Consider the following 53,483-nt stretch of genomic DNA (forward strand, 5'->3'; position numbering starts at 1 on the left):
GAGTAGGTGGAGTAGGGGGAGTAGGGGAGAAATTTCTTCCTTCTGAACTCCTGAACTCCTCTCAATTATGAATTTCTATGAAGATGCGATCGCTAATTTCCACTTCTTGATGACTTAATTGTTTTAATTTATGGGTTAAATCTGCTGTCAGCCTTTTGGCCTCTTGCTTTAAATTACCATTCATATAATCTGCGGCTTTAATAGGTTCACCAATATGAACATTCACATCAGTACCCCAATGAGGATAGGGTTCACTGTAATGGATACCGACAGGAATAACTTTAATATCTAATCCTGGATAACTAGATTCAGCAGTCACAGCTAAACGAGCGATTCCTGGTTTCAGGGGATGAAGTTGACCATCACGATGAATGCCACCTTCGGGATAAATAACTAACATTTCCCCCTGCTGCATTAACTCTACCGTATGCCGGAGAGTTGCGATCGCCGGACGTTCAATATTTACAGAAAAACCCCCCATTCGCAGCACAAACCAACCTTGCAACCCCTGACATTCATTACTCGTTACCATAAATCGCATATCTCTACCCGTCACACAACGACCAGTAGCATAGGGCAAAACCAAAGAATCCCACCGGGAACGATGGGTAGGTGCCAGAATTACTGGTCCACTTTTAGGAATATTTTCTCTTCCAGTCACCTTAATATGCCCAAAGAAAGATGGCAAAACCATGTAGTGTCCTAGAAGATAAGCAACACGGATTAACCAAGGCGAAACCCGCGAGGTATTCTGAAGCACCGAAGGTCGCCGAGCGGAGTCGAGGTGAGGATTTACAGGCGTATTTTTAGTTTGAGAATGGCGGTTGGTAGAAGCAAAGTATGATTTGATCATAACGGTGGCTGATTTTTTGGCTAATAAAAGATGACACCAACTTGATTATGTCCACCGTAGATTTTCTTGGGTAACTTGTGTTTTCCCATTTGGACAGTTTTATCTGTGTCTGTTATTTTTGTTGACGTTGGGTAGCAAACCAATTTTGTAATTGTTCTCGACAGTCTGATTCTAGAATACCTCCTAGCACTTTCAGACGGTGATTAGAGGCTGGATGATCAGGGATGTTAATAACAGTACGAATTGCGCCAGTTTTGGTATCGTCCACGCCATAGATCAATTTTCCCAATCGGGCATGAACTATAGCACCGGCACACATCGGACAGGGTTCTAGAGTGACATATAAAGTGCATTGATGCAAGCGCCAACTTTGTGAAATTTGACTAGCAGCCCGAATCGCCATAATTTCTGCGTGTGCAGTCGGATCTTGATCTCGCTCTTTGCGATTTTCACCCACAGCAACCAATTTATTATCTATGTCAACAATTACAGCCCCCACAGGAACTTCACCAGCATCACCCGCCACCCGTGCCAATTCCAGGGCGTGATTCATCCATTTTCGATGTTGTAAATATTCTGGGTGTTCCAGCATTAGAGGAAGAAGTGGGTAGGGGCGCAGGGCCTGCGCCCAGGAGTCAGGAGTTAACGAACCACAAAGGCACGAAGGACACGAAGGAAGAAGAGGAAGAGGAAAATTACCAATTACCCATTACCCGCAACCTGACATAACAGAGGGTCAAGTTGAGCTTTTGCATCTAATTGATACAGGTCATCACAACCACCAATATGCTGATTATTAATAAAAATTTGGGGGACGCTACGGCGACCGTCGGCGCGTTCTGCCATGATTGTTCTAGCTGTTTCGTCACCGTCAATTTTGTATTCGGTGAAATTAACACCTTTCCATGATAGTAGCATTTTAGCGCGAATGCAGTAGGGGCAAGTTTGCCAAGTATAAATTTCAACATTGGCTTTGATTTGCTCTGGGTGGCGACCGAGAAGAGAGTTGAGAAAATTTAGCATATTCTTAATTAAGAGGTTTTTTGTAGGTAGGTCGGTAAAATTGATTATATAAAAGATTTGAATTTGATGTAGGGGTAGCGCCCCCGTGCCTACCCCGGTATTTGGGGCAACTATAGGGGGTTTGCCCCTATGTAATTCACGGGTTTAGGTATTTTCAAAATGTTTAATTTTGCTCTCCTAAGAAGATATATTTGCCACGAGTATCAATAAATGTTTCAATTATGTGGAAACATCCAAAGAAGATTCTTGGGAAAAACAATTATGAAATTTAGTAAATTATCTGTAATTTTACAGGGGATAGGGATGCCTTTAGCGATCGCCCCTTTAATCATAATTCTGAGCGCCTGTAATGATCAACCACAAAATAATCCCAACACACAAAATCCCGACAGCACCCCCCAAGGACAAGTTACTCGCGTTCTCTGGAATCGCATTAAAAGCCGTGGACAGCTTGTTTGTGGCGTTAGCGGTGAACTACCAGGATTTAGTTTTGTCGGCACTGACGGCAAATATAGCGGCATTGACGTTGATATTTGTCGGGCTGTTGCAGCAGCAGTATTTGATAATCCAGATGCGGTAGAATATCGCAATCTCAACACTAAGGAGCGATTTACAGCTTTGCAAACTGGAGAAGTAGATATTCTCAGTCGCAATACTAGCTGGACTTTTAGCCGTGCAACTTCCCAAGGTTTAGATTTCGCACCTGTGGTATTTTATGATGGTCAAGCCGTCATGGTGCGTAAAAATAGCAATATTAAATCTATCAAAGACCTGAAAGACAAAGCTATTTGTGTGCAAACTGGAACTACTACTGAACAAAATTTAGCAGACCAAATGCGGAAACGGGGAATTACTTATAAACCCGTTGTTTTTGAAGATGTGAATATCACCTTTGCCACTTATGCAGAAGGACGTTGTGATGCTGTAACTACAGACCGTTCTGCACTGGTTTCTCGACGGACAACCTTACCTAAACCAGAAGATAATATCATTTTAGATGATGTTCTTTCTTCTGAACCTCTAGCGCCAGCAGTTGCTAAGGGTGACACCAAGTGGAGTGATATAGTCACATGGACTGTTTATGCTTTGGTGAAAGCAGAAGAATTAGGCATTAATTCTCAAAATTTAGCCGCGTTTGCTAATAGTAAAGATCCCGATATCAAACGTTTTTTAGGAACAGAAGGAAACCTGGGCGAAGGAATTGGTTTAACAAAGGATTTTGCTGCCAAAATTATCAAGCACGTTGGTAACTATGGCGAAATTTATGATCGCAATTTGGGAGCAAAAACAAAACTAAATCTCCCCCGGGGACAAAATCAAATTTCCACAAAAGGAGGATTACTCTATTCTCCACCTTTCCGCTAAGGAAGCAAGAGAAATTTCTTACTATTAACAACTGACCAATGACTAATTCAAAACCTCCTTTCTGGCGTGATAATCGCTTTTGGCAAAATGCTATACAGCTAATTTTTGTATTTTTAGCAGTAGTTATAGTTTTTATATTCTGGGGGAATGTCAGCCGAAATTTACAGCAATTAGGAATTCAATTTGGATTTAATTTTCTCAAGCAACAGGCATCTTTTGATATTGGGGAAACTCTCATTAACTACAAACCAACGGATGCTTATAATTATGCTTTATTAGTGGGATTAGTTAATTCTCTAAGAATAGCAATAATGGGAATTTTCCTCACCACAATTGTGGGAATTACTGCGGGAATTGCAAGATTATCAGATAATTGGTTAGTAAGAAATATTACGGTTATCTATGTAGAGGTTTTTCGGAATACTCCATTATTATTGCAATTGCTATTTTGGTATTTTGCAGTTTTCTTGAGTTTTCCCAAAGCCGAAAATAAAATTTCCTTTTTGGGTTTTGCTAATTTTAGCCAAAACGGAATTGAACTTCCTTGGTTTACCTTGTCTCCAGAATTTTCTAGTTTATTATTGGGGTTAACTTTTTACACAGGTGCGTTTATTGCGGAAATTGTGCGCGGGGGAATTCAATCAGTCCCGACAGGACAACTAGAAGCAGCCAAATCCTTGGGGTTAAACCCAGGTTTAGCAATGCGATTGGTTATTTTTCCCCAAGCTTTGCGGGTGATTATTCCCCCATTAACTAGTCAATATCTCAATTTAACCAAAAATTCCAGTTTAGCGATCGCTATCGGTTATCCTGATATTTATTTCGTAGCTTCTACCACTTTTAACCAAACTGGGAAAGCTGTAGAAGTGATGCTGTTAATTATGATTACTTATCTGACTTTGAGTTTGATAATTTCTCTAACTATGAATTTATTTAATCGTTCTGTGCAAATTAAGGAAAGATAATGTTGAACGCAGATAAACGCGGATAAACGCGGATGAATACGGGTGATGATTATTCTATGCAGTCTCACATTTTTATGATGATTAAACTTAGTTGGCTCAGAAAAAATCTTTTTAATAATTGGTACAATAGTTTACTAACTGTTGTTTGTTTTATATTTCTATTTTGGTTAGTTCAAGGATTTGCAATTTGGTTAATTACCAAAGCACAATGGCAAGTAATCCAAGTTAATTTACATTTATTTTTAGTAGGAAGATTTCCCCAAAGTTTATATTGGCGGATTTGGGTTGTTTTGGGAATATCTACAACTTTAACCGCAATTACAGCGAGTGCATTTACCAAGAAAGCAATATTCACAAACCGCAATTCTTTGATTGCTGTTGTGATGATGGGGACTTTATGGTTTATTTTCCCCATACCATTAACAAGCCGTTTATGGTTATTATTAATTACAGGTTTAATAGTTGTAGGTTTGATAATTGGTCAGAAATCTACTAAAATCATTACACCTTGGCTTTCGCTAACTTGGTTATTATCTTGTCCCCTAATTATCTGGTTAATTGGTGGTGGTTTAGGATTACAACCTGTATCTACAAACTTATGGAATGGTTTATTACTTACCCTATTAATGGCAATAATTAGTATTGTCCTTTCCTTCCCCATAGGAGTTTTCCTCGCATTAGGAAGAACCAGCAATTTACCCGTAGTGCGGTGGTTTTCTATTCTTTATATTGAAATTGTTAGAGGATTACCCTTAATTGGGATTCTATTTTTAGCCCAAGTCATGTTACCCTTATTTTTACCAGCAGATTTACGTTTAGATAGATTACTCAGAGGTACTACCGGATTAATATTATTTAGTGCAGCATACATGGCTGAAAACGTACGTGGCGGACTACAAGCAATTCCCAGAGGACAAATAGAAGCAGGAAAAGCATTAGGATTAAATACACCTTTATTACTCATATTAGTCATATTACCCCAAGCCTTACGTGCAGTTATTCCCGCAATTGTTGGTCAATTTATTGGTTTATTTAAAGATACTTCTCTTTTATCATTAGTAGGATTAGTAGAATTAACAGGAATAGCGCGTTCCATATTAGCACAACCGCAATTTTTAGGAAGATATGCAGAAGTATATTTATTTATCGGTTTGATTTATTGGGTATTTTGTTATTCAATGTCCTTAGCTGCTAAAAACTTAGAAAAACAATTAACATCGTAGGTTGGGTTGACGTAAGGAAACCCAACATTCTTAAAATTTTAACCTACACAAAAGGAATATATGACAGAATCAGGATACCCAGGATGAAAAGATGAACAGGATGAAAAACAATGATTTTATCACCAATTACCCGTAGGTTGGGTTGACGTAAGGAAACCCAACATTCTTAAATATTTAAATATAACTTGTATGACACAAAAGGAATATATGACAGAATCAAACCCGATAATTATTGCCGAAGATGTTCACAAATGGTATGGCAAATTTCACGCCCTCCAAGGTGTCAGTTTAACCGTAGAACGAGGAGAAGTGGTTGTTTTAATGGGACCATCCGGTTCAGGAAAATCAACCTTTATTAGAACATTTAACGCCTTAGAAGAATATCAACAAGGAACTATTACCATTGACGGGATTACCCTCAGTCATGATTTAAGAAATATTGAAACAATTCGTCGAGAAGTGGGAATGGTATTTCAGCAATTTAATTTATTTCCCCATTTAACAGTTTTACAAAATATCACCTTAGCACCAATATATGTCCGCAAAATATCCAAAGTTAAAGCGGAAGAATTAGCAATGCAATTATTAGAAAGAGTGGGAATTTTAGCACAAGCACAAAAATATCCAGGACAATTATCTGGTGGACAACAACAACGAGTAGCCATAGCGCGTGCATTAGCAATGCAACCGAAAATCATGTTATTTGATGAACCAACATCAGCATTAGATCCAGAAATGGTAAGAGAAGTTTTGGACGTAATGCGAAACCTCGCTAATGACGGAATGACAATGGTAATTGTTACCCATGAAGTCGGATTTGCGCGAGAAGTTGCTGATAGAGTAGTGCTAATGGATAGCGGTTTGTTAGTTGAATCTTCTACCCCCGACACCTTTTTTACTAATCCCAAAGAAGAAAGAACCAGGAAATTTTTATCCCAAATTCTCTAGGGTGATTCAATTCAGGCTAAAGATCCCCGACTTCTTAATTTAATCTTTTGTAAATAATGATAATTTATCAAAGAAGTCGGGGATCTAAATGCAGGTTTAACGATGTCCAAATATTGGGAAGATTTGATAATATTCTTTACCCATAGACATCGCTAGGCTAACCGTATATATGGTATCTAAACTTACATTTATAAAAATTGTTTACAGGATTTACAAGTATATTTGTACTATAAAAGAATAAATGTGATCATTCCATAGAGATTCCCACTGAGATTTTTTCCAACTGTAGGCTCTCTGAAACAAGGGAACAACATACTGTTTATTACCTTCAATAATCTCTTGCAGCTTAGTTTCTGATGCTTGCATGGTTAATGTACTCTGATTTACTCGATAGTTATGCTTTTAGTATAAAAGAATCTTGTATAAATAGCACAAGATAGCGTAACAAAATTAAACATCAAATATATCCAGGGAATAAATTCCCTGTCTAAAAGCAAAGGTCGGTTAAAACCGACTCATAAAAAATATCGGTTCTACCGCTCCCCTTATGGAGAAGAATATTAATTTTTGTAGGTTGGGTTGAGGGACGAAACCCAACACCCCTTACTATCCTACCGCTAATGTTGGGTTTCACTTCGTTCTACCCAACCTACAATAAATGTTGTTTTACATAAAGGGAACGGTAGAGCCAAAATATCTTTTCCTCTTTGCGTGAGAAAATATTTTAACTTTGATTCACCATCCAAATTACCAAATTATCAGGTTGTGAAAAATCCAAAATAGCTTCCGAAATCTCATCTAAATTTTCACCTGATAACTCTTGAGTCATATATCTATGCTTGCATACAAAAGGGAGAAAACTCGGTTCAATTCCGAGGCAGTCCATTTACATTTTGCGTATTTGCTTGGGAAAAACCCTAAACTTTCATAAACTATCTAACTTGGCCAAAGATATTTTCACACAATTACAAACACCAAGCCAATCACGCTCTGACAAATGACCAATTAAACTAAAATTAGCTGAAGGTGGCAGTGTCACAATATAACTGCGAAAAATAGACGCAACTCGTAAACCAGCCTCATTCCAATCTTGAAGTATATAGTCAGTAATACCTAATGCAGTTGTTTGAGAAGTAATTAATCCAATGATAACATCAGGACGATTTGCGTGATAAATTACAGATGATAAAACTACAGCCGGACGGCGTTTAATACCTGTAGCGCCAGGAAAATCAACCGTTACCACATCCCCAGGATTAAATTTCACTGTGTTATTTCCTCACTTTCTGGAAATATCGAAGCAGCATATTGTAAAGAAAAAGAGGTGATATCAAGTTGGTCTTCTTCTGTCCAAGTATGACTTTCATCAATAACAGACAAATTTTTCTCAGCTAAATTATTTTCTAAAGCGTTGAGAATGAGTCTAGCAATTATATCTTGTTCGGTTTCAGGAAGTTGCTTTATTTGTTTAATGGCTTCTTCAAGTAATTGAGTCATAGTTTTTACCGCTAATCATTATCTATTATACTAGATATAAGACAGCCAGGGAATAAATTCCCTGTCTAAAAGCAAAAGTCGGTTAAAACCGACTCATAAAAAATATCTTTTCCTCTTTGCGTGAGAAAACATTTTAACTTTGATTGGCTATCCAAATTACCAAATTATCAGGTTGTGAAAAATCCAAAATAGCTTCCGAAAGCTCATCTAAATTTTCACCTGATAACTCTTGAGTTTATGACTCTAACTTTGCAGATTTTGATTGTGATATTTCCTCAAAGCCGCAATAATTTCCCCATTCGCTTCTGGAAAAGTAAAATTATCCAATTCATCCAAACTCACCCAACGAATTTCATCGCATTCTATCGCTTGAGGAACACCCGCTAAATGCTGAGAATGATGGACTGTTAAAGTTACTCGTAAATGAGTGTAAGTATGATCAATAGTAATTAGATGTTCTCCAACGGCAATTTCTATGCCTAATTCTTCAGCAATTTCTCGTTTAATACATTCTTGAATAGTTTCACCAATTTCAATTTTTCCCCCTGGAAATTCCCATAAACCACCCATTGCACCTGTAGGTAAGCGTCTATCAATTAATATCTGTTTTTGGTCATTCCAAATAACAGCAACACCAATAATTTTATGAGGGATAGAAATACTTTCATTCATATAATTACCAATTATCAATAAATAACAAAAAAAACTCGGTAGATTAATTATATCTCTACTGAGTTGATATTTATTTTGATAATTTTCCTACAAAAATACTATTCAACTTCGCTACTGTTAGCTTCTGTTCCTTGAATAACTGTATCAAAACCCATTCTTTGTTCTGCATTGCGTAAAAAATAGCCACTAATCATAGCTGATGCTAATAAGCGACCCAAGTTTTCCCGACTAGTAGAAATAGTAATCCCGAACTGTTCAGAAGGGAGATTTCCTAAAAGTCCGATAATATTCCGTTCCATTACCTGCAAAACTTCCGTAGAAGTAGGTTTAGATAATTGGTTAACTGTTTCTGGACTTAATGATTTAACATATTGCCATAATAAATTACTTGTTTCCGACTCACTATTAAAAAATTCTGATACTCGATTAGATTTGTTACTCACGTTTGACCTCCTGTACTGCCACTATTAACGACGGTGTTTGTGACTGGAATAACTTGTAGTTATTGCTTATTCGATCTAGTTGACTATTATATAATTCATGTCAACCAATCTAACAGTTTATTCCTTTCGAGGGAGTCGGTTTAACCGTACTAAAATGGGAGTGTTTTTCACATATTGAGTGAGTATGGGTGGGGAAACTCCACCCACAAAGCAAAAAATAACTGACCATTAACTGATAACAACTGACTAACTGGCAAGATACTCATTCATAGTTGCTTTAGATTTGCGAAGTTTGTTGAGGGCTTCACGTTCAATTTGGCGGACTCGTTCCCGGCTAATATTCAGGATTTCACCAATTTTAGCCAAAGTTAAGGATTGCCCATCTACTAAACCAAAGCGGAGACTAATGACTTCCTTTTGCTGGGGTGTGAGTTCTGACATCATTCTTTCTAAGTCATAGGATAGGGAAGTTTGCATGACAAAATCTTCCGGTGTTGCCCCTGTGTCTTCTAGCATTTCTCCCAGTTCAGTGTCATAGTTATCTCCCAGACGTAAATCTAGAGATAATGGTAGACGGGCTTTTTCTAGGTACTCTCGCACCTGTTTGGGTGTTAAATCTAGTTCTTGGGATAATTCCGCTACTGTGGGCGCACGTCCTAGACCTTGGGATAGTTGCCGCTGGGCTTTTTTAATTTTGTTGAGTTTTTCCGTAATATGAATGGGCAAGCGAATAGTCCGGGCTTTTTCGGCGATCGCCCGAGTAATGGCTTGACGTATCCACCAATAGGCATAGGTAGAAAATCTGTACCCTTTGGTAGGGTCAAATTTTTCTACACCCCGTTGCATTCCGATACTGCCTTCTTGAATCAGATCAAGTAAGTCAACATTACGTTTAATGTACTTTTTGGCAACGGACACGACTAAACGGAGATTGGCTTCTACCATTTTCCGTTTGGCTATTTCACCAACAGCGATCGCTTGATTTAATTCTGATACTTCTATACCAGAGGCTGCTGCCCATTCTTCTACAGTTGGTTCATGACCTAACTGGGTAGCCAGACCTTCCCGGATCTCATGCAAGGCAGTAGATCGTTGCACCTGTTTACCATAAAAAATCTCTTCTTCGTGGGTGAGGAGTGGCACACGGCCAATCTCACGCAGGTAAGTCCGCACGAGGTCGGTGGCTGATTGAGCGGTCTTCATGGCGCTACTCTTGGGTAATGGTGGGTTTGCTGATAGGGTCGTTAACGAAATAATGTTTTGAGATTTGTCGCACCCGATAAACTCAGGTTGCCCATATTTGGGTAAATTAGGTACTTCACTGCCAAACGTTACATCTGTCTCCTTGTTTCCACAAGTATCTATAGTTAGATACACAGTAGCAAGTCAAACATTTTTTGTGTTTTCGGGAATATTAATAATTGTAACATTTATGAGAATAATTTGACTATAGGGAAACCCGCACTTCGGCAGTAATGTGAGATGACCTCAGACTCTGAAATTACTGAACGGCATACATTTCCTTAAATAACGGCTAATCCTCTAGCGGAAAAATAGCTTCCTCATATTTGTTAAAATATCTCAATGATAACGATAATGATTTTTTTGTAACAATTGCTTAATAATGTCGGACTATGATTTTTAGGATTATTTTGATGAAGATGAGGAAAACGTCTGAACTATGATTTTTCTGATTATTTTGATTAATATGAGGGATTTTCCCGATAAATCCGCAGGATTCATCATAAAAATCATCAAAGGTCTGAACTATGATTCTTGTGATTCTTTTAATTAAGATGATATATCTGTCGTAAAAATCATAGATTTATGCGAAAAACTAGCCAAATAATCATAAAAATCATCAAAATCACAAAAATCATAGTTTAGACAATTAACTCCTTGGACAGTATTCTTGGATCACCTTGACATCCAAAGTTGTATTTTGCAGAGAACGGATAGCTGCGGCTGTGGCTCTAGCACCTGCAATAGTGGTAATAATGGGGATTTTGTAGCCTAATGCGGTGCGACGAATTAACTTAGAATCGGCATGAGCTTCTTCTCCAGAAGGTGTGTTGATGATCAGTTGAATGTTGCCATTTTTAATGGCATCCAGGACATGAGGACGACCTTCATGGAGTTTGAGAACTGATTTTACCTCTAACCCTTGTTCTTGCAAGACTTGGCGTGTCCCTTGGGTAGCCATGATTGTAAAGCCTAACTTAATAAACTCCTTAATGACATCTGCTGCGAGAGGTTTGTCTCTGTCACTCATGGAAACAAATACAGTTCCTTGAAGCGGTAATTTTTCCCCTGCGCCTAATTCTGCTTTGGCAAAGGCGCGACCGAAATCGCTGTCAATACCCATTACTTCGCCAGTTGAGCGCATTTCTGGACCCAAAATGGTATCTGTACCAGGGAACTTACTAAATGGTAAAACCGCTTCTTTAACAGCAATATGAGAGGGAATGACTTCTTTGGTAAATTTCACTTCCTCTAAGGTTTTCCCCGACATAATTAAGGATGCAAGTTTCGCTAATTGTACCCCTGTAGCTTTAGATACAAAGGGAACAGTCCGTGATGCTCTGGGGTTAGCTTCTAAAATATACACTTGGGGAGAATAGCCATTTGCACCGACTACGGCAAATTGAATATTCATCAACCCAACTACAGATAGAGCTTGTGCTAGTTGAACTGTCCATAAACGGATTTGGTTGAGGACTGCGGGAGAGAGGGAAATGGAAGGTAAGGAACAAGCTGAGTCACCGGAGTGAATCCCCGCTTGTTCGATGTGTTCCATGATGCCACCAATGACGACATTACCAGTATGATCGGCGATCGCATCTACATCCACTTCAATGGCGTTTTCTAAGAATTTATCAATTAAAATCGGGTGATCTGGTTCTACTTGCACAGCAAAGGTCATGTAACGTTCTAATTCAGTATCGGAATAAACGATTTCCATCGCCCTTCCCCCCAATACATAACTAGGACGGACTACTACAGGATAGCCAATGCGCTTGGCAACAATTAAAGCATCTTCATAGCTTCTCGCCATACCATTAGGTGGTTGGGCGATATTTAATTCTTGCAGAATCTTTTCAAACCGTTCCCTATTTTCCGCCATATCTATAGAATCGGGAGATGTTCCCCAAATCTGAGTGATACTATTAGCTTTTTGTAAATACTCTTGCAGAGGAACGGCTAATTTTAATGGTGTTTGGCCACCAAATTGGACAATTATCCCCACAGGGTTTTCGGCTTCGATGATGTTGAGAACGTCTTCTTTAGTTAATGGTTCAAAATACAGGCGATCGCTGGTATCGTAATCTGTAGAAACAGTTTCTGGGTTAGAATTGACCATGATTGTTTCATACCCGGCATCATGTAGAGAATATGCAGCATGACAACAACAATAATCAAACTCAATTCCTTGACCAATGCGGTTTGGACCACCACCCAAAATCATCACCTTGGGTTTATCTGTTGGTAATACTTCCGTTTCTTCTTCGTAGGTAGAATAGTAATATGGAGTCAGGGCTTCAAATTCAGCAGCACAGGTATCAACGGTTTTGTAAACGGGGATAACTTCTAGCTGTTTGCGATATGTGCGAACTTCGTCTTCTTTGGTTTTTGTAGCATAAGCTATTTGGCGATCGCTAAATCCATTTCTTTTCACATCATACATTTGCGCTTTTGTCAACTGTTTTAGAGGAGTGCGTTTGAGAAATTTTTCTATTTCTAGAATTTCTTGTAATTTATCTAAAAACCAAGGGTCAATTGCCGTTAGTTCGTAGATTTCTTCATTACTCATTCCCAACTGCATAGCATGACGCACAGAAAAGATGCGTTCTGGGTTAGGAGTCCGTAATTGAGCGCGAATTTGTTCCCCACTGGGCAATTTTTCGGCTTTATCACAACCCCAACCAGCGCGTCCGGTTTCTAAAGAACGCAAAGCTTTTTGAAAGGATTCGTTAAATGTCCGGCCAATAGCCATTGCTTCCCCTACAGACTTCATTTGGGTAGTTAAAATCGCTTCTGAACCAGGGAATTTTTCAAACGCAAACCGGGGAATTTTCGTAACCACATAATCAATTGTCGGTTCAAAGGAAGCGGGGGTTTTTTTGGTGATATCGTTTTGTAGTTCATTCAAAGTATAACCCACAGCTAACTTCGCCGCGATTTTGGCAATGGGAAACCCTGTCGCTTTGGAAGATAAAGCCGAACTGCGGGAGACGCGGGGGTTCATTTCAATTACCACTACGTCACCATTCACGGGATTTACCGCAAACTGAATATTAGAACCGCCGGTTTCTACACCAATTTCCCGGATAATTTTAATGGCCATATCCCGTAACCGTTGATATTCTTTATCAGTTAGGGTTTGGGCGGGGGCGACGGTGATAGAATCCCCTGTATGAATCCCCATAGGGTCGAGATTTTCGATAGAACAGATAATCACGACGTTATCGGCTAAATCCCGCATTACTTCTAATTCATACTCTTTCCAACCCAGTAAAGATTGGTCAATGAGAATTTGGGAAACGGGACTAGCGTCAATCCCTACTTGCGCCATTTCTTCAAATTCTTCTTGATTATAGGCGATACCCCCACCAGTCCCCCCCATTGTAAAGGCTGGACGGATAATTAAAGGATATGTGCCAATTTGGAGAGCGATCGCCTTTGATTCGTCTAAAGTAGAAGCTGTACCACTGGGACATACTGCAACCCCAATTTTAGCCATTGCTTCATTAAACAGTTTCCTGTCTTCGGCTTTTTCAATTGCGGGTAATTTTGCACCAATTAACTCGACGTTGTATTTCTCCAAAACGCCATTTTTCGCCAATGCTACAGCCAAGTTGAGGGCGGTTTGTCCTCCCATTGTTGGCAATAAAGCATCTGGACGTTCTTTGGCAATGACTTTTTCCACTATTTCCGGTGTCAACGGTTCAATATAGGTGCGGTCGGCGGTTTCCGGGTCGGTCATGATTGTCGCTGGGTTGGAGTTCACCAGCACGACTTCATAGCCTTCTTCTCGCAAGGCTTTACAGGCTTGAGTTCCAGAGTAGTCAAATTCACAGGCTTGACCAATCACAATTGGTCCTGAACCTAACAGGAGAATTTTTTTGAGGTCTTGACGACGGGGCATAGTTTTTACCTTAGATTACAAAAATACAAATCTTGACTATTTTAAGGGTCTTTACGCCTCATCATGCCATTCATTATTAACTTTTCCGGGTTTTGATGACGGTAAGGGGAAGGATTTATAGATATGGGGGATTTTTGGTACTGGTTTTTACGTTTTTTCTCGGCGTTGCATAATTTAAGTATGAATTAAGCTCACGCAAAGGCGCAAAGGCGCAAAGGTAAGAGTTTGAAAAATTAAAGCAAGAGAATTTTATGTCTAAATTCTGAGTTTATTTAATTGTTATGGATTATAACAATAAGACTTCACAGATAATTAATTTATCTTTCTTTATCTGCGTTCATCTCCGTTCATCTGCGTTTGATAATTTATTGTTAGATATATGTAATAAAAATAATTGGTTTTAAGTCCTAATATAAAGAATGGCAGAAAGGATAGGTTACTCCTCTCTGCCAAAATTATTAATTTTGTAAAATTCTCAATTACTAAAATTTATTTAGTCTTGATTTAGTTGAATCGAGATTATCAAAAGTTTAATTTTCAGCCCGTTGCACAAAACCTAATGTTAAACTATCTTTAGCCAAAAAGTGAGCTAGATGATAAGCTCTCTCTTCAGTTTTTAAGAGAATTTTCTCGTATAAATAGCGTGTACCTCTATCGCCTAAACTTTCAGCCTGTGCAGCTTGGCGGCGAATTACACCAATTAATGCTTGTTCGGCAACTAGGTCATTTTCTACCATCTTTCGGGCAGAAAATACGCCATCTACTTCTGTTTCAAAACAGCATAATTCAGCTAATTTAGTGAAACTTGCTGCGGGGATGCCACCCAAACCATTTAAGCGCTCGCCAATTTCGTGGATGTGATCTTGTACTTCTTTGTAGCTGGCGTTAAAGAATTCATGCAGTGAATTGAATTCTGCACCTTCAACCACAAAATGATGTTTTTGGTATTGTAAATATAATGCCTGAAAACTAGCTAATACGACATTAAATCCTTCGACAACTGGCGCAGTGACACTGTGATCTAGTAAGACGGGATTGTCATAAACCTGACCAAAGTTGTGTAATATAGTTTGCGTATCAGACATGGTTCTCCTCTTTTTTTTACAGTTATGATTTTTAACTGCTTACTCCTCACATATTAGCATTTTCAAAATAAAATCAAGGCTACTAAATCTAAAAAACTTTGGCATTATTAGTAATCGTAAGTATCAATTTTTTTTCATATATCTGTGCTTAAAGATATATATTTGGTATTTATCTTGACTTCAATCTCAAAGTGTGCATATCTCTCAACAAAGAAAAAATGAGATTTTTTCTCAAAATTAATGACAATATTTTGCAGTTAGTGTATCCTAATAAAAGAGGCTAAACTCCGACTAAATCACAAATTTAGACGATGAGTTTTTAGTTTTACTGCAACTTTATGGCATTTTGAGGGCTACTCGCTTGAAATCTTTCAGTTCAGACACAGATAGAAAGCACGTTATTGATATAAATTGGGCAGACCGTTGGCAGGTTTATCAACGCTTACAAGAATTAGATATAATTTGTGTTTGTCAGACTAATCAGCCCTTAACCGTAGAAATAAATAACCCTGCCGCAGCTATTCAGCTTTGGAGTGTAATTCAACAATTCACTGCTTCTCGTCAAGACTTGATTGGGAATCTTGAAAATTGTTGGCGTTGTCGTTACCAAAAATTTTAGTGAGAAAAATAGGTTGAAAAATGAATATATCTACTAATTCAGCAGTCACAGAATTTTGTTTTGAAGGCAGATTTCTAGATTTTGTGATTAAGGATGGATATAAGCTGAGAGGATTGTTATTAGGGACTTCTGAGGGTGAATTTTATATAAAATTAGCCAAGCATTTACGGAGTGCTTTTGATTTGCGGTTAGCTAAAGGGACCTGGCTGCAAGTTGTGGGGACAAAACAATATAATCCGAAAAAAGATCAGGTAACTCTCGTAGCAGAAAGAGTTATGGCTGCAAGTTCCGATATGGGAATAGTTGCAGCACAGAATCAAATTAAGACGAAACCTGCTAAAACACAAACAATTTTAGTTTGTCAAAAATCTGATTGTATGAAGCGTGGTGGTAAAGCTTTGTGTCAAGCTTTGGAGTCGGAGTTAATAAACAGCGGGTTAGAAAATTCAGTCACGATTAAAGGTACTGGCTGTATGAAAAACTGTAAATCTGGTCCTAATTTAGTTATGCCCGATAAAACTCGTTATAGTAAAATTCAAGCTGTCCAAGTTCCCGCTTTAATAGATAAGCATTTTTCTGATAAAAGTCAGGACAAAGCAAAAAATATGCCAGAAAATATACACACTCTTGTTAAAGTTTAGTTATCTTGAGGATGCAATACGATTGAGGGCGCATTCCCTGCGCCCCTACAGGCTTTACAATTTGCGCCTGACTCGGTGACTCCTTGAAAACTACAACTTATTTTTAGTAGGGATAATAATCATCGAGAAATAAGGTACATCAAGAGGGTCAACTTCGTCAAGAGGTAATATGCGCTGTTGTGTAGTTGTAGCGCGTTCAATGTATCTAGCCCGTGAAGCTAGTCCTAATTCATGGAGAATATCCCTGACCTTGAGAAAATGGCGACCAAGTTTCATAATAGCCGCCGCGTCAGTGGCTAGGAGTTGGCTAATTAAGGCTTCTCTGGGTAATGGTGCAGGTAAAACCGTGAGGACATCATTGTAATAGGTAAATGGTAAACCTAAAGCCACGGGACAAGCCATGAGAGAGGAAACTCCGGGGACGACTTCTGTTTTATACTTACCAGCCAATCTGGTAAAAAGATACATGAAAGAGCCGTAGAAAAACGGATCTCCTTCACAGATAACTACCACATCCCGACCTGCTGCTAAATGGTCAGCAATGGGTTGAGTTTCTTGGTCATAGATAGATTTAGCCTTTTCTGGTTCTAAGGCGCGAGGAAGATGAAAGGCTACCTCAATCTGACTATTATCCAAGTATGGAGAGACAATTTTTCTGGCGATACTTTCTTTATTTGTTGCTGATTGATAAGCAATAACTGGGGCAGAACGGAGGAGACGCAAGGCTTTTAAGGTGATGAGTTCAGGGTCTCCAGGTCCCACACCAATTCCATAAAGACGACCTCCAGCGTTATTCATTATTCTTCCTCACTAGCTAAGGCGTTAACAGCAGCAGCAGCGATCGCACTTCCGCCCCGTCTTCCATGTAAAGTTAAAAATGGTACGTTGCGGCTATCTGCGGCTAATGCGGCTTTTGATTCGGCTGCACCCACGAAACCAACAGGAAAGCCCAAGATTAACGCCGGTCGAGGAACTCCCTCGTCTAGAATTTCTAATAACCTAAATAGGGCTGTAGGTGCATTCCCAATCACCACAATTGCCCCTTCTATGTGGAAACGCCAGAATTCTAAAGCTGCTGCTGACCTTGTATTTCTTAATCTTTTGGCTAGTTGTGGTACTTCTGGATCATTGAGGGTGCAAAGAACTTTATTATTTTTGGGTAATCTTTTTTTGGTAACACCTTCGGCTACCATGTAAGAATCACACAAAATCGGTGCGCCGGCAATTAGGGCTTTTTTCCCGGATTCTACCGCTGTAGATGAATATTCTAAGTCATTGACAATATCCGTCATCCCACAGGCATGAATCATGCGAACAGCAACTTTTGCTACATCTTCAGGGAATCTTTCGAGATTGGACTCTGACCGAATAATTTTAAAGGAATTACGATATATTTCGCTACCATCACGGATGTAATCAAACATGATATTTTCAGGTTGTAAAGGTTAAGTTGGGCGTTGTTTGGCTAAATAGTTGATTTAATTGATGGCTATGACGATCAATAAATTGTCCAAAAGTTTCGTGTAAACTTAGACGTTGTTTTTGATACACTGCCAGCATTTCTTGAATCAAAATCGGAATTTTCGCTATAGTCACATATTCATAAAGTAAATGACCAAGAACATACACTTGATAAGCGGGAAAAGTTGCTTTTGCGGTTTCTGTAATAATACCAAGTAAGGTAATATCAGCTTGAGTGTGTTGAGCGCAAGATTTACTGCAACCACTAAAGTGAATATTCACAGGTGAGTCTAGAATCATCAGATTTTCTAGGTATTTTGCCAAGTTTATGGCATCATCTTTAGTTTCTGTGGCCGCAGCAGCACAACCCTTTTTACCGGAACAAGCTACTAGGAAACTTTTGATGTTGGTTGGTGATGAGTTTAAACCTAAATTGGCAATTTGTTGATCAACTTCGCTAATTTGATTTTGGGGAATATCGGTTAATAGTAAGTTTTGCCAAGGTGTTAACCTGATATTATCATCGCCATACCTTTTGGCAATATTAGCTAAACCCCTAATTTGCGAAGTTTCTAATCTTCCCAGGGGTAAGACTATGCCGATATAATATAATCCGGTTTGGCGTTGGGGATAAATACCAATATGAGTTTTTTCTCGCAGAGGCGCGGAGGCGCAGAGAGGAGTTTTTGTAAAGTTCAATATATCTGAGTTGAGGTTTTCTTGGATTTGATGAAGATATTCTTTGACTGTGATCTTATTGATTATTTCTCGTAAGCGTATTTTGCGGCGGTTTCTAGTATCTATGTGTTTGAGGTAAGTTTGCGCTAAGGCTGCTAAAGCTGTTGTTGTCTCTTCTGGTTTGAATAAGATTCCTGTATCCTGTGCTGGTTGTCCTTTTTCTCCATAACTGAGATATAACCGCAAATATACATTACGGTTAATTATTTCTGCTGCCAATATAATATCATTGGGTTGATATTTTACAGCAACTTTGCCTCCACCATCAAAGCAAACGCTAAATTTTGCCGATAATTCGGAAAGTTGAGAATGTGCGGTAATATATTGTTCCCAGGCTTTCACTAAGGGACGAGTATCTAGTAATTCTTCACCATCAATACCCGCTGTGGGATTGGTCATGATGTTGCGGATATGATCTATTTTGGCATTGGTAGAGGCTAAACCTAATGCTTGTAATTTTTTCAGAACCTCAACATTTATGCTGTTTTTAATTTCTCTAATTTGAATATTGGCGCGGTTAGTAATATCAATATAACCACTGCCATAATTATCAGCAATATCTGCGATCGCCTGAAATTGGTTATAATTGATGATTCCCCCTGGTATTCTCAACCGATAAAGAAGACCATCCTGGGCGGCTGTGTTGTAAAATAATCCTGGACAAGCGGTAAATGGAATTTGCAAAATCATGACTCCTTCTCTGTGTGACGCAGAGACAGAACGGAAGTGAACACTTGAGAGTTAGCATTCTGACTTACTCAACTTGGGATTTTGGATTTTTAGTTAAACTCCAATCATCTCTAAATTGCTTTACAGTTGCGGCACAGTCCCGGAATTGAACCGAAGTTTCCTAACTCTAAGATTTAGTAGCTTACCATGAGATGGTATTTTTGGCTATTATCCATGAATTTTGTTTCGCGCAAAGGTGCAAATGCAGGAGTTTAATTCCATACTTTACAAATTTAATCAAGTCTCTTTGTGAAGAGGTGCGTTTACCAACGCACCCTAGAAAATATTAACTGTCAGTTTTCATTTTCCAATCTGGTTTGACCACCTGACGACTTCTAGCAATTACCAAAGAATCATCTGGGACATCTTCTGTCACCGTTGAACCTGCGGCTATGTAGACATCATTACCGACAGTAATAGGTGCAACTAACACAGTATTAGAACCGATTTTGCTGCGATCGCCTATAGTTGTTCTATGTTTCTTCACACCGTCATAATTAGCAGTGATTGTCCCCGCACCGACATTGACCTGAGTTCCGGTTGTGGTATCGCCTAAATACGATAAGTGTGCTACATTAGTGCGATCGCCTAATTGGGCATTTTTCAACTCCACAAAATTACCAATTCTGCAACCTACACCCACCTCAGCGTGACCACGTAAATGTGCGTAAGGTCCAATTCGAGTTTGAGATTGAATCACACTATCTGTAATTACAGAATAGAGAACCGTGACATTTTCACCCAATTCACTATTCTCAATTAAACTTCCCGGACCAATGCGACTACCAGCTTGAATCACCGTCCTTCCTCGCAAATGAGTTTGCGGTTCAAGAATCACATCCGGCTGTAATTCCACCGTTTCATCAATAGTAATACTTGCCGGATCAATTAACGTCACACCTGCTAACAACCACTTTTCCTTAATCCGTTTTTGTAAAATATCATTAGCAGTTGCTAATTGCAATCTATCATTAATTCCCAAAATTTCTTGATTATCTTTCACATCTACAGCCATTACCTTACCAACTTGAGTAACAGCATCAGTTAGGTAATATTCTTTTTGAGAATTATTAGCTTGCAAATCTGGTAAGATCTTAGCCAAATCAGGCCAATGAAAACAGTAAATACCAGCATTTACCCGATCATTTTCTCTTTGGTTAGGAGTACAATCTTTATCCTCAACTATTTTTTGGACAATACCCTCACTATTCCGAAAAACCCTACCATAACCTTGAGGATTTGCTAGTTGTGCAGTCAGAATAGTACAGGAATTTTGATTTTCTTGGTGAGTTTGTAAGAGGTTTTTTAAAGTTTCTGTCCGTAACAAAGGTACATCACCATTTAAAATCAATAAATCCCCAGTATAACCCTCTAAATGGGGAAGTAATTGTTGGATAGCATGACCTGTGCCTAATTGTACAGCCTGTTCTACAAATTCCACACCATAAATAGAATCCATAGCTGTTTTTACTTCTGTGGACTGATAACCAACAATCACTAACTTACGGGCAGGTGAAAGAGGTTCAGCACTTTCAATAACGCGTTCAACTAAAGATCTTCCACCCAAGCAATGTAAAACCTTGGGTAGATTAGATTTCATTCTTGTTCCTTTTCCAGCGGCGAGAATTGCTACAACAACCATAATTAAATATCAGTGAATTTGCGATAAATGCTTTTTTAATTTGCTTCCTTCCACGCCAGATCATATCAGTTAATCATTGCTAACTGTTGACTGTTCAGGCAAAATCTCCTGCGGTGTTGACGATCTTAACCACCTTTTGCGCCACTGTGAACTTGATTCCAATGTAGAGACTTGAATTTCTTCTTGTCGTCGGTTGAGTATCATTGCCGCAGTATCACTCAAATTAGGATCTCGATAAGGAATAGCAGCACGAGTTAATAAATGTTCGGCTTCAGTTTGGGAAAGAGGCGGCAAATAGGATATAGTTGATTCCTCTTCATGTTGAGGATGTCCCGCAATAGTCCCCGGAGTCCGTCTTCCTATCGGTGGAGTCGAACTGACAACCAAACCCGCAGCTAACAGCGCAGTCCGTACCGCCGCAGCACAGGAATAAGTAGCTAGTAACCCATTCTCCTGCAAGCATTCTGATACTTTTTGTATAAATTCCACCGTCCATAATTGTGGACATTGCGGAGGTGAAAAAGGGTCAAGAAAAATTGCATCTGCTTGAAAGCCTGATTCATGTACTTGGAGGATTAAGTTTCTAGCATCACCAATTAGTAAAGTAGCTTGCAAATAATCTATGTGGATTTGATGTTCAAACGCTATTTGAGTTAAAATTTTTATATATTTGTCGTCCCAACCATTAAATAACTGATGGTTAATTGCCGCTTGGGGGACAATGGGATTTAGTTCTAACCCAATCAATTCCACATGGCAACGAGGATTTACTTGCCAAATTGTCTGTAAAGCTGCCGCTGTGTTGTATCCTAGACCATAACAAATATCTAACAGCCGCACAAATCCTGTTTCGGCTAATATTGGTAATCGAGTCGGAATCGCAAATTTCAGCAAACTTTCCTGTTTTGCTCCATAGTGACTATGAAAGGCTTCATTAAACTCTGTGGAAAAAAAGGTAAAAGAACCATCTTGCGTTTGTTGGGGTGTAAACATTTTAGGATTTTAGGAGTCAGGAGGTAGGGGCGCAGGGCCTGCGCCCAGTCAGGAGAAAGAAGAAAGAAGAAAGAAGAATAGTTTTCACCAATTACCAATTACCAATTACCAATTACCCATGAATAATCAATTTATTGTTTCTCCAGAATGGCTGTTTGAAAATCTCAATAATTCTCAAGTTGTGATTGTTGATTGTCGGTTTTCTTTAGCTGATAGCCAATTAGGAAAACAACAGTATCAAACTAATCATATCCCAGGCTCTTATTATTTAGACTTAAATCAAGATTTATCTAGTCCTGTGCAAGAACATGGGGGCAGACATCCTTTACCAAATATCACAGAATTAGCTGAAAAGTTATCAGCAATTGGGGTAAATTCCCAAAAAACTTTAGTAGTGGCTTATGATGATTCTCGCTTGGCTTTTGCCTCTCGTTTATGGTGGTTATTGCGGTATTTAGGACATGAACAAGTAGCTGTTTTAGATGGCGGCTTTGACCGCTGGCAAAAAGCGGGTTATGCCATTACAGATGTTATTCCTACTGCGGAAAGAGGAACATTTATTCCCCAATTACAAGCGGATAAAGTTGTAGATTTTACTTATGTCAAAAATCACCAAGATAGTCAAAGTGTGGTTTTAATAGACTCTAGGGAAGGAGAACGTTATCGAGGAGAAAAAGAACCAATTGATAAAATTGCTGGACATATTCCCGGTGCTGTTAATTATCCTTGGCAAGAAGTAACGGACGCTTCTGGGTGCGTAATTCCCCAGTTAGAACAATCTCAACGGTGGCAAAATATAGATACAAATAAAGAAATTTTAGTTTATTGTGGTTCTGGTGTCACAGCTTGTGTAAATTTACTTTCTTTAGCCATAGCTGGAATTCCCACCGCTAAACTTTACGCTGGTAGTTGGAGTGATTGGATTAGTTATTAGTCAATTCTCAGATCCCCGACTTCTTCTTTGATAATGTCAATAAGTGATGAATCAATCCTAGAAGTCGGGGATCTGGTTTTATATTTTTAGTTGTCAGCTACGCTAGATTAAATCTAGGCAATCTGACTATATATAGTTCAACAGCCTATTTTTAGTTAAAAAAGTAGAAATTTATGACTTTTGATTACGACTTGTTTGTGATTGGTGCTGGTTCTGGGGGTTTGGCGGCTTCTAAACGGGCGGCTAGTTATGGTGCAAAAGTGGCGATCGCCGAATATGATTTAGTTGGTGGTACTTGCGTAATTCGTGGTTGTGTCCCCAAAAAACTCATGGTTTATGGTTCTCACTTCCCCGCCCAATTCCAAGAAGCCGCCGGTTATGGTTGGACAGTAGGAGATGTAAAATTTGACTGGGAACATTTCATCACATCCATAGATAAAGAAGTTAACAGACTATCAGCACTTCACATCAGCTTTTTAGAAAAAGCCGGAGTAGAATTAATTTCCGGTCGTGCTACCTTCATAGACCCCCACACAGTTGAAGTCAATGGAAAACAATATACAGCCGCGAAAATTTTAATTGCTGTCGGTGGTCGTCCCGTTAAACCAGAGATTCCAGGTATAGAACACGCCATTACTTCCAATGAAATCTTCCACCTGAAAACTCAACCCAAACATATCGCTATTATTGGTTCTGGTTATATCGGTAGTGAATTTGCCTGTATCATGCGCGGTTTGGGTTCAGAAGTCACCCAGATTATCCGCAAAGAGCAAATTTTGAATGGTTTTGATCAGGATATTTGCACCAGTATCCAAGAGGGAATGAGTAATCATGGCATTCGCATTGTTGCAAATACTGAGGTGACAGCCATAGAAAAAGTGGACGCAGGACTGAAATTAACTTTATCTGGAGACAATCAAGAACCAATCATTGCTGATGTATTTTTAATAGCAACCGGTCGCAGTCCTAATATTGAAGGATTAGGCTTAGAAAATGCCCAACTTGATTGTGTTCCCAGTTCTGAAGAAGAACCAGGATACAGCACCTCAAATGCTATAGCCGTCAATGAATATAGTCAAACTTGCCAACCCCATATTTATGCTGTTGGTGATGTCACAGACCGCCTAAATTTAACCCCCGTCGCCATTGGTGAAGGACGTGCCTTTGCTGATACTGAATTTGGCAACAACCGCCGCGAATTTAGTCACGAAACCGTTGCTACGGCCGTATTCACCACCCCAGAAGCGGCAACAGTCGGGTTAACAGAAGCCCAAGCTAGAGACAAATTCGGTGATGATAACATCAAAATTTATCGTACCAGCTTCCGCCCCATGTACTACACTTTGGCAGGTAAGCAAGAAAAAACCATGATGAAGCTAATAGTAGATACTAGCACTGATAAAATTCTAGGCGCTCACATGGTAGGAGATAGTGCCGCAGAAATTATTCAAGGTGTCGCTATTGCAGTAAAAATGGGTGCAACCAAAGCTGATTTTGATGCCACTGTAGGTATTCATCCCTCCGCAGCAGAGGAATTTGTCACTATGAGATAATTGTATTTGGTAGGGGTTTAGCAGTGCTAAACCCTGACAATTGTGATAGATTTAGTTTGCGTATATTTCATCAAAGTGAAAACTATTGGTATTTAGTTTCAGCCAATTTTTCTTTAATTAAGTTCTCCACTTGCTGCAACTCATGATTTGATTTTGGTATATCAAAAATCTCGCTGGGAGTTTCTGAAGCAAAACGATCAATAAATGTATGAAATGCTGCTTTATCATTGGGGTGAGCAATTATATAAGCTCTTAATTCAGTTTTAGTCATGCTAATAAAGTTAGGTATAATCACAAAAACCTCCATAAACCATTAGGATATATTTCTATTTCTATGTTATCTCCTGCCAAGATAAACAGATTACCTGTGCGCTCATCTAAACGGACGATGAAAATAGGTGTAAATGTATTTGTCAAGGTTTGACAGAGAATAACACATCTAATACTTTGTTCGGAAGTTGGCAAGATATATTTACCTCCTAATTATATAACTTAAATAATTATATTGCATCAAGGTTGATAACCGCTATAAAGGCGTGATATTATTTTCTTTGAATAAATGATGATAACAAATGATCAAATTTATAGACTTATTTAGTGGTACAGGTGGATTTAGATTAGCAATTGAAAAGATTTGTCATAATTATAAAATTGATTCTCAATGTGTTTTTTCCAGTGATATTGATATAAATGCCCAAAAAATCTATTCAGAAAACTTTGGAGAAACACCCATAGGAGATATTACCAAAATTGACGAAAATGATATTCCTGACCATGATATATTATTAGGTGGTTTTCCTTGTCAACCCTTTAGCATTTGTGGAGAACTAAAAGGATTTGAAGATACCAGAGGAACATTATTTTTTGATATTGCCAGAATTATTAAAAATAAACAACCGTCAGCCTTTATATTAGAAAATGTCAAACAATTACAAGGACATCAACAGGGGCAAACATTAAAAATAATTATTAATACCTTACAAGAATTAGGCTATTATACAGATTATAAAATTCTCAATGCTCTTAATTTCGGTTTACCACAAAAACGAGAAAGAATTTTAATCGTCGGCTTAAAAAATCAAAATCATTATCATAACTTTAATTGGCCATTAATCAAAATGCCCATGCAGCCCTTGTCAGAAATATTAGAAAAATCTGTTTCTGAATTTTATTATGCTTCCGAAAAAATTCGCCAAAATCGGTTACAAAAAGTCAAAACTGAGCAAAAATATGAGCAACCAACAATATGGCATGAAAATAAATCTGGTAATATTAGTATACATCCTTATTCCTGTGCATTAAGAGCAGGAGCATCTTATAATTATTTATTAGTCAATGGCGAAAGAAGATTAACCGAAAGAGAAATGTTGAGGTTGCAAGGTTTTCCAGAATCTTATAAAATAGTGGGCAGTTACCAAACTATGCGAAAATTAACTGGTAATGCGATCGCTATTCCTTGTGTTGCTACTGTGATTGATTCTGTAATTAATGCAATATTAGTAAATCTGAATGTTAAAAAAATTTCTCATTCCCATACTCTGTATGGGAATGAAGTCTAGAAAGCTCTGCCTTCATTTTCTCGTTTTCTCATTCCCATACTCTGTATGGGAATGAATTATAGAAGGCTCTGCCTTCATTCTCCATAACAGTAGAGGCAGAGCCTCTGTGATAGTATTCCCAGTCAGAGACTGGGAACAAGATATATAATCACCAATTATCAATCAATGACAAATGCTTAAATTTATTCGTTCCGATTTATCCCAACTTAACGCTTATAAAGCTCATCCTGGTAGTGATAGTGCTGAACCAGTCGCTATCCAATTTGACAGATTAGATACTAATGAAAGTCCTTTAGATTTACCACCGGAAATCAAAGAAAAATTAGCCTGGACTTATCAACAAATTATTGAAACTAATCGTTATCCTGATGGTGGACACGAAACTCTAAAAAATGCCATTTCCCAATATGTCAATGAATCAGCAAATCTAGAAAATTCAACTTTCACCGCTGCGAATATTTCCGTCGGTAATGGTTCAGATGAATTAATTAGATCCCTATTAATTGCTACCTGTTTAGGGGGAGAAGGTTCTATACTAGTCGCCAATCCTACCTTTTCCATGTATGGAATTTTAGCTCAGACTTTAGGCATTCCTGTAGTTACAGTAGGCAGAAATCACAGCAACTTTGAAACTGATTTAACAGCCGCAAAATCGGCAATTTCCCAAACACAAAATCCGCCCATTCGCGTCGTTTTTGTTGTTCACCCCAATTCCCCTACCGCTAATTCTTTAACAGCAGCGGAACTAGAATGGTTAAAAAGTTTACCAGAAGAAATTTTAGTAGTCGTTGATGAAGCTTACTTTGAATTTAGTCAAAGGACTTTAGCCGGTGAATTATTACAACATCCTAACTGGATTATATTACGCACCTTTTCTAAAGCCTTTCGTCTTGCCGCCATGCGTGTAGGTTATTGTATCGCTCATCCAGAGGCGATCGCAATTTTAGAAAAAGTTCGTCTTCCCTACAATCTTCCCAGTTTTTCCATCGCCGCCGCCCTCATGGCATTAGAAAATCGGCAACTTTTGCTAGAGTCAATCCCCCAAACCCTCAGCGAAAGAACGAAAATGATCACAGCCTTATCTGCACACCCAACCCTGGAAATTACACCCAGCAGCACCAACTTTATTTACTTGCGGATTAAAACCGATGACTCTCAATTATCAACCACCGTTTTAACAAATCTCAACCAAAAACTGAGAAATCAAGGGACTCTGATTAGACTTTTACCCAATGGCTTAAGAATCACCATCGGTACACCCGCAGAAAACACCCGCACCCTGGAGCGAATACAAGCATTATTGTAAAAGTAGCAACTAATTACCACTCATTTATTTTTGGTATCAATGCCTACACGACGAACAATCGTTACAGTTTGTGTTAACACACCTACTAACATTGCAAAAGCCTCATCTGGGATACAAGCCACTATTTCAGACGGGAAAAATACCTCAAACTGATCAAGAATCTTTTGTACTCGTTCTTTAGCAATCGGACTCTCCGTAATTTGTTTAATTAAACGTATCCATTGTCGCCTAAGCAAATAAGCTTTCTGACGATCTTCATGGGATTCAGGAGTCAACAAAGAAAGATTGCCTATGGGTAAAATCCCTTGGCAATCACTATCATGATCTCCACCAATCGCTGCTCCAGGTCCGGCAAACTCCGCATGATATTCTTTAAAAAGTATTAACCCATTCCTTCTCCGACTATTAACCATAAAAACCTTGCCACCATGAATTAGTGTGAGGAGATTAGAGCCATTAAATTGCCCATTTCCATCTGGCATGATAATTTGGTTAATAACACTGTTTTGAATGTGATAGTTTGATATAAGTAGGTGAACACAATAAAAACAAACTGTGTAAAGAAATGTAAAATCGCCTAAACCCTCTTCACTCTTGCCTCTTGCCTCTTGCCTTTTGCCTTGCCATAACGACAATTTTCAACGCCAACCTACTTACTGTTCTCTGATATTACTTGAACAGTATCATTTATTTCAGAAATAAACACGCACTTTTAGTTATTTTAATTATCCTATTCTATGGGATTAATGCTGGATTTCAATCAATCCAGAGTCAATACTCCTCGGTTAAGCCTAAAAAGTCATTATCCGGTAGGTTGGGTTGTGGAACGTATCCCTGACGGGAGGCGTATCCCTGCGAACTGCTTGCAGCAGCGCTTCGCTATCGCCGGAGGCATCAGCCATAACCCAACATTATCAAGGATTTGGTTGGGTTTTGCTGTCGCTCAACCCAACCTACATTTCCTTAACTTTACTTTCCGTTACTTAGAGGGTGTTTGAAAAAGTTGTCTGTGAGGGCTAGAAGTATGGCTAACGCCACGCTACGCTATCAGGAGGTAGGGGCGCATGGCTTGCGCCCATTCAGGAGTATGGCTAACGCCACGCTGCGCTATCAGAAGGTAGGGGCGCAGGGCCTGCGCCCATTCGGGAGTATGGCTAACGCCACACTACGCTATCAGGAGGATTTAGAAGAAGTTATAAGTAATATCAAGTCTGGAAAATTGAGCGATTTTTGATGCTATGACATATTTTTCTTGCACCTCATTTACCTTTTATACAGATGAAACTCTTCATGTGTCTGGGTTGTAGGTTTATATTATATGGCTAACGCCACGCTACGCTATCAGCAAACCCTACTTAGGCACTTTCATGAAATCCAAAATGTGACTTTCTTCTGCCTTCCTTCTCTCCGACTTCTCCTATATACGTTTATGCAGTAATATCTCACGTGAGCGATTAAGGAAAAGCGCATCCCAGGGAGATTCAACCTTATGTACGCGATATGCCAACTTAAAATAAAGCTGACGGGCATGATGATTATGTTCTAAAACGTGGAGATATAAATCTTGAAATCCCCATTCCTGGGAAATTTGCTCACAGCGAATCAATAAACTAGAGCCTACACCCAGTCTACGGCAACCCGGATCAACAGCTAAATTAGATATATAAGGGAAACCCGGATTTACACCAATCCAAGGATAATTACCCCTAACACTCATTTCTATAGTTCCCATAATTTTCTGATTTTCAGTGGCAGTATCAACAGCAACTAAACAAATATGATGGGGTGTGGGAGAATTGATCCGATGCCTTAGATCCTCATAAATACCTATACGAAACAAAGGGAAAGCCCAACTCCACAAACCCTCTTGGGAGTGGAAGCTTTCAGCCACAATTTGGGCAATACTTATTAGATCATCAGGCGTAGCTACGCGAATTTGGAGTTTTCCAATAGTTAGAGTCGCAGTTTCTCGGTTTACTGGGGGTTGGGTAGGGTTAAAAAACCAGGATTTCAAAGCTAGTTAGGGATTAATTTGATTGATTGCAGGAATAAGGTTGAAAGCCTTTTGGTGGCTGTTAATCCACAATATACTAGCCACTCAGCGGCTTGGCTCCCTGAGAGAGTGAAGGTTCATTACATAATTTCAGTTTTTTCTGTTCACCTACCTAGTTAGGATAACTTATTAATAACGTAGTAAAATCTATCTAAACTAGATATTTTAGCGGATGAGAGCTAAAAATTTTCCTAATTGAGAACTGGAGAGGCTGATAAGATAAATACTGAGTAGTGGATATGGGAATAATAACCTATAATGATCGCCATGTTCACCACCCTGAAAGTAAGAGACTTCCAATTAAAAAAATATTCGGCTCTTGCGTCTCTTTTATGGTGATTGAGGATTGATTGTTACAAAACCCTTATGGGACAAAGGTTATAAACAATTATCCCCATATTTTTAATGAAATGCTCACACAATGCGGCTGCCAATGATTTTGAACCAGGTTTGTAGTTATTCACTCCCCCCCTCTAAAATTATCGAAATCCTTGATCTCTCTTTAAAGATAGGGGGGAGTGTGAACAGTTACCCAGATTTTCTATAAAAAGAACCGAACTACTAGTAGTCTGTCAACCCGAAAATGACGGGTGAAGGCAAGCAGGGGGAGAAGAGAGGCACCGGGGGCAGGGGAGGGAAGAACAGAAGTTTTTTCCGCTCATTACCCGTCAAAATAAATTTGACGAACTACTAGAATATTCAAGTTTTGAATTAACATGATGCCAACGTTGATCAATAATCATTTAAGCGATAGTTCGATTACATCTCAACCATTGAGACGACATAGTGATCCACCTTGGTTATGGACTGTTGTATGTATTGGTTCTGTCTCTATTCATTTGTTAGTATTTTGGTTAATGCGTTCATCTAATGAATTTCAAGCTTGGTTTCCTCGCTCTAACCAAAGTTCGATTCCCATTGATATTATTGAAATTGCTTCCGAACCAAAATCCACAATTAAACATCAATCAACAACTCCAAAGATTAAACCGCAATCTTCTTTTTCATCTTCACCAAAATCACCACCCACTACACCCAACAATCAAAATGATGGTGAGATAATTTCTAAAATTCATTTAACAGAACAAGATAAAACTCAAAAGCCTGAAGTTAAAAAACCTGAAGTTAGAAAAATTGAAGTTAAAAAGCCTGAAGTTAGAAAAATTGAAGTTGAAAAGCCTGAAGTTAGAAAAATTGAAGTTGAAAAACCTGAACCTGAAAAAACCGAAGTTGAAAAACCACGAGTTAGACAACAATTCTATCCCACAAACCCAATACCAGAAGCAACACCAGAAGCAACACCAATAATTCCAGATAGTGAACTTCCCTGGAATCGTCGTCAAGAAGTGAAACTAGGAAAGGGAACTCTCCTCCGTCAAGATATTCCTACTGATTCCCCAACTCCCACAGCAGAACCTTCCGTAAATCCTAACCGAGAACCAGAAGCGTCCCCAACCACCAATGGAGGGGGTGCTATAGCTACCGTCAGTCCTCTACTCAAAGAAGAAGTTAGTGAATTAATACAACAAAAACAACTCATAACCGATGCTTTACCAGATGTTCTAGCTGAATACAAAGGAAGTACAGAAAAAGATTTAGAGGCTAGTATACTTCCCAGCGATGAGGATCTCAAACCAGCAAATATACTGGCTAGTTTAGTAATTGATAAAAATGGAAAATTTCAACAAGCGATAATCATCACGATTGAACCCGCCGCACTCCGCAGCCAAGCAAATATTTATGAACAAGCACTTAACCAGATATTTGCACAAGAAAGTTTTCTTGCTGCTTATAATCAAGACGGATCAAAACCAGATTTAAGCAATTTATATATTCGTCTCAAAATTAAATCCATAAATTCTCCATAACTACTTGCAATTTTATAAAAGCCATGTTATCTTAATTAAGTCAGAAGCACGCGGGTGTAGTTTAGTGGTAAAACTCCAGCCTTCCAAGCTGATCATGCGGGTTCGATTCCCGCCACCCGCTTCTTGAGAAAAAAATAGTTCGACTGCTCACCTTATGGAGAAATAGGAGGGAATTCTTAGCTGGGAACAGATAAGAAACACTCATTTGCTGAGTTTAGAGATTCAGTCAAGAAAAAGATGTTTTTAAAAGATGCGTAGCACGAAAAAAAACAGTGTCATTATTTCAATCTCATGTTTTTAAACATGAGTTTTTTCTGTTCCCTGTTGCCCGTTCCCTGTTCCCTCTGAATGAATTTTCAATATATAATTGTCATTTTTTTCAAGAATTTATAATAAGTAAAATGTCCGCAAGGGCGGACATTATCAGGGCTTCTGTCACTTTTATTGGCTACAATCATGTCTGAAACATGATGTTTTTATTGTTGATGATGAGAATAAAAAAATCAAGTCTTTCTCAGATATAAACTAGACATAATTAAGAGAGTTATATCTTAAAGGAATCAGGAGAAAGGAAGAAAGAAGAAGGATATTATTATGTTTAATAGAAAAAACATCATTCCTGAGAATTATATCGGCGGGAAGTATAAACCCAAATATTATGATCTTGCTGGATTTGTCGAGTGTGGGAAGAACCAATAATAATGACAGTTCGCATATCCGCTAATGCTGGTTCTAATTCCTTTAGAGTCGTAACCTGGACTTCTTCTCCCTTTCTTCCTAAATTTCGTCCCAACACAACTGGGGTATCAGGTTTGCGGTATTCCATTAAAATCTTTTTCGCGGCGGCTAGTTGCCAAGTGCGTTCTTTTGATACAGGATTATAGAAAGCAATGACAAAATCACTTTTAGCCGCAGCGGTAATTCGTTGAGCGATAATTTCCCAAGGTTTCAAAATGTCAGAGAGAGAAATCACACAGAAATCATGCCCCAAAGGCGCACCAATAGTGGCTGCTGCGGCTTGCATAGCCGAAATACCAGGGGCGACTTGAATATCAATGGTTTGCCATTCTGGTTTATGATATTGCTCTAAAACCTCAAACACTGCCGCCGCCATTGCGTAAATACCGGGGTCGCCAGAAGATACAACTGCTACATATTTTCCCGATGCAGCCAAATCTAGTGCCTGATATGCCCTTTCTGCTTCCACGCGGTTATCTGATTCATGAACACGCTTACCATCTGCAAGATGTCCAATTAAATTAATATAAGTTTTATAACCGACTAAATCCGTCGCTGCTGCCAAAATTTCCTTTACCTGGGGTGACATCCATTGAGATGCACCAGGACCAGTACCAATAATAGCTAATTTGCCTTGGGTTTGTCCAATGGTGTCGAGGTTGATAATTTTCGTGGAAATGGCAACAGCTATATGGGAAAATGGGGATGGTACAATTCGACCATCTGCACCTGTAGCCGCCAAAACTAATTCCGTCAATTCATTGGTGGGTAGAAAGCGGGTAGGAACGCCCAAAGTTGTCGCTATAGAGTGAAGTTGGGAATTATTCGCCAGTTGTAGCGGTGCAAATATTCCTGCCACTGCGGCAGGTGCTAAATTAGATTCTGCGAGGATTTGGTGAATTTGAGTGATTGTATCTGGTTCTGGGCTGGTGAGAGCGTTGCCTTCGGCGAGCAAAGCGATCGCAATTTTCCCAGGATGATAAACTAAACAATTAGGATCAGAATTACCCAAATTTTCAGTAATTTGAATAATTAACTCACCATTTTCATCAATAGGTAAATTACTCTCACTCAACCAAGGCGCTATTCCTTGTAATTTAACCTTTCCCCCAGCCAATAAATCAGCAATAAATTTTTTCCCATGTTCTGGGTTAGCTAAATGATATCCAGCAGGAGGAGATAACAAAGCAGTGTGAAAACGGATATCTCCCGTTGTGGTAATTGCTGGTTGGATATTCAGTGCTGAACCCACTTGACGTGCTAAATCATTTACACCACTTAAACCACCCAAAAGCGGAACAACAGCACTACCATCTTCAGCTACAGCTAAAACTGGCGGTTCTTGTCCTTTGTCAGTTAACAACGGTGCAATTGTTCTAATTAGAATCCCCGCTGCACAAATACCAATTATCGGTGTACCAGCAGCGAATAGTTCTCGTAAAGTTTCGCCAAAATTGGTAAAGCTAATATCAACATCATGAGTGCGATTAACCAAACCATATAATTTCGCACCAGCTAAGACACTAGTAATTCTTCGCCCCACTGTAACGCTATTTTGACTCAAGACCACAACCGCAGGGCATACCCTAATATTCATAAAAATTTTTAATCTTGTAAATCCTTAAATTTTGGGCGTTGCTGAATATACTCTAAACGGCTTAATCGTTTGATTCTATAGGTAGGGGTAAAGCAAAAGCTCATTGGTGTCAACTTAATCTCAAATCCTGATGATATCTCGTTCCCAGTCTCTGACTGGGAATGCTATTACAGAGGCTCTGCCTCTGTTTTCATAGAAGGCAGAGCCTTCTAGAATTCATTCCCATACAGAGTATGGGAACGAGAAAGGGTGAAACTGATATTTTACAAGGCTTTCACGTTAAGTTGACACCAATGAGCTTTTGCTTTACCCCTACACATCTAGCTTTTTTGTTATTTTGTAAAAATTCAAATCTCCGCCGTTTTTAGTATAACTTTAGATAACATCCTGGCTCAGTCAACGACAAAAACTTAGGAATGTGAATTAAGGGACTTCCAATTAAAAGAATACCCAAAAATTTCTTGTGGTGCGGGGCGAATTGCCCGCTAATCATCAAGGACGGGCAGGATGCCCATACCACAAAATTGGGTAATTTATTTTTTGGTGTTCCCTAAATTAAATAAATTGCAAAAGTAGGGTGTGTTAGCGACAGCGTAACGCACCATTCCCAGTTTAAATCAGAATTGCAGATTATTAAATTTGCATTCCTTAATTTGAGGAATAATTGTGATTCGATAACTTGTGTGTACACCGTAGCCTTGTAAAGGGGAAAGGGGGTAACAATGTGATGAAAATTACGGGATACCACTTTTCAAACATCCTCTTAGGGACTTCCAAATAAAAAAATACTCAACCACCTAACGCAAAAATCTCTCAAACCCTTATTCCTCTGTGTCCTCTGCGCCTCTGTGGTTCGTTAATCAGGATAATTTATTTCTTGGAAGTCCCTTAGAAGAGGGTTAGGGAGAGGTTCACCAGAGGGGTTAAAAATTATTGGTCGAACCCACGTTTATTTAATTAAAAGCATAAGTGCTTATGCACAAAAGATAATTCTTCACCCCGACTTCTAACCCTAACGAAAAGACTTTTTTAACAAACTCTATTTAGTAATTTTACCCATATAACTACCCCAAAGTTGTGCCGCTTGGGCGCTGCTGCCAGAGGTAGGTGAATTATTGTCATTTCCTAGCCAAATGCCGGTGACAAGTTGACGACTAGGAATAAAACCAATAAACCAGAGGTCAACATTATTATTTGTTGTTCCGGTTTTACCTGCTTCGCCTAAACCAATAGCCGCGCTACGACCTGTACCACTAGTAATTACTCCTCGCATCATAGTAGTCATTTGATTGGCAACTGCTGTTTTTAGAACTTGTTTAGAACCATTTGGATCTGTATCGAAGGAGTAAATCACCCGACAGGTTTCAAAATCTTTAAGATCCTTGCAATCACTACTATCACGAATTTTACTAATAGCATGAGGGGGATTCCAGACTCCACGATTACCAATCGCCCCAAATGCGCCAGTCATTTCTAAAACATTAACCACACTTTGACCTAATACCAAACCAGGTACTTCCTCAAGATTTGATTTAACACCCAAACGCTGCGCCATATCTACGACTTTATTCAAACCAATTTCCTTGGCTACCCGCAAAGCAATGGGGTTTTCTGACATTGCCAAACCAGTGGCTATGTCTAAACTACCACCAGCACCAGCCCGACAGGGTTTATAGGTAAAACCTTGCCAAGTTAAAGGACTGCAAGAATAACTTCTGTAGGTCGAAAACCCTTTTTCTATAGCCGCAGCGTAGGCAAAAATTTTAAAGGTAGAACCTGGTTGTCTTTGGGCTTGAACGGTGCGATTAAACTGGCTTTTTTTGTAATCAGTCCCGCCTACCATAGCCACAATACTCCCGGTTTTTGAGTCCAGAGTTACCATTCCTCCTTGGGAAAAGCCAAAATTTGAGCCGGCTTTGGTGACGGAATTTTTTAACTCAGCTTCGGCTTTGGCTTGGATAGTTGGATCAAGTTGGGTTTCGATGATATAGTTACCCTCTCTAGCTGCTGCTGGTCCTAGTCTTGATGTGAGTTCTTGAAAGACGTAATCATAGAAATAGGGGGCAATGGTTTTGGCTTGCCTTTCGCAAACTTTGGGGCTAACTTGAACGGTAGAACGGCGAGCGCGGTTGGCTTCTTCTTGGGTAATTTTGCCCATTTCTAGCAGTCGTTTAATGACTCGATTGCGGTAGTCGGCTGCACCGAGTTTCCGCCGACCACTGCCACAAAAATCGAAGGCATTGGGGGCGGGTAAAATTCCTACTAAGGTGGCTGCTTCTGCTAGGGTTAATTCTTTGGCGGATTTGTTAAAATAATATTTGGCTGCATCTTCAAAGCCGGAGGTGTCTGCACCTAAAAATACCCGATTTAAGTAAGTTAGTAAAATATCGTCTTTGCTGTAAAAGGTTTCTAGTTTGAGGGAGACGACGGCTTCTTTAACTTTCCGTCCTAGAGAGTCTTGACTGCCTACATATTCCCGGAATAAACTTCGAGCTACTTGTTGGGTAACTGTACTTGCTCCCTGTTGAACGTCACCGCTCCGACTGTTGATAAGTACGGCTCGCAATACACCCAAGGGGTCTACGCCAAAGTGCCAATAGTAGCGACTGTCTTCGGAAGCTACGACCGCAGCAGCTAAATAGGGTCCAAAGTCTGATAATTGTTTCAGGTCTACGTGGGCGATATTGCGGGGTTCACGGAGTGGGGTTGAGCCATCACGGGCATAAACAACGACAGGGGCGCGAGTGGCTGTAGGTAGGGGTCTAACGGAAAATTTCAGCCATTCTGCACCTATGGCTAGGGCAATTAAAGCCGTGACACCACCGACTCCATAGGCTGTCCAGGTGGCAGCTTTGATGTACCAAGCTGGTGGGTCTATGTATTGAATACTCACAGCATCAGCTAGATCCTGTGGTCCTAAGTTAATAACATCACCATGACGCAGTTCTAGGGTATTTATCCGCCTTTTGCCAAGATAAATACCGTTGGTGGAGTTTTCATCTTTGATTGTGAAAACGGGGGTGTTTTGGGTGGAATCCCGCGATAATGAGAGGTGAACTGTGCTGACAAGTGGGTTACGGATGACGATATCAGAGGATTTTGAACTCCGTCCTAGTATATAGCGATCGCCTAATAAATCATATTCTTCTTCTTGGTTCCCGCCGACATCATGGACCAATAGTTTTGGTACTTTCGCATTGGGTTTGAGCTTCATGGAAAAGTTGACTCTAGCATGAATGGTGCTGACCGCTTGAGTTACTTGACCAATTATAGTTTTTGGCTTTTGAGGAGGTTGGGGAAAACTCATAAACAATTGCAAGTTAAAAGTTAAAAATTAACGGGAAAGTAGGGGAATTTCCAAAAGAAGAATTAAATTTTTTAATTACTTGGTGTTTTTTTCCATGAGGCAATTAACAAGCAGACTATACCAATACTAATAAAAGAATCAGCCATATTAAACACGGCAAAATTAATTAACCGAAAATCAAGAAAGTCAATGACATACCCTAGTATAAATCTATCAATACCATTGCCCATTGCTCCCCCTAAAATCAAACCATAACCCATTTGCTCCCAAAAACTTAACAATGGTCCAAATAATGCAATGGTTATCAATACCAAACTGACACCTAAAGATAGCCAGCGTAACCATTCTACTTTGTCACTTAATAAACTAAAGGCTGCACCTGTATTAGTAACATAGGTAAAATGAAATATCCCGCTCAACAGTGGTAGTGTTTGTCCTGGGTTAAAGGTCTTCACTACCCAGTATTTTGTCAGTTGGTCTAATAGAAATGCTATCAGAGCGGCAATCCAGAAGAAGCGATTTTTTATACGCATGATAAATTTGTCGGGTGTCAGCTGTCAGTTGTTCTTCTTTGCTACTGACCAATGACCAATGACCAATGACTAATAAAACATTATATGTCGTAGCACATAAGCTACTATGGTAACGGCACAAACAACCACTAGTTGTCCTGGCAGTGCAAAGCAGGAGTATTTAAGAATAGCTTGAATCAGTGATAGATTGTCTGTTCCTCTCCAGGGTAAGATATAACTGATGATTAAATAAGCAATACCGCAGATGTGAACGGTGAATAAGCCACAAAGACAACTAAAAGCTAGAGTTTCTAGCCGAGGTCGAGCTTTAAAGGCTAAATATCCACAAATCCAAGCTCCGGGAATAAATCCCAGTAAATAGCCAAACTGAGATAGTTTAACATAACCGATACCGCCTCCTTCGGCAAATACAGGCAATAAGGTTAATCCCATGACTAAATAGGCAATTTGCGAGAGCGCACCAGCATTTTGACCTCCTAAACAGCCTACCAGTAGGACTGCACCAATTTGATAGCTGACACCTAGTGAAAGGGTTTGAATTCCGTGCTGACTCCAGTTCCAAGGTGAGGTAACACCATAAGCTTCCAGGAAAGTACCACCCATTGTGAGGAGCAAGCCTATCATAGACCATAGCAGTTGATTCGAGGCAGCAAACATTGATTAGGCGCAAGGGTTAATTAACAGTAGGTGCAAGGTCAAGAAGTTTACAATTACACCGTCATTCTCGCAAAGGAGAAAAATGGAAATGATCATGCTTTTTGTCCTCTTTTTCAGGGCTGTCTTTCTCAAGGAGATACTTTTGAAGAAGCGATCGCTAATATAACAGAAATTGTAAAATTATACATTGAAATTCTCCTAAGTAGGGTTTGCTGAATAAGTTGCCTGTGAAGGCAGGGAAAAGGGAACAGGCAAGAGGCAAGAGGCAAGAGGCAAGAGGCAATAGGCAAGAGGCAAGAGGCAAGAGGCAATAGGCAATAGGCAAGAGTAAAGACGTTTTCAGCGATTTTACGTTTCTTTACACAGTTTGGTTTTATTGTGTTCACCTACTTAGGGACTTCCAATTAAAAAAATACCCAAAAATTTCTTGTGGTGCGGGACGAAAAGCCCGCTAATCATCAAGGACGGGCAGGATGCCCATCCCACGAAATTGGGTAATTTATTTTTTGGTGTTCCCTTAATGGATAATCAACCTATCTTTAAGAGGATGTTTGACAAGTTTTCAGTGAATATAATGAAATCCCAGACGCACTGACCCGAACTGGAGGCTTGATCAACTCAAGCCTTTATAAATCAATGGTTTCAGGAGTAAGTTGGGGGAGCAAGAAGCAGAGGAAAAAAAAGATTTTAGTAAATTCAACTCAAATAGGATTGCTCTACTTAAAATCAGTTTCATGAAAAATCATCGCCTGATAGTTGCAATATCTCTATTAACAGTAGTAATTAGTCTATCAGCTTGTGGAGAAACTAACTCAAAGAATCCAATTATAAGTGAGTCTCCTGGTAAAACGACAAATACAACTACTGCCAATTCTCAGAAACTAGATTTAGGAGGTAATGTAGAATTAATAGGCGCGGGTGCTTCTTTTCCTGCACCACTTTATCAAACTTGGTTTACAGAGTTAAACAAAAAATATCCCAATTTAAAAGTTAATTATCAGTCTGTGGGTAGTGGTGCGGGTGTTGAGCAGTTTACCCAAGGAACATTAGACTTTGGTGCTAGTGATGTAGCGATGAAGGATGAAGAAATTAACAAAGTTCCGGCGGAAAAAGGTGTGCTACTATTACCTCTAACTGCTGGTAGTATTGTCCTAGCTTATAATTTGCCAGAAGTTCCTCAACTCCAGTTATCACGAGCAGTTTACACGGATATTTTGTTAGGTAAAATTAAATTTTGGGATGATCCGGCGATCGCTAAAATCAATCCTGATGTAAAATTACCAAAAGAGGAAATCAAAGTTATTTATCGCGCTGATGGTAGTGGAACTACGGGCGTTTTCACCAAACATCTTAGTACCATTAGTCCAGAATGGAAAACTCAGGTAGGTGAAGGTAAAAGTGTAAAATGGCCGACAGGAGTTGGTGCTAAAGGTAATGAAGGTGTCACCGCCCAAATTCAACAAACTCAAGGTTCTATTGGTTATGTAGAATATGGCTATGCTAAGGAAAGTAAACTCAAATTTGCATCTTTAGAAAATAAATCCAACCAGTTTGTTTTAGCTTCTGAAGAATCAGCATCTAAAACTCTAGCATCAGTAACTTTACCAGAAAATCTTCGTGCTTTTATTTCCGATCCTGAAGGTGCAGAATCCTACCCAATAGTAACTTACACTTGGATTCTCGCCTATAAAAAATATGCTGATACCCGCAAAGCTAAAGCAATGGAAGCAACTATTGAGTATGCTTTAACTGATGGACAAAAGATAGCTAGTGAATTAGGATATGTACCTTTACCAGCCAATGTAATTGCTAAAGTCGCAGCAGCGGCTGATCAAATTAGTCCTGATTATCATATTTCTGTTGGTGCTAATTCTCAAAGTAGGAGGTAGGGGCGCAGGGCCTGCGCCCTCTGTCAGGAGTCAGGAGTCAGGAGAATGACTATAAACTTTCCAGAAGATCCATTAACCACGAAAAACCGTTCAGAAATAGATAGAAATCTAGATCGGAGTTTTATTTGCATCACTCGAATTTTTGCCCTAGCGATCGCTGGTATTCTATTATGGATTGCTTTGCAAATTACTACTAGTGCTTTACCAGCTATCCAAAAATTCGGGATTAATTTCTTTTTTACCAGTAGTTGGAACCCTGTTAATAATGAATATGGGGTACTCCCAGCAATTTACGGAACTCTCATCAGTTCTTTAATTGGACTGATTTTAGCCCTCCCTATTGGTGTAGGAACAGCAATTTTATTGAGTGAGAATTTCCTCCCCCCCCAGGTAAATTTAGTCCTGGTATTTTTAGTAGAACTCCTAGCGGCTATTCCCAGTGTTGTTTATGGAGTCTGGGGAATTTTTGTGTTAATCCCTGTGTTAAAAAATTTAGGCACATGGCTATATACTTATCTAGGCTGGTTGCCAATTTTTAGTTCTGCACCCACTGGACCAGGGATGTTACCAGCAGGAGTAATATTAGCAATTATGATTCTGCCAATTATCACGGCTATCTCTCGTGATGCCTTGATTTCTGTGCCTTCAAGTTTGCGTCAAGCCGCTCTAGGAATAGGTGCAACCCGTTGGGAAACCATTTTTCAAGTTATTATCCCTGCTGCCTTTTCTGGCATTGTCAGTGCAGTAATGTTGGCACTTGGGAGGGCAATGGGTGAAACAATGGCTGTGACAATGTTAATAGGTAATGCTAACAATATTCATATCTCTCTCTTAGCACCATCAAATACGATTTCTTCTTTATTGGCAAATCAATTTGCGGAAGCTAATGGGTTACAAGTTGCTGCTTTAATGTATGCAGCTTTAGTTTTATTTATCTTAACAATGATCGTCAATATTCTGGCGGATTTTATTGTCGCAAGAGTACAGCGAATTTAGAATGCATAAGATCCCCGACTTCTAACATCAATTTATAGTTTCTGGACACAATAAATAAAAGAAGTCGGGGATCTGAGGATAAACGCAGATAATTTTGTGTTTTATGAAATTAGTAAAAGTTATATTGGTTAAATTATGAATTCTTTGTTTCCGCAAGGAGGCCTAACTCGTTCTCTTTCGTCTCCTCGAACATTGGTTAATATGGTCATGACTGGATTAGCTTTTGTCTGTGGAGTTTTGGCACTTATTCCTTTATTGGCAGTGCTTTATTATATAGTAATTAGAGGGTTTAGTAGTTTAGACATCCATATTTTTACACAGTTGCCACCTCCTCCCTTTGGTAAAAATGGCGGCTTTGGGAATGCCATTTTGGGAACATTATTAATGGTAGGAATTGCTGCTATAATTAGTGTTCCTGTTGGTGTGTTGGCGGCAATTTATTTAAGTGAGTTTAGTTCTCAAAGAATTGCCAGATGGATACGTTTCGCTACTAATGTTCTCAGTGGAGTTCCCTCGATCATTGCTGGGGTATTTGCCTATGGAATTGTGGTTTTAACCTTGGTAAAGCTGAATTTAGGCTCTTACTCAGCCCTGGGTGGTGGAGTTGCCCTAGCAATTTTGATGTTACCGATTATTGTGCGAACTACAGACGAGGCGTTGCAATTAGTGTCTCAAGATTTACGGCAAGCATCTATTGGACTAGGAAGCACTAATTTGCAAACTGTGATCTTGGTGGTATTACCAACTGCATTACCTGCAATTGTCACTGGTTCTATTTTAGCGATCGCTCGTGCGGCTGGAGAAACTGCACCATTAATATTTACGGCTCTTTTTTCTTCTTTTTGGCCAGATAGTATCCTCAAACCAACTGCTTCTCTAGCAGTTTTAGTATACAACTTTGCCACTTCTCCCTATCAAACTTGGCAATCTTTAGCTTGGGCTGCGTCTTTAATTCTTGTATTCATGGTTTTAATTACTAGTATTATTGCTCGCTGGGTTACTAGAAAAAAAGATTTAATTTAGCTATCACCAAAAAAAACTTTTTCATCAAGCCCGATTTTATGAATACTATCATTAGCACAATTAATGGAACTGAATCGGTTTTACGCACAGAAAACTTAAATATCTATTATGGCAATTTTTTGGCTTTACAAAATGTTTGGTTAGATATTCCTAAAAATCGAGTCACCGCTTTTATCGGTCCTTCCGGTTGTGGTAAAACTACCTTATTGCGATGTTATAATCGGCTAAATGATTTAATTGACTCATTTAGACCCGAAGGTAAAGTTTATTTCTACGACAAAAATATCTATGCACAGAATATTGATCCTGTAGAAGTGCGAAGACGCATTGGTATGGTATTTCAAAAACCCAACCCCTTCCCCAAGTCAATTTATGAAAATATTGCCTTTGGTGCGAGAATCAATGGCTACAGAGGTGATATGAATGAATTGGTGGAACGGAGTTTGCGACAAGCAGCTTTGTGGGATGAAGTCAAGGATAAATTGCGACAAAATGGTTTATCCTTATCCGGTGGACAACAACAGCGTTTATGTATTGCGCGGGCGATCGCTGTGCAACCAGAAGTTATCCTGATGGATGAACCATGTTCTGCCCTTGATCCTATCTCTACTGCACGGATAGAAGAACTAATTCATGAACTCAAAGAACAATATACCATCGTCATTGTCACCCACAATATGCACCAAGCATCACGAGTATCTGATAAAACCGCGTTTTTTAACGTTAAAGCTTCCGAAACAGGTGGACGTAGTGGCTACTTAGTAGAGTACAACTCAACTGAGATGATTTTCAATGATCCTCAACAGGAAGACACCAAAGCTTACATTAACGGTAAATTTGGTTAATTCTTTTATCTAAAATTAACTTAAATTGAGCATCTATGTTAACCTTGTGGCTGTAATCCTTGATTTAAGGTGATTTAGAACTTATTAGATACTAACTTGCTGCCAAACATGATTTTAATAGCAGATTAATTGTGATGAATATAGCTAATTTCCCGTGGCTGACGACGATTATTTTATTTCCCATAGCCGCATCACTACTCCTTCCCATTATCCCAGATAAAGATGGAAAAACCGTGCGCTGGTATTCTCTCATTGTCGGGTTGATAGATTTTGTCCTCATTGTCTGCGCTTTTTATACTGGATACGATTTCTCTAATCCCGATTTGCAACTGGTGGAAAGTTATCCCTGGGTTCCGCAATTGGGCTTAAATTGGTCTTTAGGGGTTGATGGCTTGTCCATGCCCCTGGTTCTCTTAACAGGATTCATTACCACCCTGGCAATCTTAGCAGCTTGGCCTGTAACACTAAAGCCGAAATTGTTTTATTTCCTAATTTTGGCAATGTATGGCGGTCAAATTGCCGTTTTTGCCGTCCAGGATATGCTGTTATTTTTCCTGGTGTGGGAACTGGAACTTGTCCCCATATACTTCCTCCTGTCAATTTGGGGAGGGAAAAAGCGCCAGTATGCAGCGACTAAATTTATTTTGTACACCGCTGGTGGTTCGCTGTTTATTTTGCTGTCTTCCTTGACAATGGGGTTTTATGGCGATACTGTAACCTTCGATATGCGATCGCTCGCCTTAAAAGATTTTGGACTGAATTTACAACTTTTACTCTACGCTGGCTTCCTGATTGCCTACGCTGTCAAGCTGCCCATTATCCCCCTCCATACCTGGCTACCAGATGCTCACGGTGAGGCTACAGCCCCCGTGCATATGTTACTAGCAGGTATTTTGTTAAAAATGGGTGGTTATGCCTTAATTCGCATGAATGCCCAAATGCTACCCGATGCCCATGCTTACGTTGCACCAGTGTTAGTGGTTTTGGGGGTAGTAAATATCATCTACGCTGCCCTAACTTCCTTTGCCCAAAGGAATTTAAAACGGAAAATTGCCTACTCTTCAATTTCCCACATGGGCTTTGTTCTCATTGGGATTGCCTCTTTCACCGACTTGGGTTTAAGTGGCGCAGTTTTACAAATGGTTTCTCACGGCTTAATTGGGGCAAGTTTGTTCTTTTTAGTCGGTGCAACTTACGATCGCACACACACCCTCATGTTAGATGAAATGGGTGGTGTCGGTAAGAAAATGCAAAAGATTTTCGCCATGTTTACAACTTGTTCAATGGCTTCTTTAGCATTACCAGGAATGAGCGGTTTTGTCGCCGAATTAATGGTATTTGTCGGCTTTGCCACCAGTGATGCTTATAACTCGACATTTAAAGTCATTGTCATTTTCTTGATGGCTGTTGGTGTGATTTTAACGCCAATTTATCTCCTTTCAATGTTGCGCGAAATTTTCTACGGACAAGAAAATGAAGAGTTAGTTTCTCATCAGAATTTGATAGATGCTGAACCCCGTGAAGTCTTTATCATTGCTTGTTTGTTGATACCTATTATTGGTATTGGTTTTTATCCCAAATTGCTAACCCAAATGTACGACGCTACAACTGTACAATTAACAGCAAGATTGCGTGATTCTGTACCAACCTTAGCCGCAACCAAAGCAGTACAAAATGTCTCTTTGAGTGCGCCGATAATTGGTAATTAATTTGTAATTACAACTGGGGTGGGTTTGATACCTAAACCCCCTGTGGTTGCCCCAAATACCGGGGTAGGCACGGGGGCGCTACCCCCACATCCAAATGTAAACCAATTAATTTTAATTTTCGCCAGAAATTGACCAAATTATTAATTCACCTTGTTCACCACCAGCGGCTAATAATTGTCCTTGGGGATGCCAAGATAGAGTAGAAAAACCGGCTTCAGTGTCAGTAAAAATCTGTGAAACTTCTTTGTTTTCATTCCACAAACATAGCCAACCGTCAGCACCAGCAGAAGCGAGAATAAAACTTTGGGGTGCAAAAGCGATCGCATTAATGATATCCAGATGATTAGTTAATACTTGCGCCTCCCAGCCTACAGATTCATCTACCGACTTCTCCCATGCTACTATGCCATCAACGCTAGAAACAGCCAAAATGGGCGCATCTGTGGGAGTTTTTATGTCTGACCAAGCTAGATGACGAATTTTCCCTGGAAAACCCCGCATCACCCAAGGATCAGGATGTTCCCATTGTAAAACAGTCAGAGTCCGGTCCATATTTCCAGATGCCAAATACTTACCATCATCAGACCAAGCCATTGCTGTACTGACGGTAGACAGAGGAAGAATAAATGGTTCATCATCCCAATCTTGAGTAGACCAGATTTTTATGCCTTTATATCCATTAATAGCCAAATATTTGCCATCTTTACGCCAATCAATTCCCAAAATAGAGGAATCATTAAAGTTAAGAGTTGTAACAACTTCTAATGTGTCTGCATCCCAAATTTGCACATAACGACCTAAACTAAAAGCTAATTGGTTATCGGTGTGACTCCATGCTAATTGGTCAACCCAAATCGGGGCATTTTCTAAAGTGCTAATTAATTTATTTCCGCACCAAATTTTCACTTTTCCATCTTGTCCACCAATAGCTAAATATTTACCATCGTGGGAAAAAGCCAAACAATTTACCGCTTTATCTGTCGCTGTTTGTAAATTAGTTAATTCGCCATTTTCCCATAAAACAACTTCTCCAGCAGCCGAACTAGCTGCAAGTATTTCACCGTCAGCAGACCAAGCCAAAGCAGTCACATAATCTGCAAGTTTTGTAGAATAATGTTTTGTAAATTCTGGAGATTTATTAATTGTTAAGTTCATAGTTGTGATATTTTATTTTTACAGCAATTCGCCAAACCTGTAGGGGCGAGGAAACCCCGCCTCCATTGTATTACTAACTCATACAAGCAAAAAAGTCTGCTTTTAATTTGGCTTCATCTAAATTTCTACCAATAAATACAAGTTCATTTTTGCGAGTTTCATTGACTTTCCAAGGTCTATCCGCTTTACCATCAAATATCATGTGTACACCTTGGAAAACAAAGCGATTATCTTCATTTTCAATATTTAAAATTCCTTTCATTCTGAAAATATCTAGACCTTGATTTCTGAGTAATTCTGTCATCCAGGCATTTAATTTTTCACCGTTAATTGTCCCTTCTGATACTATCGCTACAGAATAGACGCTTTCATCATGGACGTGAGCATCTTCTCCTAAGAAATTAGGATCAATTTCTAACGCATGATCTAAATCAAATGCTTGCACTCCTAATAAAGCTGACATTGCTAATTCAGAATTATGGGTGCGGTAGATTTTTGCCATTGCATTCATTGAGCGAATGCGAGTTTCTAATTCATCTAAAACTTCCGGTGTTACTAAATCAGTTTTATTCAACAAAATTACATCTGCAAAAGCAATTTGCTCTTGAGCCTCGTCCGCTTCCCAATGTTGCCAAATATGTTTAGAATCAACAACTGTGACTACTGCATCTAATGACAACTGACTTTGTAAATCTTCATCAACAAAAAACGTTTGAATTACAGGTGCAGGATCTGCTAAACCGGTGGTTTCAATGACTAAATGATCAAATTTATCTCGGCGTTTCATTAAATTGCCAATAATGCGAATTAAATCACCGCGAACTGTACAACAAATACAGCCATTATTCATTTCAAAGATTTCTTCATCTGCATCAATTACCAATTGATTATCAATACCTACCTCGCCAAATTCGTTAACAATAACGGCAACTTTTTTACCGTGTTCGTAGGTAAGAATATGATTTAATAATGTAGTTTTACCCGCGCCTAAATAGCCAGTCAAAACGGTTACTGGTACTGAATTGAATGTTTCTGAAATCATCATAGTCTATCCGTTTACTTATTTTAGGAACAGAGTATTAACGCAAGACGGAATGCAAAAGGCGTACAGGGTAAGTTTTACAGTTATCCGCCGTCTTGTAGTGTCCAAATAATAGCTTAGAAGTCACCAAGATTGAATGTCAAGAGAAAAATGTTTGGCTTTCGGTACTTATTATAAGTAATGAGACAGAATTAATTACACAATGTTATTGTGTAAGCGTTGCGTGGCGTTAGCCATATGGAACGAAGTGAAATGAAGCAATCGCCAGGGTTGTGATTGCTTCCCTTCCCTCGCAATGACTGTAAATATTTTTGTCCAATTACTTACTCAACAGGGTTGGGACATGGACTTTTAAGAATTACGAAAAACCTAGATTTGTAGGGGTAAAGCATGAGCTTATTGGTGTCAACTTAACGTAAAACCCATAGCCCGCCTGGGAATAAATTCCCAGTCTCATAGCAGAAGTCATCTGAAGATGACTAAAAATCCCCATAAATCTTTGACTATTAGCCCTGATAGCGTAGCGTAAGCCATAATTCATTTCTGGGCGGGTGTGGAAGCAATGTCAACTTAACGTAAAACCCATAGCCCGCCTGGGAATGAATTCCCAGTCTCATAGCAGAAGTCATCTGAAGATGACTAAAAATCCCCATAAATCTTTGACTATTAGCCCTGATAGCGTAGCGTAAGCCATAATTCATTTCTGGGCGGTTGTGGAAGCAATGTCAACTTAACGTAAAACCCATAGCCCGCCTGGGAATGAATTCCCAGTCTCATAGCAGAAGTCATCTGAAGATGACTAAAAATCCCCATAAATCTTTGACTATTAGCCCTTTTTCTAAAATCGCTAAATCATCTAATAAAATAATTTGATAATCTTGTCCAATCTTATTAGAAATTTCTGTTTGTTTAGGGGAATTAATAGCTAGTAAACCTCTCTTGATTTCAAAATAGGTATACAACTTCAGATAAGTTATTAAATTGTTCTTTGGTTAAGTTTTGCTGAACGATATGATATAAATGTTCAACCATTTCTCTTGGATTAAGTTCTTCTTTAAACAAAGGACGTTCTTCCATTAAAATAGCCACAATTTTCTCAATTCTGTTGATCATGAATTCTTGTTGAAGTTCTGTTGATAACATAATATTTCCTCCAGGGAAATGTAAGAGACTTCCAAATAAAAAAATGTCCCAAAACTGATGCAGAAATTCTCTCTCTGTGTACTCTGTGCCTCTGTGGTTCGTTTCTTAGGATAATTTATTTCTTGGAAGTCTCTAAATGATATTTATGGAGGTTATCTATTGTAGCATTTTTTAGTTTTGTGATGTCTGTTTATTAGTCCAGTGTTAATTTATGAGTAATAGATTGTGTCAGATTTTGAAGTTAATTGTTTAACTATTAAGTTTTGTATATGATGCCGTTTTAGTTTAGTATAATATTGAAGTGGGTAATTTTTACCTTGTAATTACAAATAAAACAATGCCAGCAAAGGATACTTACCATGATGCGGTTAAAAATGCTTTAATTAAGGCTGGTTGGACGATTACCGCTGATCCTTATCCGATTAAGTATGAAGAAATCAGACTTATCGCTGATTTAGCTGGTGAAAAAACGATTGCTGCTACAAAAGAGAGTGAACAAATTGTTATTGAAGTTAAAAGTTTTTTGAGTCGTTCTCCCATGGGTGAATTTGAAACAGCTTTAGGTCAATATCTGATTTATCAAACTTTTCTTTTGGCTACTCATCCTGAGTATAAAGTATTTTTAGCAATCGGTAAAAATATTTATGAAAAGTTTTTTGAACAAGTTGCTATTCAACTGATTTTACAAAAATATCAAGTTTCACTATTAGTTATTGATATTAATCAAGAAGAGGTGATCAAATGGACAAGCTAACTCATTATCAAAACTTAATCAAACAAATTTTAACTGAATATGAAAAAATCTCATCACAAGTAATTGATCCTGATATAGATGAGGTGTTAATGTTTGATGATCAAAGAAGTCAATATCTTTGGTTTAATATTGGTTGGAAAAATGATAAACGAGTAAAAACAATTTCTGTTTATATTCGCATTAAAAATGAGAAAATTTACATTGAGGAAGATTGGACTGAAGAGGGAATAGCTACGGATTTATTAAGAGAAGGTGTACCGAAAGAAGATATTGTTTTAGCTTTTTATGATCCAGAAACTCGCAAATTAACTGAGTTTGCTTTTGCTTAATTCTCTGTTTAAAATGATGCGATACCTAATTATCTCATTAATGCTTGAAAACTAGCTTGAATAAAATGCTTATCAAAAGTTAAAGCTTGAGTAACTTTATTTTGTTTCATTACCACAAAAGAAACACAATCAACTAACCCCCAGGACTTATCTTGATGTTGTTTGTATAAATTTAATGCTTCCTCAAATAATTCAGGATTTAACCGGATAACTTCTATATCATCAGAATTTAAAAAAGTTTCCATTAATTCAACTGCTTCACTTTTATAATTACTTGATAAAGCATTACCAACTTCTAATAAAATTGCATCAGTGGTTATCAAAGGATAATTTTCAAATTTTTGAGCTAATTCTAAAGCCCTTTGATGATATTGATCCCGTTTGTTTATTAAATCTACAATAAACAGCGTATCAACAAAAATTTTATCCCTCACTTACATCTCTCCCTAAACTAACACTAACTTGAATCGAGAAATCTTCAGGAGCATCAATTTTAATCTTTCGTAATTTGGAAATTAAACTAGGTTTTTTAACAGCATTTTCTGCATCGCTTAACTGTTCAATAATCCCATAAACTTGATTAAGTTGTTCTTCTGTTAAATTTTTGAGTTTCTCTTGAATCATTTGTTTTGTAATCATAGTAACTTACCTAAAATAACTATTCTTAAGCACAATTATAGCAAATGACTCTTGAAATTTTCTGGTTTTGTACATAGTAGTATTTTTTAGTTGTGTGATGTTTGTTCATTACTCCAGTGTTAATTTCTAAGTAATAGATTGTGTCAGATAACGAGATAAATTTTCTCGTTTTTAGGATTAGGTTGCTAATTTTGCTATGATTGATGTATTGTAGACTATATGTCACAGCAAACATTCATGTCAATTATCGAATGCAAGGAACACAAATTTCTTTTTTTCCTAACGAGGATGAGCATAATCCTAGCCAAAAGCAAAAGAAGCCGAAATTAGGACGTTATGAGCGTATTCAGCGCGAACTAGATGAAGATAAATCTGATCCATATAAGATATTTACTGATGTTAGTTCCCCACCCAGTCCATTATCTAAATATACTTTTGTGGATCTGTTTTGTGGTGCTGGGGGAATCACACAAGGTTTATTTCAAGCTGGATTCACACCATTGGCTAGTGTAGAAATTAGTCCAATTGCTTCTGCTACGCACAAAAAAAATTTCCCACAATGTCATCATTTCTGTGGAGATATTGAACAATTTTCTTCCCAAAATTGGCTGCAACAAATAAGCTCACCTGATGTAAATGTTGTTGTTGGTGGTCCACCATGTCAAGGATTTTCAGTAGCCGGAAAACGTGATCCCAAAGATCCTCGAAATAGGTTATTTTATGAATTCGTGCGTGTTGTTTCCGAAATACGCCCTTGGTATGTAGTGATGGAAAATGTACCAGGTATTTTGACAATTCAAAACGGGGATGTAAAGACAGCAATTATTGAAGCTTTTGAGTCTATTGGTTATCCTCATATTTCTGTGGCAATTCTGGAATCTGCGGCTTATGGAGTCCCACAAATTCGACCAAGAGCTATTTTTATCGCTAATAGATTTGGAATGCCAAATCCTTATCCTCAAGCGCAATTAAACCAAGAAGAATACAAACCTATTGAATCAGCAATTTCTGATTTACCAGAATACACTCGAATATCGGAAATTAATCACGAATGGACCAAACATTCACAGGAGTATATGGAACGTCTTGCTCAAGTTCCTCCTGGTGGTTCTTTATATACAAAATATGTTGATGCTTTCAAACGACAATATCCTGGTAAACCAAGTATGACTGTGAAAGAAAATCATGGTGGTACACATATTCATCCATATTTAAATCGCGTGATTTCCGCTAGGGAAATGGCCAGATTACAAACATTTCCCGATTCGTTTATTTTTGAAGGTAGTATGAAAAAAGCGATGTGGCAAATTGGCAATGCTGTACCACCACGTTTAGCAGAGTGTATTGGTTATGCACTGATTCCTTACTTAAATGATATTGCAATTAACATAAGACAATCTGCTAATTTACCTCATTTTGATCAACCTGAGATAGTTTTTGGTTAAGTGCATTACGCCAAGTTTCAAAATCATACCAACCACAACCAATACAACCTTCCTCAGCTTCATCACCTCGCTGATGTTGGGAAGGCCAATTTTCACCTGATTTATACCAGAATTTAATACCAAAAGGTGTACCGCGTTTACCAGTTTTTATACAACGTTCACAACTTCTCGATTTTAAAAGATTATGATTTCCAGACGCATCTTTCTTGAGTAATTGAAACTTTTTCCTAATTTCGGTTTCACTCATAGAAGTTAAATGTGGAGCTTCACTTTTTCCCCAACGTTCCATTGGAAACCTATGGTCAATAACTAGCTCATGCTTCTCTCTTTGTCTCTGTTCTATTACATCTGTATATGAATAAGCCTGGAGAATTCTTTGAACTAAAGAAGCTGGTATATTAGAAGCTGAATTAGCCGATTTTATCTCTCCTGTCCAGCAATCTCCTAAACGTATTTGTTGACAAGTTGGACAAAAATTCTTTTGTGTTTCAATGACAAGACCAGGACGACTTCTTGTCCCGCGTTGTAATCCCTGAATACCTCCACCACCGGCATACTGAGTTGATCCTACGTTTTTGCCTTCGCACTCTCTACAATGCCATTTTTGATCTGATAAAAGGTTAAAGACTTGTAATTGAGTTGCTCCTTGTCTAAATTGGGCTTTAATTGTCTCGACTAAATTTTGTTGGTTTGTCACTGTATTCTATCGGCTTCAATTTCCAGATTTTTGAGCAGAACGGAAACACTAATACCTAAGCCATCTGCAAGACTTACAAGAGCAGTGAGGGAAGGATTTCTAACTCCACGTTCCACACCGGAAATGTATGTACGATCTAAGTTAGCGCGTAGTCCTAACTCCTCTTGTGAAATTCCTAACTCTGTTCGGCGTTGTCTGACTAGATAACCTAAAGCATAAAGAGTCTTTTGTTTTGATTCATCCATCTGCTGATTTTGAGCTTTTATGGACTATCAGTCTACGGACTATGTGTCACATTATTTGAAATTTATTATTTATTATTGACATCTAAGAGGTTGTTTGAAAAGTTTTAGGTTGTGATTTTAGGCACTTACAGATCCCCCCTTAGCAAGGGGGGAACTAGAGTCAAAGTCCCCCTTTTCAAGGGGGATTTAGGGGGATCTAAAAATATTTGATACACCATGAGGGACTTTTCAAACACGCTCTAATGCTATGTCTAAAAATTCATGCAATTCTTAACTAAATAATCCGTTGGTTTCGGCGATAAATAAAATCTGTTAAGTTATAATTAATCTAAACTTGGTTCAACACAACAGGAGGATCTCAATGAGCCTAGTCATTTCCGAAGATATTGTCCAAGCCAGTGGATTATCAGAAAAAGAATTAGTTTTAGAATTGATTATTCTATTATTTCAAAGGAAAAAGATTAGTATCGGTAAAGCATCCCAACTGGCTAAAATGCCTTTACTACAATTTCAAAATGAATTAGCTATGAGAAACATTAATATTCATTATGATGAAACTGATTTAGAGGTTGATTTAAAAAACTTGGGAATTATCTAAAATTTATGATCATAGTTAGCAATACTTCACCTATTACTAATCTATCAGCTATAGGAAAAATCCAATTATTAGAACAACTTTATGGAGAAATTATCATATCATCAGCAGTTTTTCAAGAATTAACACAATGGGGAGATTCAATACCAGGAGCAAAAGAAGTCAAAACTTATGACTGGATTATTGTAAAACCTGTTAATAATGTTAGTTTAGTACAATCTTTAAAAAGCAAATTGGATGAAGGAGAATCTTCGGTAATAGCTTTAGCATTAGAGTTAAATGCAGATTGGCTAATTATAGATGAACAATTAGGCAGACAAACAGCAACAGAATATAACTTAAAGATAACAGGTATTTTAGGAATTTTAATTGAGGCAAAACGTCAGAAATTAATTCCATTAGTTAAACCTATTCTTGATGATTTAATCAATACAGCTAAATTTTGGGTTAGTCCCTCTCTTTATAATCGTATTTTATCAATTGTTGGTGAATGATAATAGGTAACAGGTAAAAACCAATTACCCATTACCAATTTGGGGTCTAGCCGGGATACGCGCAAAATGGGACACGATGCAAAGATTTGTAAAGATGCTTGCAATATGCAACGTTTTATGGTTAAGAAATAGGAAACCTTATTTTTCTGAGGCAGAGTACAATACATACTCTCCTTAAATAATTTAAATAAGATTATTAAGTGAAAAATATATACTTGCTCTTGTTTAGTCTTGAGAAAATCATTCTAGTATTTGACTAGAGTATTAAAAGCAAGTTGTGCGATTTCCTCTGCTCGTGATGATGTAACTTTTTGATAACGCAATGTCGTTTGTAT

The 53,483-nt window shown here is 38.6% G+C and carries 56 protein-coding genes, 1 tRNA gene and 1 pseudogene; 24 read left to right on the plus strand and 34 right to left on the minus strand.

Translation table 11 applies throughout. From position 1 onward, the window contains the following. Positions 1 to 61 precede the first annotated feature (61 nt). The 3 genes from AN486_RS09580 to grxC all read right to left on the minus strand — a co-directional run bounded on the left by AN486_RS09580 (position 62) and on the right by grxC (position 1,876). Positions 62 to 853 carry a 1-acyl-sn-glycerol-3-phosphate acyltransferase gene (locus tag AN486_RS09580; RefSeq protein WP_290600357.1) on the minus strand — a complete coding sequence of 264 codons (792 nt, stop codon included), beginning with the start codon at positions 851 to 853 and terminating at the stop codon, positions 62 to 64. A 112-nt stretch (positions 854 to 965) separates the two neighbouring features. Next, entirely contained in the window at positions 966 to 1,406 is a 441-nt protein-coding gene (gene tadA / locus AN486_RS09585; protein ID WP_290600403.1) for a tRNA adenosine(34) deaminase TadA, read from the minus strand. A 149-nt stretch (positions 1,407 to 1,555) separates the two neighbouring features. Next, the gene (gene grxC, locus AN486_RS09590; RefSeq protein WP_290600358.1) at positions 1,556 to 1,876 is read right to left on the minus strand and encodes a glutaredoxin 3; all 321 of its coding nucleotides are present in this window, start codon (positions 1,874 to 1,876) and stop codon (positions 1,556 to 1,558) included. Between the two features lie 261 nt (positions 1,877 to 2,137). Between grxC and AN486_RS09595 the strand changes: the two genes are divergently transcribed. The 4 genes from AN486_RS09595 (at position 2,138) to AN486_RS09610 (ending at position 6,377) form a co-directional block, all read left to right on the plus strand. Then, positions 2,138 to 3,241, plus strand: coding sequence for an amino acid ABC transporter substrate-binding protein (locus AN486_RS09595; RefSeq protein WP_168637012.1), 1,104 nt, complete (start codon positions 2,138 to 2,140; stop codon positions 3,239 to 3,241). A 38-nt stretch (positions 3,242 to 3,279) separates the two neighbouring features. Beyond that, positions 3,280 to 4,206, plus strand: coding sequence for an ABC transporter permease subunit (locus AN486_RS09600; protein WP_053539195.1), 927 nt, complete (start codon positions 3,280 to 3,282; stop codon positions 4,204 to 4,206). Positions 4,207 to 4,283: 77 nt separating this feature from the next. Next, positions 4,284 to 5,429, plus strand: a complete 1,146-nt coding sequence (locus AN486_RS09605) for an amino acid ABC transporter permease (RefSeq protein WP_290600405.1) — start codon at positions 4,284 to 4,286, stop codon at positions 5,427 to 5,429. Between the two features lie 207 nt (positions 5,430 to 5,636). Then, entirely contained in the window at positions 5,637 to 6,377 is a 741-nt protein-coding gene (locus tag AN486_RS09610; protein ID WP_290600407.1) for an amino acid ABC transporter ATP-binding protein, read from the plus strand. A 210-nt stretch (positions 6,378 to 6,587) separates the two neighbouring features. On the opposite strand, the gene AN486_RS09615 is transcribed toward AN486_RS09610, so the two are convergent. From AN486_RS09615 to AN486_RS09655, 10 genes and pseudogenes are all read right to left on the minus strand, one after another. Beyond that, positions 6,588 to 6,743 carry a DUF262 domain-containing protein gene (locus AN486_RS09615; protein WP_233455576.1) on the minus strand — a complete coding sequence of 52 codons (156 nt, stop codon included), beginning with the start codon at positions 6,741 to 6,743 and terminating at the stop codon, positions 6,588 to 6,590. A 358-nt stretch (positions 6,744 to 7,101) separates the two neighbouring features. Next, the gene (locus tag AN486_RS09620; RefSeq protein ID WP_152540522.1) at positions 7,102 to 7,206 is read right to left on the minus strand and encodes a DUF4351 domain-containing protein; all 105 of its coding nucleotides are present in this window, start codon (positions 7,204 to 7,206) and stop codon (positions 7,102 to 7,104) included. Between the two features lie 96 nt (positions 7,207 to 7,302). After that, on the minus strand, positions 7,303 to 7,644 hold the full coding sequence (locus tag AN486_RS09625) for a type II toxin-antitoxin system PemK/MazF family toxin (RefSeq protein WP_027404955.1): 342 nt from the start codon (positions 7,642 to 7,644) through the stop codon (positions 7,303 to 7,305). Beyond that, positions 7,641 to 7,874, minus strand: a complete 234-nt coding sequence (locus AN486_RS09630) for a hypothetical protein (RefSeq protein ID WP_027404956.1) — start codon at positions 7,872 to 7,874, stop codon at positions 7,641 to 7,643. The genes AN486_RS09625 and AN486_RS09630 overlap by 4 nt, the downstream gene beginning before the upstream one ends. A gap of 133 nt (positions 7,875 to 8,007) precedes the next feature. After that, positions 8,008 to 8,094: pseudogene (locus AN486_RS26665) on the minus strand (hypothetical protein); the annotation flags it as partial. Positions 8,095 to 8,117: 23 nt separating this feature from the next. Next, complete coding sequence (gene mutT / locus AN486_RS09635; RefSeq protein ID WP_053539193.1) at positions 8,118 to 8,546, minus strand: 8-oxo-dGTP diphosphatase MutT; 429 nt, start codon at positions 8,544 to 8,546, stop codon at positions 8,118 to 8,120. A gap of 98 nt (positions 8,547 to 8,644) precedes the next feature. Next, the gene (locus tag AN486_RS09640) at positions 8,645 to 8,989 is read right to left on the minus strand and encodes a DUF760 domain-containing protein (protein ID WP_053539192.1); all 345 of its coding nucleotides are present in this window, start codon (positions 8,987 to 8,989) and stop codon (positions 8,645 to 8,647) included. A gap of 246 nt (positions 8,990 to 9,235) precedes the next feature. Further along, positions 9,236 to 10,192: an RNA polymerase sigma factor, RpoD/SigA family gene (locus tag AN486_RS09645; RefSeq protein ID WP_053539191.1), complete on the minus strand. Its 957-nt coding sequence runs from the start codon at positions 10,190 to 10,192 to the stop codon at positions 9,236 to 9,238. A 688-nt stretch (positions 10,193 to 10,880) separates the two neighbouring features. Continuing rightward, entirely contained in the window at positions 10,881 to 14,135 is a 3,255-nt protein-coding gene (gene carB / locus AN486_RS09650; RefSeq protein WP_290600359.1) for a carbamoyl-phosphate synthase large subunit, read from the minus strand. Positions 14,136 to 14,665: 530 nt separating this feature from the next. Continuing rightward, a complete protein-coding gene (locus AN486_RS09655; protein ID WP_027404961.1) occupies positions 14,666 to 15,220 on the minus strand; it encodes a Dps family protein in 555 nt (184 codons plus the stop codon). Positions 15,221 to 15,581: 361 nt separating this feature from the next. Between AN486_RS09655 and AN486_RS09660 the strand changes: the two genes are divergently transcribed. Together AN486_RS09660 and AN486_RS09665 are read left to right on the plus strand one after the other, a co-directional pair. Continuing rightward, positions 15,582 to 15,839 (plus strand): Asr1405/Asl0597 family protein, encoded by a 258-nt coding sequence (locus AN486_RS09660; RefSeq protein ID WP_053539187.1) that lies wholly within the window; start codon positions 15,582 to 15,584, stop codon positions 15,837 to 15,839. Positions 15,840 to 15,859: 20 nt separating this feature from the next. Beyond that, the gene (locus AN486_RS09665) at positions 15,860 to 16,480 is read left to right on the plus strand and encodes a (2Fe-2S) ferredoxin domain-containing protein (RefSeq protein ID WP_053539186.1); all 621 of its coding nucleotides are present in this window, start codon (positions 15,860 to 15,862) and stop codon (positions 16,478 to 16,480) included. A gap of 90 nt (positions 16,481 to 16,570) precedes the next feature. Here AN486_RS09665 and AN486_RS09670 read toward each other — a convergent pair whose 3' ends face one another. From AN486_RS09670 to AN486_RS09690, 5 genes are all read right to left on the minus strand, one after another. Further along, positions 16,571 to 17,278 (minus strand): precorrin-2 C(20)-methyltransferase, encoded by a 708-nt coding sequence (locus AN486_RS09670; protein WP_290600362.1) that lies wholly within the window; start codon positions 17,276 to 17,278, stop codon positions 16,571 to 16,573. Beyond that, positions 17,278 to 17,904 carry a precorrin-8X methylmutase gene (locus AN486_RS09675; protein ID WP_290600364.1) on the minus strand — a complete coding sequence of 209 codons (627 nt, stop codon included), beginning with the start codon at positions 17,902 to 17,904 and terminating at the stop codon, positions 17,278 to 17,280. Before AN486_RS09675 ends, AN486_RS09670 begins: the two co-directional genes overlap by 1 nt. A 7-nt stretch (positions 17,905 to 17,911) precedes the next feature. Further along, on the minus strand, positions 17,912 to 19,369 hold the full coding sequence (gene cobG, locus AN486_RS09680; RefSeq protein WP_290600366.1) for a precorrin-3B synthase: 1,458 nt from the start codon (positions 19,367 to 19,369) through the stop codon (positions 17,912 to 17,914). A gap of 325 nt (positions 19,370 to 19,694) precedes the next feature. Then, positions 19,695 to 21,050, minus strand: coding sequence for a bifunctional UDP-N-acetylglucosamine diphosphorylase/glucosamine-1-phosphate N-acetyltransferase GlmU (glmU, locus tag AN486_RS09685; protein ID WP_053539183.1), 1,356 nt, complete (start codon positions 21,048 to 21,050; stop codon positions 19,695 to 19,697). A 69-nt stretch (positions 21,051 to 21,119) separates the two neighbouring features. Next, positions 21,120 to 22,043 (minus strand): MnmC family methyltransferase, encoded by a 924-nt coding sequence (locus AN486_RS09690; RefSeq protein WP_168637006.1) that lies wholly within the window; start codon positions 22,041 to 22,043, stop codon positions 21,120 to 21,122. 118 nt (positions 22,044 to 22,161) lie between these two features. On the opposite strand from AN486_RS09690, the gene AN486_RS09695 reads away from it, so the two are divergent. After that, a complete protein-coding gene (locus AN486_RS09695) occupies positions 22,162 to 22,977 on the plus strand; it encodes a sulfurtransferase (RefSeq protein WP_053539181.1) in 816 nt (271 codons plus the stop codon). Between the two features lie 173 nt (positions 22,978 to 23,150). After that, positions 23,151 to 24,530 carry a glutathione-disulfide reductase gene (gene gor, locus AN486_RS09700; RefSeq protein ID WP_053539180.1) on the plus strand — a complete coding sequence of 460 codons (1,380 nt, stop codon included), beginning with the start codon at positions 23,151 to 23,153 and terminating at the stop codon, positions 24,528 to 24,530. An 82-nt stretch (positions 24,531 to 24,612) separates the two neighbouring features. On the opposite strand, the gene AN486_RS09705 is transcribed toward gor, so the two are convergent. Beyond that, positions 24,613 to 24,801, minus strand: coding sequence for a hypothetical protein (locus AN486_RS09705; RefSeq protein WP_205748626.1), 189 nt, complete (start codon positions 24,799 to 24,801; stop codon positions 24,613 to 24,615). A gap of 20 nt (positions 24,802 to 24,821) precedes the next feature. After that, the gene (locus tag AN486_RS09710) at positions 24,822 to 24,995 is read right to left on the minus strand and encodes a hypothetical protein (RefSeq protein WP_168465800.1); all 174 of its coding nucleotides are present in this window, start codon (positions 24,993 to 24,995) and stop codon (positions 24,822 to 24,824) included. A gap of 107 nt (positions 24,996 to 25,102) precedes the next feature. Here AN486_RS09710 and dcm point away from each other — a divergent pair, with 107 nt between their 5' ends. Both dcm and AN486_RS09720 read left to right on the plus strand, forming a co-directional pair. Beyond that, a complete protein-coding gene (gene dcm / locus AN486_RS09715) occupies positions 25,103 to 26,089 on the plus strand; it encodes a DNA (cytosine-5-)-methyltransferase (RefSeq protein ID WP_053539179.1) in 987 nt (328 codons plus the stop codon). Positions 26,090 to 26,261: 172 nt separating this feature from the next. Beyond that, complete coding sequence (locus AN486_RS09720; RefSeq protein WP_290600373.1) at positions 26,262 to 27,395, plus strand: histidinol-phosphate transaminase; 1,134 nt, start codon at positions 26,262 to 26,264, stop codon at positions 27,393 to 27,395. A 20-nt stretch (positions 27,396 to 27,415) separates the two neighbouring features. Here the strand turns inward: AN486_RS09720 and AN486_RS09725 are convergent, their stop codons facing one another. Then, the gene (locus AN486_RS09725) at positions 27,416 to 27,877 is read right to left on the minus strand and encodes a hypothetical protein (protein ID WP_290600374.1); all 462 of its coding nucleotides are present in this window, start codon (positions 27,875 to 27,877) and stop codon (positions 27,416 to 27,418) included. A gap of 512 nt (positions 27,878 to 28,389) precedes the next feature. On the opposite strand from AN486_RS09725, the gene AN486_RS09730 reads away from it, so the two are divergent. Beyond that, complete coding sequence (locus AN486_RS09730; protein ID WP_290600375.1) at positions 28,390 to 28,629, plus strand: hypothetical protein; 240 nt, start codon at positions 28,390 to 28,392, stop codon at positions 28,627 to 28,629. 183 nt (positions 28,630 to 28,812) lie between these two features. Here the strand turns inward: AN486_RS09730 and AN486_RS09735 are convergent, their stop codons facing one another. After that, positions 28,813 to 29,409 carry a GNAT family N-acetyltransferase gene (locus AN486_RS09735; RefSeq protein WP_053539176.1) on the minus strand — a complete coding sequence of 199 codons (597 nt, stop codon included), beginning with the start codon at positions 29,407 to 29,409 and terminating at the stop codon, positions 28,813 to 28,815. Positions 29,410 to 30,164: 755 nt separating this feature from the next. On the opposite strand from AN486_RS09735, the gene AN486_RS09740 reads away from it, so the two are divergent. Both AN486_RS09740 and AN486_RS09745 read left to right on the plus strand, forming a co-directional pair. Further along, entirely contained in the window at positions 30,165 to 31,316 is a 1,152-nt protein-coding gene (locus AN486_RS09740; protein ID WP_290600376.1) for a hypothetical protein, read from the plus strand. Between the two features lie 50 nt (positions 31,317 to 31,366). After that, a tRNA-Gly gene (locus AN486_RS09745) sits at positions 31,367 to 31,437 on the plus strand. 492 nt (positions 31,438 to 31,929) lie between these two features. On the opposite strand, the gene cobJ is transcribed toward AN486_RS09745, so the two are convergent. From cobJ to AN486_RS09765, 4 genes are all read right to left on the minus strand, one after another. After that, positions 31,930 to 33,651: a precorrin-3B C(17)-methyltransferase gene (cobJ, locus tag AN486_RS09750; protein WP_290600377.1), complete on the minus strand. Its 1,722-nt coding sequence runs from the start codon at positions 33,649 to 33,651 to the stop codon at positions 31,930 to 31,932. Positions 33,652 to 34,690: 1,039 nt separating this feature from the next. Next, positions 34,691 to 36,958, minus strand: coding sequence for a transglycosylase domain-containing protein (locus tag AN486_RS09755; RefSeq protein ID WP_290600378.1), 2,268 nt, complete (start codon positions 36,956 to 36,958; stop codon positions 34,691 to 34,693). 71 nt (positions 36,959 to 37,029) lie between these two features. Next, on the minus strand, positions 37,030 to 37,491 hold the full coding sequence (gene lspA, locus AN486_RS09760; RefSeq protein ID WP_053539165.1) for a signal peptidase II: 462 nt from the start codon (positions 37,489 to 37,491) through the stop codon (positions 37,030 to 37,032). A gap of 69 nt (positions 37,492 to 37,560) precedes the next feature. Continuing rightward, positions 37,561 to 38,148: a biotin transporter BioY gene (locus AN486_RS09765; protein ID WP_053539164.1), complete on the minus strand. Its 588-nt coding sequence runs from the start codon at positions 38,146 to 38,148 to the stop codon at positions 37,561 to 37,563. Positions 38,149 to 38,178: 30 nt separating this feature from the next. On the opposite strand from AN486_RS09765, the gene AN486_RS09770 reads away from it, so the two are divergent. The 6 genes from AN486_RS09770 (at position 38,179) to ndhD1 (ending at position 44,610) form a co-directional block, all read left to right on the plus strand. Beyond that, positions 38,179 to 38,364 carry a type II toxin-antitoxin system HicB family antitoxin gene (locus AN486_RS09770; protein ID WP_035081131.1) on the plus strand — a complete coding sequence of 62 codons (186 nt, stop codon included), beginning with the start codon at positions 38,179 to 38,181 and terminating at the stop codon, positions 38,362 to 38,364. 518 nt (positions 38,365 to 38,882) lie between these two features. Further along, positions 38,883 to 40,037, plus strand: a complete 1,155-nt coding sequence (gene pstS / locus AN486_RS09775; RefSeq protein WP_290600383.1) for a phosphate ABC transporter substrate-binding protein PstS — start codon at positions 38,883 to 38,885, stop codon at positions 40,035 to 40,037. 45 nt (positions 40,038 to 40,082) lie between these two features. Then, positions 40,083 to 41,033 carry a phosphate ABC transporter permease subunit PstC gene (pstC, locus tag AN486_RS09780; RefSeq protein WP_290600385.1) on the plus strand — a complete coding sequence of 317 codons (951 nt, stop codon included), beginning with the start codon at positions 40,083 to 40,085 and terminating at the stop codon, positions 41,031 to 41,033. Positions 41,034 to 41,168: 135 nt separating this feature from the next. Then, the gene (gene pstA, locus AN486_RS09785; RefSeq protein WP_290600386.1) at positions 41,169 to 42,056 is read left to right on the plus strand and encodes a phosphate ABC transporter permease PstA; all 888 of its coding nucleotides are present in this window, start codon (positions 41,169 to 41,171) and stop codon (positions 42,054 to 42,056) included. A 38-nt stretch (positions 42,057 to 42,094) separates the two neighbouring features. Continuing rightward, positions 42,095 to 42,901, plus strand: a complete 807-nt coding sequence (gene pstB, locus AN486_RS09790) for a phosphate ABC transporter ATP-binding protein PstB (protein ID WP_290600388.1) — start codon at positions 42,095 to 42,097, stop codon at positions 42,899 to 42,901. A 134-nt stretch (positions 42,902 to 43,035) separates the two neighbouring features. Further along, positions 43,036 to 44,610, plus strand: a complete 1,575-nt coding sequence (ndhD1, locus tag AN486_RS09795; protein ID WP_053539161.1) for a photosynthetic/respiratory NAD(P)H-quinone oxidoreductase subunit D1 — start codon at positions 43,036 to 43,038, stop codon at positions 44,608 to 44,610. A gap of 111 nt (positions 44,611 to 44,721) precedes the next feature. Here the strand turns inward: ndhD1 and AN486_RS09800 are convergent, their stop codons facing one another. The 4 genes from AN486_RS09800 to AN486_RS09815 all read right to left on the minus strand — a co-directional run bounded on the left by AN486_RS09800 (position 44,722) and on the right by AN486_RS09815 (position 47,950). Continuing rightward, positions 44,722 to 45,765 (minus strand): WD40 repeat domain-containing protein, encoded by a 1,044-nt coding sequence (locus AN486_RS09800; RefSeq protein ID WP_053539160.1) that lies wholly within the window; start codon positions 45,763 to 45,765, stop codon positions 44,722 to 44,724. A 73-nt stretch (positions 45,766 to 45,838) separates the two neighbouring features. Next, positions 45,839 to 46,810 carry a GTP-binding protein gene (locus AN486_RS09805; protein ID WP_027400657.1) on the minus strand — a complete coding sequence of 324 codons (972 nt, stop codon included), beginning with the start codon at positions 46,808 to 46,810 and terminating at the stop codon, positions 45,839 to 45,841. A gap of 782 nt (positions 46,811 to 47,592) precedes the next feature. After that, entirely contained in the window at positions 47,593 to 47,769 is a 177-nt protein-coding gene (locus AN486_RS09810) for a hypothetical protein (RefSeq protein WP_199924434.1), read from the minus strand. Continuing rightward, the gene (locus AN486_RS09815) at positions 47,753 to 47,950 is read right to left on the minus strand and encodes a hypothetical protein (protein WP_051424197.1); all 198 of its coding nucleotides are present in this window, start codon (positions 47,948 to 47,950) and stop codon (positions 47,753 to 47,755) included. Before AN486_RS09815 ends, AN486_RS09810 begins: the two co-directional genes overlap by 17 nt. A 337-nt stretch (positions 47,951 to 48,287) precedes the next feature. On the opposite strand from AN486_RS09815, the gene AN486_RS09820 reads away from it, so the two are divergent. Beyond that, positions 48,288 to 48,704 (plus strand): XisH family protein, encoded by a 417-nt coding sequence (locus AN486_RS09820; protein WP_290600394.1) that lies wholly within the window; start codon positions 48,288 to 48,290, stop codon positions 48,702 to 48,704. Then, entirely contained in the window at positions 48,692 to 49,033 is a 342-nt protein-coding gene (locus AN486_RS09825) for a XisI protein (RefSeq protein ID WP_053539158.1), read from the plus strand. The genes AN486_RS09820 and AN486_RS09825 overlap by 13 nt, the downstream gene beginning before the upstream one ends. 29 nt (positions 49,034 to 49,062) lie before the next feature. Here the strand turns inward: AN486_RS09825 and AN486_RS09830 are convergent, their stop codons facing one another. Together AN486_RS09830 and AN486_RS09835 are read right to left on the minus strand one after the other, a co-directional pair. Then, positions 49,063 to 49,467: a PIN domain-containing protein gene (locus AN486_RS09830; RefSeq protein WP_290600396.1), complete on the minus strand. Its 405-nt coding sequence runs from the start codon at positions 49,465 to 49,467 to the stop codon at positions 49,063 to 49,065. Next, positions 49,457 to 49,672, minus strand: a complete 216-nt coding sequence (locus tag AN486_RS09835; protein ID WP_290600397.1) for a hypothetical protein — start codon at positions 49,670 to 49,672, stop codon at positions 49,457 to 49,459. Before AN486_RS09835 ends, AN486_RS09830 begins: the two co-directional genes overlap by 11 nt. A gap of 251 nt (positions 49,673 to 49,923) precedes the next feature. Here AN486_RS09835 and AN486_RS09840 point away from each other — a divergent pair, with 251 nt between their 5' ends. After that, on the plus strand, positions 49,924 to 51,117 hold the full coding sequence (locus AN486_RS09840; protein WP_290600398.1) for a DNA cytosine methyltransferase: 1,194 nt from the start codon (positions 49,924 to 49,926) through the stop codon (positions 51,115 to 51,117). On the opposite strand, the gene AN486_RS09845 is transcribed toward AN486_RS09840, so the two are convergent. Beyond that, positions 51,074 to 51,814 carry a restriction endonuclease gene (locus AN486_RS09845; RefSeq protein ID WP_096666642.1) on the minus strand — a complete coding sequence of 247 codons (741 nt, stop codon included), beginning with the start codon at positions 51,812 to 51,814 and terminating at the stop codon, positions 51,074 to 51,076. The two genes, AN486_RS09840 and AN486_RS09845, sit on opposite strands and share 44 nt — an antisense overlap. Next, complete coding sequence (locus tag AN486_RS09850) at positions 51,811 to 52,059, minus strand: helix-turn-helix transcriptional regulator (protein ID WP_190384424.1); 249 nt, start codon at positions 52,057 to 52,059, stop codon at positions 51,811 to 51,813. The genes AN486_RS09845 and AN486_RS09850 overlap by 4 nt, the downstream gene beginning before the upstream one ends. Before the next feature lie 361 nt (positions 52,060 to 52,420). On the opposite strand from AN486_RS09850, the gene AN486_RS09855 reads away from it, so the two are divergent. Both AN486_RS09855 and AN486_RS09860 read left to right on the plus strand, forming a co-directional pair. Continuing rightward, the gene (locus AN486_RS09855) at positions 52,421 to 52,657 is read left to right on the plus strand and encodes a UPF0175 family protein (protein WP_027400660.1); all 237 of its coding nucleotides are present in this window, start codon (positions 52,421 to 52,423) and stop codon (positions 52,655 to 52,657) included. A 5-nt stretch (positions 52,658 to 52,662) separates the two neighbouring features. After that, positions 52,663 to 53,148, plus strand: a complete 486-nt coding sequence (locus AN486_RS09860; RefSeq protein ID WP_168636708.1) for a DUF3368 domain-containing protein — start codon at positions 52,663 to 52,665, stop codon at positions 53,146 to 53,148. Positions 53,149 to 53,483: the final 335 nt, after the last annotated feature.

The sequence above is a fragment of the Anabaena sp. AL93 genome, assembly GCF_001672085.1.
Taxonomy (GTDB): domain Bacteria; phylum Cyanobacteriota; class Cyanobacteriia; order Cyanobacteriales; family Nostocaceae; genus Dolichospermum; species Dolichospermum heterosporum.

Bases quoted from the DNA above. Each gene is read 5' to 3' on its own strand.
- AN486_RS09690 (WP_168637006.1), bottom strand. From the start codon at position 22,043: ATGTTTACACCCCAACAAACGCAAGATGGTTCTTTTACCTTTTTTTCC.
- dcm (WP_053539179.1), top strand. From the start codon at position 25,103: ATGATCAAATTTATAGACTTATTTAGTGGTACAGGTGGATTTAGATTA.
- mutT (WP_053539193.1), bottom strand. From the start codon at position 8,546: ATGAATGAAAGTATTTCTATCCCTCATAAAATTATTGGTGTTGCTGTT.
- AN486_RS09860 (WP_168636708.1), top strand. From the start codon at position 52,663: ATGATCATAGTTAGCAATACTTCACCTATTACTAATCTATCAGCTATA.
- AN486_RS09850 (WP_190384424.1), bottom strand. From the start codon at position 52,059: ATGGATGAATCAAAACAAAAGACTCTTTATGCTTTAGGTTATCTAGTC.
- pstC (WP_290600385.1), top strand. From the start codon at position 40,083: ATGACTATAAACTTTCCAGAAGATCCATTAACCACGAAAAACCGTTCA.
- AN486_RS09665 (WP_053539186.1), top strand. From the start codon at position 15,860: ATGAATATATCTACTAATTCAGCAGTCACAGAATTTTGTTTTGAAGGC.
- AN486_RS09840 (WP_290600398.1), top strand. From the start codon at position 49,924: ATGCAAGGAACACAAATTTCTTTTTTTCCTAACGAGGATGAGCATAAT.
- AN486_RS09610 (WP_290600407.1), top strand. From the start codon at position 5,637: ATGACAGAATCAAACCCGATAATTATTGCCGAAGATGTTCACAAATGG.
- AN486_RS09620 (WP_152540522.1), bottom strand. From the start codon at position 7,206: ATGACTCAAGAGTTATCAGGTGAAAATTTAGATGAGATTTCGGAAGCT.
- pstA (WP_290600386.1), top strand. From the start codon at position 41,169: ATGAATTCTTTGTTTCCGCAAGGAGGCCTAACTCGTTCTCTTTCGTCT.
- AN486_RS09645 (WP_053539191.1), bottom strand. From the start codon at position 10,192: ATGAAGACCGCTCAATCAGCCACCGACCTCGTGCGGACTTACCTGCGT.
- AN486_RS09655 (WP_027404961.1), bottom strand. From the start codon at position 15,220: ATGTCTGATACGCAAACTATATTACACAACTTTGGTCAGGTTTATGAC.
- AN486_RS09815 (WP_051424197.1), bottom strand. From the start codon at position 47,950: ATGTTATCAACAGAACTTCAACAAGAATTCATGATCAACAGAATTGAG.
- ndhD1 (WP_053539161.1), top strand. From the start codon at position 43,036: ATGAATATAGCTAATTTCCCGTGGCTGACGACGATTATTTTATTTCCC.
- lspA (WP_053539165.1), bottom strand. From the start codon at position 37,491: ATGCGTATAAAAAATCGCTTCTTCTGGATTGCCGCTCTGATAGCATTT.
- grxC (WP_290600358.1), bottom strand. From the start codon at position 1,876: ATGCTAAATTTTCTCAACTCTCTTCTCGGTCGCCACCCAGAGCAAATC.
- glmU (WP_053539183.1), bottom strand. From the start codon at position 21,050: ATGGTTGTTGTAGCAATTCTCGCCGCTGGAAAAGGAACAAGAATGAAA.
- pstB (WP_290600388.1), top strand. From the start codon at position 42,095: ATGAATACTATCATTAGCACAATTAATGGAACTGAATCGGTTTTACGC.
- AN486_RS09695 (WP_053539181.1), top strand. From the start codon at position 22,162: ATGAATAATCAATTTATTGTTTCTCCAGAATGGCTGTTTGAAAATCTC.
- AN486_RS09740 (WP_290600376.1), top strand. From the start codon at position 30,165: ATGATGCCAACGTTGATCAATAATCATTTAAGCGATAGTTCGATTACA.
- AN486_RS09675 (WP_290600364.1), bottom strand. From the start codon at position 17,904: ATGTTTGATTACATCCGTGATGGTAGCGAAATATATCGTAATTCCTTT.
- AN486_RS09580 (WP_290600357.1), bottom strand. From the start codon at position 853: ATGATCAAATCATACTTTGCTTCTACCAACCGCCATTCTCAAACTAAA.
- AN486_RS09805 (WP_027400657.1), bottom strand. From the start codon at position 46,810: ATGATGATTTCAGAAACATTCAATTCAGTACCAGTAACCGTTTTGACT.
- AN486_RS09755 (WP_290600378.1), bottom strand. From the start codon at position 36,958: ATGAGTTTTCCCCAACCTCCTCAAAAGCCAAAAACTATAATTGGTCAA.
- AN486_RS09595 (WP_168637012.1), top strand. From the start codon at position 2,138: ATGAAATTTAGTAAATTATCTGTAATTTTACAGGGGATAGGGATGCCT.
- AN486_RS09615 (WP_233455576.1), bottom strand. From the start codon at position 6,743: ATGCAAGCATCAGAAACTAAGCTGCAAGAGATTATTGAAGGTAATAAA.
- AN486_RS09820 (WP_290600394.1), top strand. From the start codon at position 48,288: ATGCCAGCAAAGGATACTTACCATGATGCGGTTAAAAATGCTTTAATT.
- tadA (WP_290600403.1), bottom strand. From the start codon at position 1,406: ATGAATCACGCCCTGGAATTGGCACGGGTGGCGGGTGATGCTGGTGAA.
- AN486_RS09825 (WP_053539158.1), top strand. From the start codon at position 48,692: ATGGACAAGCTAACTCATTATCAAAACTTAATCAAACAAATTTTAACT.
- AN486_RS09670 (WP_290600362.1), bottom strand. From the start codon at position 17,278: ATGAATAACGCTGGAGGTCGTCTTTATGGAATTGGTGTGGGACCTGGA.
- AN486_RS09605 (WP_290600405.1), top strand. From the start codon at position 4,284: ATGATTAAACTTAGTTGGCTCAGAAAAAATCTTTTTAATAATTGGTAC.
- AN486_RS09765 (WP_053539164.1), bottom strand. From the start codon at position 38,148: ATGTTTGCTGCCTCGAATCAACTGCTATGGTCTATGATAGGCTTGCTC.
- carB (WP_290600359.1), bottom strand. From the start codon at position 14,135: ATGCCCCGTCGTCAAGACCTCAAAAAAATTCTCCTGTTAGGTTCAGGA.
- pstS (WP_290600383.1), top strand. From the start codon at position 38,883: ATGAAAAATCATCGCCTGATAGTTGCAATATCTCTATTAACAGTAGTA.
- AN486_RS09705 (WP_205748626.1), bottom strand. From the start codon at position 24,801: ATGACTAAAACTGAATTAAGAGCTTATATAATTGCTCACCCCAATGAT.
- AN486_RS09600 (WP_053539195.1), top strand. From the start codon at position 3,280: ATGACTAATTCAAAACCTCCTTTCTGGCGTGATAATCGCTTTTGGCAA.
- cobJ (WP_290600377.1), bottom strand. From the start codon at position 33,651: ATGAATATTAGGGTATGCCCTGCGGTTGTGGTCTTGAGTCAAAATAGC.
- AN486_RS09835 (WP_290600397.1), bottom strand. From the start codon at position 49,672: ATGATTACAAAACAAATGATTCAAGAGAAACTCAAAAATTTAACAGAA.
- AN486_RS09720 (WP_290600373.1), top strand. From the start codon at position 26,262: ATGCTTAAATTTATTCGTTCCGATTTATCCCAACTTAACGCTTATAAA.
- AN486_RS09725 (WP_290600374.1), bottom strand. From the start codon at position 27,877: ATGCCAGATGGAAATGGGCAATTTAATGGCTCTAATCTCCTCACACTA.
- AN486_RS09630 (WP_027404956.1), bottom strand. From the start codon at position 7,874: ATGACTCAATTACTTGAAGAAGCCATTAAACAAATAAAGCAACTTCCT.
- AN486_RS09855 (WP_027400660.1), top strand. From the start codon at position 52,421: ATGAGCCTAGTCATTTCCGAAGATATTGTCCAAGCCAGTGGATTATCA.
- cobG (WP_290600366.1), bottom strand. From the start codon at position 19,369: ATGATTTTGCAAATTCCATTTACCGCTTGTCCAGGATTATTTTACAAC.
- AN486_RS09800 (WP_053539160.1), bottom strand. From the start codon at position 45,765: ATGAACTTAACAATTAATAAATCTCCAGAATTTACAAAACATTATTCT.
- gor (WP_053539180.1), top strand. From the start codon at position 23,151: ATGACTTTTGATTACGACTTGTTTGTGATTGGTGCTGGTTCTGGGGGT.